Annotated in this window: 46 protein-coding genes (2 of these 46 cut by a window edge); 32 read left to right on the forward strand and 14 right to left on the reverse strand. The window is 69.0% G+C overall.

Translation table 11 applies throughout. From position 1 onward, the window contains the following. Nucleotides 1–5391, forward strand: partial view of a SpvB/TcaC N-terminal domain-containing protein gene (locus EV376_RS30335; protein WP_165438100.1) — the 3' portion only. Its footprint begins 1863 nt before the window's first position; the window shows 5391 of its 7254 coding nt (coding positions 1864–7254); its start codon lies off the left edge, out of view; it ends in the stop codon at nt 5389–5391. Between the two features lie 28 nt (nt 5392–5419). After that, a complete protein-coding gene (locus EV376_RS24575) occupies nt 5420–14650 on the forward strand; it encodes a Tc toxin subunit A-related protein (protein WP_130326974.1) in 9231 nt (3076 codons plus the stop codon). Nucleotides 14651–14793: 143 nt separating this feature from the next. On the opposite strand, the gene EV376_RS31070 is transcribed toward EV376_RS24575, so the two are convergent. Both EV376_RS31070 and EV376_RS24580 read right to left on the reverse strand, forming a co-directional pair. Then, nucleotides 14794–15099, reverse strand: coding sequence for a GNAT family N-acetyltransferase (locus tag EV376_RS31070; protein ID WP_486482927.1), 306 nt, complete (start codon nt 15097–15099; stop codon nt 14794–14796). Between the two features lie 22 nt (nt 15100–15121). Next, on the reverse strand, nt 15122–15718 hold the full coding sequence (locus EV376_RS24580) for an XRE family transcriptional regulator (RefSeq protein ID WP_130326976.1): 597 nt from the start codon (nt 15716–15718) through the stop codon (nt 15122–15124). A gap of 69 nt (nt 15719–15787) precedes the next feature. Here EV376_RS24580 and EV376_RS24585 point away from each other — a divergent pair, with 69 nt between their 5' ends. The 3 genes from EV376_RS24585 (at nt 15788) to EV376_RS24595 (ending at nt 17413) form a co-directional block, all read left to right on the forward strand. Then, nucleotides 15788–16588 carry an NAD(P)/FAD-dependent oxidoreductase gene (locus EV376_RS24585; protein ID WP_130326978.1) on the forward strand — a complete coding sequence of 267 codons (801 nt, stop codon included), beginning with the start codon at nt 15788–15790 and terminating at the stop codon, nt 16586–16588. Between the two features lie 32 nt (nt 16589–16620). Beyond that, on the forward strand, nt 16621–16899 hold the full coding sequence (locus EV376_RS24590) for an antibiotic biosynthesis monooxygenase family protein (RefSeq protein WP_130326980.1): 279 nt from the start codon (nt 16621–16623) through the stop codon (nt 16897–16899). A 193-nt stretch (nt 16900–17092) separates the two neighbouring features. Further along, entirely contained in the window at nt 17093–17413 is a 321-nt protein-coding gene (locus EV376_RS24595) for a hypothetical protein (protein ID WP_130326982.1), read from the forward strand. Nucleotides 17414–17477: 64 nt separating this feature from the next. On the opposite strand, the gene EV376_RS24600 is transcribed toward EV376_RS24595, so the two are convergent. Next, entirely contained in the window at nt 17478–17996 is a 519-nt protein-coding gene (locus EV376_RS24600) for a DUF2269 domain-containing protein (protein ID WP_207228389.1), read from the reverse strand. Nucleotides 17997–18373: 377 nt separating this feature from the next. On the opposite strand from EV376_RS24600, the gene EV376_RS24605 reads away from it, so the two are divergent. From EV376_RS24605 to EV376_RS24625, 5 genes are all read left to right on the forward strand, one after another. Then, nucleotides 18374–18937: a TetR/AcrR family transcriptional regulator gene (locus tag EV376_RS24605; protein ID WP_130326993.1), complete on the forward strand. Its 564-nt coding sequence runs from the start codon at nt 18374–18376 to the stop codon at nt 18935–18937. 221 nt (nt 18938–19158) lie between these two features. Then, nucleotides 19159–19755, forward strand: coding sequence for a sulfite oxidase-like oxidoreductase (locus EV376_RS24610; RefSeq protein WP_130326995.1), 597 nt, complete (start codon nt 19159–19161; stop codon nt 19753–19755). Continuing rightward, a complete protein-coding gene (locus EV376_RS24615; protein ID WP_130326997.1) occupies nt 19725–20465 on the forward strand; it encodes an FAD-binding oxidoreductase in 741 nt (246 codons plus the stop codon). The genes EV376_RS24610 and EV376_RS24615 overlap by 31 nt, the downstream gene beginning before the upstream one ends. 2 nt (nt 20466–20467) lie before the next feature. Beyond that, complete coding sequence (locus EV376_RS24620; protein WP_130326999.1) at nt 20468–20761, forward strand: DUF6510 family protein; 294 nt, start codon at nt 20468–20470, stop codon at nt 20759–20761. Between the two features lie 157 nt (nt 20762–20918). After that, entirely contained in the window at nt 20919–21329 is a 411-nt protein-coding gene (locus tag EV376_RS24625) for a GNAT family N-acetyltransferase (protein ID WP_130327001.1), read from the forward strand. Between the two features lie 664 nt (nt 21330–21993). On the opposite strand, the gene EV376_RS24630 is transcribed toward EV376_RS24625, so the two are convergent. Further along, a complete protein-coding gene (locus EV376_RS24630) occupies nt 21994–22911 on the reverse strand; it encodes an NADP-dependent oxidoreductase (protein WP_130327003.1) in 918 nt (305 codons plus the stop codon). Between the two features lie 612 nt (nt 22912–23523). Here EV376_RS24630 and msrA point away from each other — a divergent pair. The 5 genes from msrA (at nt 23524) to EV376_RS30340 (ending at nt 28040) form a co-directional block, all read left to right on the forward strand. Next, nucleotides 23524–24138, forward strand: a complete 615-nt coding sequence (gene msrA, locus EV376_RS24635) for a peptide-methionine (S)-S-oxide reductase (protein WP_486482790.1) — start codon at nt 23524–23526, stop codon at nt 24136–24138. Nucleotides 24139–24469: 331 nt separating this feature from the next. After that, nucleotides 24470–25126, forward strand: coding sequence for a TetR/AcrR family transcriptional regulator (locus tag EV376_RS24640; protein ID WP_130327005.1), 657 nt, complete (start codon nt 24470–24472; stop codon nt 25124–25126). 527 nt (nt 25127–25653) lie between these two features. Continuing rightward, the gene (locus EV376_RS24645) at nt 25654–26487 is read left to right on the forward strand and encodes an IS5 family transposase (protein WP_130327007.1); all 834 of its coding nucleotides are present in this window, start codon (nt 25654–25656) and stop codon (nt 26485–26487) included. Nucleotides 26488–26687: 200 nt separating this feature from the next. Further along, nucleotides 26688–27389, forward strand: coding sequence for a DUF4396 domain-containing protein (locus EV376_RS24650; protein ID WP_130327009.1), 702 nt, complete (start codon nt 26688–26690; stop codon nt 27387–27389). A 240-nt stretch (nt 27390–27629) separates the two neighbouring features. Further along, entirely contained in the window at nt 27630–28040 is a 411-nt protein-coding gene (locus tag EV376_RS30340) for a hypothetical protein (RefSeq protein ID WP_165437927.1), read from the forward strand. An 87-nt stretch (nt 28041–28127) separates the two neighbouring features. On the opposite strand, the gene EV376_RS24665 is transcribed toward EV376_RS30340, so the two are convergent. Further along, a complete protein-coding gene (locus EV376_RS24665; protein WP_130321560.1) occupies nt 28128–29516 on the reverse strand; it encodes an IS1380 family transposase in 1389 nt (462 codons plus the stop codon). Between the two features lie 278 nt (nt 29517–29794). Here EV376_RS24665 and EV376_RS24670 point away from each other — a divergent pair, with 278 nt between their 5' ends. The 12 genes from EV376_RS24670 (at nt 29795) to EV376_RS24720 (ending at nt 40682) form a co-directional block, all read left to right on the forward strand. Then, on the forward strand, nt 29795–30784 hold the full coding sequence (locus tag EV376_RS24670) for an ABC transporter substrate-binding protein (protein WP_165438101.1): 990 nt from the start codon (nt 29795–29797) through the stop codon (nt 30782–30784). A gap of 115 nt (nt 30785–30899) precedes the next feature. After that, nucleotides 30900–31607 carry an ABC transporter permease gene (locus EV376_RS24675; RefSeq protein WP_130327015.1) on the forward strand — a complete coding sequence of 236 codons (708 nt, stop codon included), beginning with the start codon at nt 30900–30902 and terminating at the stop codon, nt 31605–31607. Next, the gene (locus EV376_RS24680) at nt 31604–32443 is read left to right on the forward strand and encodes an ABC transporter ATP-binding protein (protein WP_130327016.1); all 840 of its coding nucleotides are present in this window, start codon (nt 31604–31606) and stop codon (nt 32441–32443) included. Before EV376_RS24675 ends, EV376_RS24680 begins: the two co-directional genes overlap by 4 nt. Then, nucleotides 32440–33213 (forward strand): ABC transporter permease, encoded by a 774-nt coding sequence (locus EV376_RS24685; RefSeq protein ID WP_130327018.1) that lies wholly within the window; start codon nt 32440–32442, stop codon nt 33211–33213. The genes EV376_RS24680 and EV376_RS24685 overlap by 4 nt, the downstream gene beginning before the upstream one ends. 128 nt (nt 33214–33341) lie before the next feature. Continuing rightward, a complete protein-coding gene (locus tag EV376_RS24690; RefSeq protein ID WP_207228391.1) occupies nt 33342–33995 on the forward strand; it encodes a GntR family transcriptional regulator in 654 nt (217 codons plus the stop codon). Beyond that, nucleotides 33992–35101 carry an Ldh family oxidoreductase gene (locus EV376_RS24695; RefSeq protein ID WP_207228393.1) on the forward strand — a complete coding sequence of 370 codons (1110 nt, stop codon included), beginning with the start codon at nt 33992–33994 and terminating at the stop codon, nt 35099–35101. The genes EV376_RS24690 and EV376_RS24695 overlap by 4 nt, the downstream gene beginning before the upstream one ends. Continuing rightward, entirely contained in the window at nt 35101–35583 is a 483-nt protein-coding gene (locus tag EV376_RS24700) for a cupin domain-containing protein (RefSeq protein ID WP_130327020.1), read from the forward strand. Before EV376_RS24695 ends, EV376_RS24700 begins: the two co-directional genes overlap by 1 nt. A 19-nt stretch (nt 35584–35602) precedes the next feature. After that, the gene (locus EV376_RS24705; RefSeq protein ID WP_130327022.1) at nt 35603–36010 is read left to right on the forward strand and encodes a RidA family protein; all 408 of its coding nucleotides are present in this window, start codon (nt 35603–35605) and stop codon (nt 36008–36010) included. After that, a complete protein-coding gene (locus EV376_RS24710; protein ID WP_130327024.1) occupies nt 36007–36885 on the forward strand; it encodes a fumarylacetoacetate hydrolase family protein in 879 nt (292 codons plus the stop codon). Before EV376_RS24705 ends, EV376_RS24710 begins: the two co-directional genes overlap by 4 nt. After that, the gene (locus EV376_RS24715) at nt 36882–37874 is read left to right on the forward strand and encodes an amidohydrolase family protein (RefSeq protein WP_207228395.1); all 993 of its coding nucleotides are present in this window, start codon (nt 36882–36884) and stop codon (nt 37872–37874) included. Before EV376_RS24710 ends, EV376_RS24715 begins: the two co-directional genes overlap by 4 nt. Before the next feature lie 634 nt (nt 37875–38508). Next, nucleotides 38509–38847 (forward strand): hypothetical protein, encoded by a 339-nt coding sequence (locus EV376_RS30565; RefSeq protein ID WP_207228397.1) that lies wholly within the window; start codon nt 38509–38511, stop codon nt 38845–38847. A 26-nt stretch (nt 38848–38873) separates the two neighbouring features. Next, nucleotides 38874–40682 carry an MMPL family transporter gene (locus EV376_RS24720; RefSeq protein WP_207228399.1) on the forward strand — a complete coding sequence of 603 codons (1809 nt, stop codon included), beginning with the start codon at nt 38874–38876 and terminating at the stop codon, nt 40680–40682. Between the two features lie 301 nt (nt 40683–40983). On the opposite strand, the gene EV376_RS24725 is transcribed toward EV376_RS24720, so the two are convergent. Next, a complete protein-coding gene (locus EV376_RS24725) occupies nt 40984–42117 on the reverse strand; it encodes an IS630 family transposase (RefSeq protein WP_486482791.1) in 1134 nt (377 codons plus the stop codon). 188 nt (nt 42118–42305) lie between these two features. Here EV376_RS24725 and EV376_RS24730 point away from each other — a divergent pair, with 188 nt between their 5' ends. The 3 genes from EV376_RS24730 (at nt 42306) to EV376_RS24740 (ending at nt 47222) form a co-directional block, all read left to right on the forward strand. Further along, complete coding sequence (locus EV376_RS24730) at nt 42306–43970, forward strand: hypothetical protein (RefSeq protein ID WP_130327026.1); 1665 nt, start codon at nt 42306–42308, stop codon at nt 43968–43970. 460 nt (nt 43971–44430) lie between these two features. Next, a complete protein-coding gene (locus EV376_RS24735; RefSeq protein ID WP_130327028.1) occupies nt 44431–46428 on the forward strand; it encodes an oxidoreductase in 1998 nt (665 codons plus the stop codon). 29 nt (nt 46429–46457) lie between these two features. Beyond that, complete coding sequence (locus EV376_RS24740; RefSeq protein WP_130327030.1) at nt 46458–47222, forward strand: SDR family oxidoreductase; 765 nt, start codon at nt 46458–46460, stop codon at nt 47220–47222. A gap of 379 nt (nt 47223–47601) precedes the next feature. Here EV376_RS24740 and EV376_RS24745 read toward each other — a convergent pair whose 3' ends face one another. The 4 genes from EV376_RS24745 to EV376_RS24760 all read right to left on the reverse strand — a co-directional run bounded on the left by EV376_RS24745 (nt 47602) and on the right by EV376_RS24760 (nt 52175). Continuing rightward, the gene (locus tag EV376_RS24745) at nt 47602–48750 is read right to left on the reverse strand and encodes an acetyl-CoA C-acetyltransferase (protein WP_130327032.1); all 1149 of its coding nucleotides are present in this window, start codon (nt 48748–48750) and stop codon (nt 47602–47604) included. A 295-nt stretch (nt 48751–49045) separates the two neighbouring features. Beyond that, nucleotides 49046–49846, reverse strand: coding sequence for an amidohydrolase family protein (locus EV376_RS24750; RefSeq protein WP_130327034.1), 801 nt, complete (start codon nt 49844–49846; stop codon nt 49046–49048). Then, the gene (locus tag EV376_RS24755) at nt 49843–50997 is read right to left on the reverse strand and encodes an acyl-CoA dehydrogenase family protein (RefSeq protein ID WP_130327036.1); all 1155 of its coding nucleotides are present in this window, start codon (nt 50995–50997) and stop codon (nt 49843–49845) included. The genes EV376_RS24750 and EV376_RS24755 overlap by 4 nt, the downstream gene beginning before the upstream one ends. After that, complete coding sequence (locus EV376_RS24760) at nt 50997–52175, reverse strand: acyl-CoA dehydrogenase family protein (RefSeq protein ID WP_130327038.1); 1179 nt, start codon at nt 52173–52175, stop codon at nt 50997–50999. Before EV376_RS24760 ends, EV376_RS24755 begins: the two co-directional genes overlap by 1 nt. A gap of 134 nt (nt 52176–52309) precedes the next feature. Here EV376_RS24760 and EV376_RS24765 point away from each other — a divergent pair, with 134 nt between their 5' ends. Beyond that, nucleotides 52310–53071 carry an SDR family oxidoreductase gene (locus EV376_RS24765; protein WP_130327040.1) on the forward strand — a complete coding sequence of 254 codons (762 nt, stop codon included), beginning with the start codon at nt 52310–52312 and terminating at the stop codon, nt 53069–53071. 102 nt (nt 53072–53173) lie between these two features. Here the strand turns inward: EV376_RS24765 and EV376_RS24770 are convergent, their stop codons facing one another. From EV376_RS24770 to EV376_RS24780, 4 genes are read right to left on the reverse strand one after another with little or no spacing between them, the layout of a single operon-like run. Then, on the reverse strand, nt 53174–53995 hold the full coding sequence (locus tag EV376_RS24770) for an enoyl-CoA hydratase/isomerase family protein (protein ID WP_130327042.1): 822 nt from the start codon (nt 53993–53995) through the stop codon (nt 53174–53176). Continuing rightward, complete coding sequence (locus EV376_RS24775; RefSeq protein WP_165438102.1) at nt 53992–55167, reverse strand: CaiB/BaiF CoA transferase family protein; 1176 nt, start codon at nt 55165–55167, stop codon at nt 53992–53994. Before EV376_RS24775 ends, EV376_RS24770 begins: the two co-directional genes overlap by 4 nt. Before the next feature lies 1 nt (nt 55168). Further along, a complete protein-coding gene (locus tag EV376_RS30345) occupies nt 55169–55450 on the reverse strand; it encodes a TetR-type transcription factor C-terminal domain-containing protein (RefSeq protein WP_165438103.1) in 282 nt (93 codons plus the stop codon). 28 nt (nt 55451–55478) lie between these two features. Next, complete coding sequence (locus tag EV376_RS24780) at nt 55479–56285, reverse strand: hypothetical protein (protein WP_130327046.1); 807 nt, start codon at nt 56283–56285, stop codon at nt 55479–55481. Nucleotides 56286–56862: 577 nt separating this feature from the next. Here EV376_RS24780 and EV376_RS24785 point away from each other — a divergent pair. Then, nucleotides 56863–57671, forward strand: the 5' portion of a protein-coding gene (locus EV376_RS24785) for an ABC transporter ATP-binding protein (RefSeq protein ID WP_130327048.1). It continues 34 nt past the right edge of the window; the window shows 809 of its 843 coding nt (coding positions 1–809); it begins with the start codon at nt 56863–56865; its stop codon lies off the right edge, out of view.

Consider the following 57671-nt stretch of genomic DNA (forward strand, 5'->3'; position numbering starts at 1 on the left):
CACCGCAACCGCTGCGGCAACGGCTTCGCGCCGCCCCGATTGCTCAACGGCGTGCCCGCCCCCGACAGCGTGACCGGCGCGGCCCTGATCGACCTGCTCGGCGTCGGCACCGCCTGCCTGGTCTGGTCCTCGCCGCTGCCGGCCGGCGGTCGAGGGCCGCTGCGCTATCTGAACCTGATGGGCGGGGTGAAGCCACACCTGCTCACGGGCTACGACAACGGGCTCGGCGCGCAGGTGCGGATCGAGTACCGCCCGTCGACCGCCTTCTACCTGGAGGACGAGGCGCGGGGGCGGCCCTGGGCGACCCGGCTGCCGTTCCCGGTGCAGTGCGCGTACCGGGTCACCACCACGGACCGGGTCCGGGAGACGGTGTTCATCCGCCGCACCTCCTACCACGACGGGTGCTACGACCCGCGGGAACGGGAGTTCCGCGGCTTCGGCCTGGTGGAGACCCGGGACACCGAGAGCTACGACAGTTTCGCCGGGGCGGCCAACGCCACCGACCCGAGCCTGCACCAGCCGCCGGTGCTGACCCGTAGCTGGTACCACACCGGCTCGCTGGCCGGCGAGCGGCTGCTGCACGCCCGCCGCGAGCAGTACTTCGCCAACCCGGAGTGGACCGAGCACGACCTGCCGGAGCCGGTGCCGCCGGCCGGGCTGACCGACGACGAGTACGCCGAGGCGGTGCGGGCGCTCAAGGGGCTGCCGCTGCGCACCGAGGTGTACGCCCTCGACGGGTCGCCGCGGGAGGACTTCCCGTACGCGGCGACGCAGTGGTCGTACGAGATCCGGCGGGTGCAGCCGCGGGTGTTCCGGGTGGCGCCCGCCGAGGCGATCCGGTACGGCTACGACCGGGTGCCCGCCGATCCACGGGTCGAGCACATCCTGGTGCTTGAGCTGGACGACCTGGGAATGGTGCGCCGCTCGGCGAACGTCGTCTACCCGCGCCAGCGGGTCGATCCGGCGCTGCCGGAGCCGGTCCGCGCGGCACAGGCCCACCGGCACGTCACGTACACCGAGCACGACCACACCGACGACGTGTCCACCGCCGACACGCACCGGCTGCGCGCGGTCCACGACAGCCGCACCTACCAGCTCGCCGGCCTCACCGCCCCCACCGGTTTCCTGTCCCGACCCGACCTGCTCGCGGCGGTGGCCGGCGCTCCCCGGGTGCCGTACGAGCAGCTCGACGGCGACACCGTCCGCTTGCGCCTGATCGGCCGGTGGCGGGTCGGCTTCCTGGCCGACGACCTCAGCGGGCCGCTGCCGTTCGGCACCATGCAGTCGTTGGGCCTGGTCCACCGGGTGTACCGGCTCGCGCTCACCGACGGCCTCGTCGCGGCGGGCTACGGCGGCGCCGTGTCCGCCGCCGACCTGACCGCCGCCGGGTACGTCCCGGCCGACGGCGGCTGGTGGCTGCCGTCGGGCACCGACGTCCTCCCGGCCGACGCCGCGGACCACTTCTACCTGCCGAGCGGCCATCGCGACCCGTTCGGCCTGCTCACCGCTGTGGAGCGGGACCACGACCTGCTGCCCCGGCGGTTCACCGACCCGGTCGGTCACGTGACCTCGGTGCGGAACGACTTCCGCGTCCTGGCACCGGACCGGATCACCGACCTCAACGGCAACCACCGCGCCGTGCGCTACGACCCGCTGGGGGTGGTCGTCGCCGCCGCCACCGCCGGCAAGGACGGCGCGGGTGACACCCTCGCCGACCCGACCGCCACCGTCGAGTACGACCTGTTCCGGCAGCCGGCCCGGCTCCTGGTGCGGCACCGCGAGCAGCATGGTGCCGACAACCCACGCTGGCAGGAGAGCCACGTCCACCTCGACGGCTCCGGCACCCCGCTGATGACCAAGACCCAGGCACCGCCCGGCCCGGCCCTCGCCGTCGACCCGGCGACCGGCGAGGCGGGCGAGGTCGACACCGGCGTCGAGCTGCGCTGGATCGGCACCGGTCGCACGATCCTCGACAACCGTGGGGCCCCGGTCAAGCAGTACGAGCCCTACTTCAGCACCACTCCGGACCACGAGGCGGAGGCGAGCCTCGTCGAAACCGGGGTCACCCCGGTCATCCGCTACGACCCGGTCGGCCGGGTGACCCGGGTGGACGCGCCCGACGGCACCTTCACCCGGGTCGAGCACGGCGCCTGGCTCACCCGGGAACACGACGCCAACGACACGGTGCTGGACAGCCTCTGGTACGGCGAACGCGGCTCGCCGTCGACCGCGGAGCCGGAGCCGGCCGACCCGCACCGGCGGGCGGCGTGGCTGGCCGCCGCCCACGCCGGGACGGCGGCGGAGCGTCACCTCGACGGGCTCGGCCGGGTGGTGCTGGCCAGCGCCGACAACGGCCCGGCCGGGCCGGTCCGGTCCCGGTCGGAGGCCGACCTGGCCGGGCACGTCGTGACCGCCTTCGACACCCGGGACCGTCCGATCGCGACGGTGGTCACCGACCTGCTCGGCAACCCGGTACGGACACACGGCGCGGAGTGGGGCACCCGGTGGATGCTCACCGACGTGGCCGGCGTGCCGGTACGGGTGTGGGACGACGCCGGACGGGTCTTCGCGACCGACTTCGACGCCTTCCGCCGGCCCACCACGACAACCTGCACCCACCCCGGCGGACAGGCCGTGGTCGGCCGGGTGGTCTACGGCGACGCGCATCCCGAGGGGGCGCAGCGCAACCTGCTGGGCCTGGCCCACGTCGTGTACGACGCGGCCGGCTCCGTGACGCTGGAGCGCGCCGACTTCCGGGGCCGGCCGCTCGAGCTGACCCGCCGGTTCACCCGCGACATCCACTCGCCGGTGGACTGGAGCGGCGACCTCGACGCGCTGCTGGAGCCGACCGGCCACCCGGCGTCGGCGCGTTACGACGCCGTGGACCGGGTGACCGAGACGACGCTCCCCGACGGGACCGTGCTGAGCCCCGGCTACGACGTCGCCAACCGGCTCGTCAGGCTCACCGCCACCGTGCACGGGACCGTGCACACGTTCCTGGTCGGCGAGCGGTACGACGCCCGGGGGCGGCGGCTGAGCGTGGAACTCGGCAACGGCGCGGTCACCCGGTACGCGTACGACCCCCGCTCGCTGCGGCTCACCGGGGTCACGACCACGGCCCAGGGCGGTGGCCGGCTCCAGGACCTCGCGTTCTTCCACGACCCGGTCGGCAACGTCACCGAGATCGTGGACGACGCGCAGCAGACCCACTTCTTCGCCAACGCGGTGGTGCGCCCGGACACCCGCTTCAGCTACGACCCGCTCTACCGGCTCGTCCGGGCCACCGGGCGGGAGCACGCGGGGCTGGACCAGGCCGACCACCACGACCCGGCGCCGGTGGCGCTGCCGCACCTCAATGACGCGGCGGCGGTGCGCCGCTACACCCAGCACTACAGCTACGACGACCTCGGCAACCTGACCGAGGTGCGGCACGTCGCGGGCGGCGGCGGGTGGACGCGGCGCTACCGCTACGCGTACGACGCTGACCCGGCCGACCGCACCAACCGCCTGCTCGCCACCAGCCTGCCCGGCGACCCCCCGGGCACGTTCAGTGCCGGCTACGGACACGATGCCCGGGGCAACATGGTCACGATGCCGCACCTGGTGTCGCTGACCTGGGACGTCTTCGACCGGCTCACGGACGCGGACCTGGGCGGCGGCGGCACCGTCCGGATGGCGTACGGGGCGGGCGGCGACCGGGTTCGCAAGGTGGTGCACCGGCAGGGTGGGCTGCGCACCGAGCGGCGGTACCTGGGCCCCGTCGAGCGTTACCGCGAGTGGATGAACGGCACGCTCCGGCGGGAACGGTGGACCCTGCACGTCTCCGACGGCCAGGGACGGCTGGCGCAGGTCGACACGACATCGGTGGGCGACGGGCCGCCGTCGGTGGTGCGCTACCGCTACACCAACCACCTCGGCTCGTCGATGCTGGAGACCGACGCGGACGGGGTGCCGATCTCGTACGAGGAGTACCACCCGTTCGGCGCCACCGCGTACCGATCGTCGCGACCGTCGCCGCACCACGGCCTGGCGCGCTACCGCTACACCGACGGGGAGCGCGACGAGGAGACCGGGCTGTACCAGATGGGAGCCCGCTACTACGCCGCCTGGCTGGGCCGGTGGACCAGTCCCGATCCGGCCGGCTTCGCCGACGGGCCGAATCTGTACGCCTACTGCCGCAACAACCCGGTCACGTTGGCCGATCCGACCGGAACCAACGGCCGACGGCGTCGAGGGCCGCACGAGTACCCGGAACTCGACCGGGCGATGGCGGCCGACCCGAGCAGTTTCCGGGACACCGGCGAGGTGGCCGCCACCCACTCCGGCAGCGGCGCCGAACTGCGCTGGCGGGTGCTGCAGCACGACACGTTCGGACGGGTCTGGCAGTACGCGGGGGCGGTGACCGGCCCGTACCAGACGGTCGTGTGGGGCGGCCCACCGCTCATCCGGGAGTCGGACGCGCTCGCCCGCTGGCCCGGCTCCCGGGTCGGCCCGCCGGCACCGCAGCCGCAGGAGGGCGAGCTCACCGGGCCACCGGGCCCCGCCGAGCCGCCCCCCGAGGACGCCGGCGGCCCGAGCGCCGGCACCGGGGACGAGCCGGCGCCGGACGCCGGGTCCGACACCGAACCGGGCGCCGGGCAGGAACCCGGCGAGGCACCGGGCCGCACCACCGGGCAGGGCGCGGTGACCATGTGGGACACCCGCCAACGCAGCCAGTACATGCAGGGCAACCGGGCGGCCTCCGACGCGGCGCAACGGTCGATCGCGCAGAGCGTCGCCCGCGGCGACACCGCCGGTGCGATCCAGACCGCCCAGGAGGTGTCGGAGGGGCGCAACGCGCGGCGGCTCGCCACCCAGAGCCGGCTGAGCCCGGGCGGGCGAGCCCTGTCCCAGGCCATCGAGGGCGAACGCAGCTTCGCCTCGATGCTCAAGACGTACCTGAACCGGCTGCCCGGTGTGGAGGGTGGCGGTCGAGTCCCGTCGTCCGGCGCGGGCGAGACCGCCCGGCGGATCGCCGTCGCGGCCGGCGAGAGCCGGGGCTCGCTGAAGACCCTCACCCGGATCGGGCGGGTGGCCGGGCCGGTCGGGGTGGCGGTCGGCGCCGTCCTCGGCATCCACGCGGTCGCGACCGCCCCTGAGGGGCAGCAGGGCCGGGTCGCCGCGCGGGAGGTCGGCAGCTTCGTCGGCGGCGCGATCGGCGCCTCGGTCGGCATGACCGCCGGAGTGGCGCTGGCCGGCGGCATCTCCGGGTTCCTGATCGGTCTCGGCGTGATCAGCGGCCCGATCGGCTGGCTCGCGATCGGCCTCGGCCTGCTCGGCGCGGCGGCGGTCGGCTGGTGGTGGAGCAAGCGGGGCGGCCAGATCGGCGAAGCGATCTACGACTGGTGGTAGCGGTGACGACGGTGGGAGTGAGGCCGACATGCCGGTGAACGACGGACGGGACGAGGAGACGGTCCGGCTCTCCCCGGTCGGAGCGCGGACGCAGCACGAGTTCACCACGGGCAGCAAGACCCGGGTGGCCCGGATCCACCGGTTGCTCGCCCAGGCCGGGCACCAGGTCGACCCGGGCGAGGTGTCCGCCCGCTCGTTCGGCCCGAGCACGACCGCGGCCCTGCGCGCGGTGACCGGCGACGCCGTCGTCACCGCGGAGACCACCGAACGGCTCAAGGCACGGGCGCTCGCCGCGAAGCTCAGTTCCCGGACCCAGGTCGCCGGGGCGCAGCGCGCGCTGCGGCGGGCGCTGGAGATCGCCAAGGTGAGCGCGCCGATCGACGGCGGCGAGCTGCGCTCGCGCGAGCTGGGCCCGTCGACCCGGGCGGCGATCACCGCCTTCCAACACCGCTACGGGCTACCGGCCACCGGCGAGTTCGACCCGGCGACGTGGGAGCGGATGGCGTCGGTGAACGCCTCCCGGCCCCAGCCGGTCCGGGCGCTGACCGTCAACCCGGACGTGGTGCTCGCACCGGTGCGCAGGACATTGCGGCTCAACATGCGCGGCCCCGAGGTCGGCCGGGCCCAGCAGGCGCTGGCCAAGCTGGGCCTGACCATCGCCGTCGCCGAGCACGGCCAGCAGCGCTTCGGTGGCACGACGCGCGCGGCGGTGCTGGAGTACCAGCGCCGCAAGCGCCTACCGGCCACCGGGCACCTGGACAAGCCCACCCTGCGGGCGCTCAACCTGGAGATCACCGGCGGCGTGGTGGAGCATCCGTACCGGCTGCGGGGCAGGGTCCGCGACGAGCACTGGCGGGGCCTGGGGGCGGTGACCGTACGGGTGCGGGAACGTCCGGTACGGGGCGAGGGAGCCGTGCTGGCGGAGCGGCGGACGCTGGCGAACGGCTTCTTCGACATCCCGTACACGCCGACGTCCCAGCCGGTGCACCTGGAGGTCACCTTCGTGCGCTCCGGGCAGTCGCTGGGCAGCCAAGTGGTGGTCAACCCGACGAGGATCTCGTGGGTCAACCTGACCCTGGGCGACCAGCCCTACCGGGGTACGAGCGACTTCGAGGCGCGGATGCGCGCGGTGGCGGCGGTGCTCGGCGAGGTCTCCGTCGCCGACCTGGTGGAGACCGAGCAGGAGCAGGAGGTCACCCGGGTCGCGGTGGCGGCGCGGCTGACCCAGGACGAGGTGATGAGGCTGCTGCTGGCGCACCGGGTCTCCGCCGAACTGGGCGCGCCGTTCACACCCGCGGCCTGCTACGGCTTCCTCGCCCAGAACCTGCCGCCCACCCTGCCCGACGACCTGTTGACGGCGACCGACGAGTGGAGCGCCATCGACCGGCTCGTCGACGAGACCGCCACCGGGCTCGGCTTCGTCGACCCGGAGGTGGCGACGGCGGCCTTCGACGCGGCGACCGCCGCGAACCTCTTCCCGATCGGCGTGACCCGCCAGCGCGACGCGATCCTCGCCGCGCTCGCCGCCCGCCGTACCGCCCTCACCCTCGACAAGCCGATCCTCACCGGCTCCGGTACGCTGCGCGGCGTGCTGGCGGCCTCGGCCGTCGCGCAGTCCGCCTTCGGCACGGTCGCCGACGCCTTCGTGCGCCACCAGGGACCAGGGCCGGAATTCTGGGCCGAGCTGACCGAGCGCGCCGGCGAGGTCGGCGGCGACGACGCCGTCGCCGACCTGCGCACCACAGTCGAGGTCGCGCAGGTCGCAGCGAACGACGCCGCGCTGGTGCGGCACCTCAAGCAGGTCATCGCCGACCCCGGCGAACCCACCCTCACCGGCGCCCGGGACCTGGCCAAGCTGACCGAGGCGCAGTGGCGGTCCGTGGCCGAGGCGGCCGGCGGCGGGGTGGCGGCCGAACTGGCCGGCCGCGCCGAACAGCTCTTCCCCGCGGTCGCCCTCGTCGCGCACGTCGGCCGGGCGACCGGGCACGGCCTCCAGCACGTGCCGCAGGTCGCGGAGTTCCTCGACGAGCGACCCGACTTCGTGCTGCGCGAGGCCAACGTGGACAGCTACGTGGCGAGGAACGCCCCGGACACCGACCCGGCCGTGGTCGCCGAGCTGCGGGTGATGCAGCGGGTGCACCGGCTCGCCCCGGACGCGACCACCGGCAGCCGCCTGCTCGCCGCGGGGATCCACAGCTCAGCCCAGCTGCTCGCGCTCGGGCAGGACGGGCTGGCCCGCACCTTGGCCGGGGTCGGCGCGCCAACCCGCAGCCACCTGCTCGCCACGGCCCAACTGCAGTACGCGCAGGTGCTCGACCGGATCGCCGAGTTCCGCCGGGACCTGCGCCCGGGCGACCCGTACGTGTTGTCCGAACAGAACCTGACCGCCGAGCAGGTGCAGGAGGTGCTCGGCGAGATCCCGAACCTGGAGGCGCTGTTCGGGCCGCTGGACTACTGCGACTGCGCCGGCTGCCTGTCGGTGTACAGCCCGGCCGCGTACCTGGCCGACCTGCTGCGGTTCCTGGGCAACCGCCCGGCGGTCGCAGCCGGCACGACGGTCCTGGACGTGCTGCTCGACCGGCGGCCCGACCTGGCGGACATCAAGCTCAACTGCGCCAACACCGAGACACCGATGCCCTACGTGGACCTGGTCTGCGAGGTCCTGGAGAACCAGGTGCCGGGCGCGACGCCACCGCCGACGGCGTTGCAGACCACCCGCGGCGCGGCCGAGGTCCGCGCCTTCCCGGAGCACCTGCGCGCGGCCGCGTACGACACGCTGCGCCAAGCCGACCACCTCACCGGCGGCTTCGACCTGTGGCAGGAGGAGGCCCGGCTGCTCCTGGAGCACCTGGGCGTCCCCCGGCACGAACTGATGGCGGCGTTCGCCGGCACCAATCCCACCGAGGTGAGCGTCGCCGGCGAATACTTCGGTCTCTCCTCGCACGCGACGACGCTTGTCGTCACCGCGGCGGCGGACGCCGCCGCGCAGACCGGTATCTGGGGGCTGGACGCGACCAGAACCCAGCTCACCGTCGCCGAGTTCCTCCAGCACAGCCGGCTCTCCTACGACGAGCTGCGGGAGCTGCTGCGGGTGCCGTGGCCGGGACCGGTCACGCTGGACCGCCCGGACGGGACGTGCGACCTCGACCAGCAACGGCTCACCGGCCTCACCCCGGCCGTGTTCGACCGGCTGCACCGGTTCCTGCGGCTGTGGCGGCACACCCCGTGGCGCCTGCACGAGCTGGGGCAGTTGCTCGCCGCGCCGGGTGTCGGCGGCGGCGACCTGAGCGGCGACGCGCTGGTGGCGCTGCACCGGTTCGCCCAGGTGTGCCGGCGGCTGGCACTGCCGTTCGCGTCGGCGCTGAGCCTGTACGACACGATCGGCACCACCGCCGAGCCGGGGCAGGTGTCGCAGTACGACGCGCTGTTCCAGAACAAGCTGCTGACCAACCCGGTGGACGCGGCGTTCACCCGCCCGCTGTCCGGCACCGAGCCGCTCGCCGCGCACCGCGCGACGCTGGCCGCGGCGTACCAGGTCACCGAGGCGGAGCTGGTGCTGCTCCTGGCCCGGACCGGCCTGCTGCTGACGCTGGACAACCTCACCGTCGCGCTGCGCCACGTCACGCTGGCCCGCGGGCTGCGGATCCCGATCGCGGACCTGCTGCTGCTGGTGGACCTCTGCCACGGCACGCTGCCGGACCCGTTCGCCACCCCACAGGCCACCCTGGACCTGATCGACCGCTACGAGGAGATCGCCCGGTCCGGGTTCTCGGTGCCGGAGCTGGACCACCTGCTCCGGCACCGCCCGGAGTCCCCGTTCGAGCCGCGCGAGGAGACCGTCACCCAGCAGGTCGAGGCGCTGCGGGAGAGCCTGCGGAGCACGCCCGCCACGGATGTGGACGGCCAGATCGTGGCGCACGTGGCGGTCACCTTCGGCCTCGCCGACCAGCAGAGCGGGATCCTGCTCGAAGCACTCGGCCTGCTCACCGACCTGTCCGACGCGGGCCTGACCGAACAGGACGCCGACGGGGTCTTCGTCAACCCGGTCACGCCGGCGGTGTTCCCGGCCATCTACCGGGCCTGGCGGCTGCTGCACAAGGCCGCGATCCTGGTGCGCCGGCTGCGCGTCGAGCCGGCGGTGCTCGGTTGGCTGCTGGACCACGCGGTCACCTTCGGCTGGCTGCACCCGGGCGATCTGCCGGTCACCGCTCCACCCGCCGGACCGCTGTTCGACCGGTGGCGCCAACTGGTGCGCTGGCTGCAACTGCGGGCCCGGTATCCCGAGCCGGAGGAGATCACCCTCGCCGGAATCTTCGACGCCGCGCTGGCGGCAGCCCCGGTCGGCGACCTACGCGCCGCCCTGGGCACGCTCGCCCACGTCGACCCGGGCGATCTGAGCGCCCTGGACGGCGGTGACGCGGCCGCGTACGGGGACGTGGTGCGGCTGAGCCGGATCCTCGAGGTGCTGGGGCTGGCCCACCGGCTCGGCGTCGACGTGGTGACGGCGCGCACGTGGGCGCGGCGCGACGGCCCGGCGGCGGCGCAGCGGGCCGCCACCCGGGAGATCGGTCAGATCGTGAAGGCGAAGTACGACCACGACGTGTGGCTGGCGCGGATCACCCCGATCCAGGACGCGCTGCGCGAGCGCAAGCGCGCGGCCCTGGTGGCGTACCTGCTGGAGCGGTCCGCCCGCAGCACGCCGCCGACCATCACCGTCGACGGTCGCCAGTACGCCAACCCCGAGTTCTGGGGCGACCCGAACGACATGCTGCGCTGGTTCCTGCTCGACGTGGAGATGTCGGCCTGCCAGCTCACCTCGCGGATCAAGCAGGCCATCGGCTCGGTGCAGATGTTCGTGCAGCGCTGCCAGCTCAACCTGGAACGTCCGCTCGTGGTGATCTCCGCCGACGAGGCCGCCGACACGACCTCGCTGGACAGCTGGCGGCAGTGGACGTGGATGAAGAACTACCGGGTCTGGGAAGCCAACCGCAAGGTCTTCCTGTACCCGGAGAACTGGATCGAGCCGGAGCTGCGCGACGACAAGACCCCGTTCTTCACCGACCTGGAGGACGACATCCTCCAGGGTGAGATCACCGACGCGAGCTGCGAGACGGCGTTCCACCGCTACCTACGCAAGGTGCACGAGGTGTCCCGGCTCACCGTGGTCGGCACGTACCACGAGATCGACACCGGCACCAACGTGCTGCACGTGGTGGCGCGTACCCCGGCCGACCCGGCCCGGTACTTCTACCGCACCTTCGACCTGGCCTACGGGCGCTGGTCGGCCTGGGAGAAGATCGAGCTGGACATCGTCGGCGACCACGTGGTGCCGGTGGTCTACAACCGGCGCCTGCACCTGTTCTGGCTCGTCTTCGCCGAGAAGACGCAGAAGGTCCGCAAGCAACCGCCGGCCCGCGCCACCGAGACCCCGACCGACACCCCGGAGCCACCGAAGCTGCTGGAGATCCAGCTCGCCTGGAGCGTCCGTACGCCCGACGGCTTCGCCGCCCGGCGTACCTCGCCGTTCCTGCTGGTGCATCCCTGGCAGCGACCCACGTCGGCCTACCACCTGAAGCCGCGCTACAAGTCCCGGGAGAACCACCTCTGGCTGGACGTCTACCTCTCCACCACGCAGGAGTTCAACAACACCCGCTTCTACGACCCGTACGCCGACCAGTACGCGTACGTGACGAGGAACCGCTTCGACGAGCGGCTGCGGCCGTGGCACTCCTCCTCGTTCGTCTTCGACGGCGAGGTGGTCGCGCTGAAGCTCAAGCCGCTGCGCGGGCAGTACCGGGTGCTGCTGCCGGGTGGCACCATGTCGACGAATCCGGTCACCACGGACTCCTACGCGTACGTGCACGACTCGCTGGAGAGCCGCAGCCTGGCACCGCTGAGCGGGCCGTACGAGATCGCACCCCGGCTGGTACTGCCCGAGGGCATGCACTTCGAGTTCACCCGGCTGACCAACAACCGCCGGCACGCGGCCAACGGCAGCGCGGTCCGGGTGGTCTCCGGCGGCACCACCGTCACGCTGGCGCGGGGCGGCAGGGCGCCGTTCGAGGTGGCCCAGTCCCCGCACCACATCCAGTACGACGTGCAGACGAACCTGTCGCCGCTGCTCTACCAGGACCGGAGCCGGTCGTTCTTCATCCTGCCCCGATGGCGTCCGCTGCTGGTCTCCTGGTGGGGTTCCGGTGCCGGGGTCACGTGGTTCAACGTGCTGGGCTTCACCTGGTACCCGTTCCACCACCCGTACACCGCGCTGTTCCTGCGGGAACTGAGCCGGTCAGGGTTGGACGGCCTGCTGAACCGGCGGATCCAGCGCTTCCCGCACCACTACCCGCCGGGCAACACGTTCAACTTCGCCAGCTACCAGCCGGCGGGCTGGAACGCGCCGGACAGCACCGCCGCGACCGACGCCGTCGACTTCTCCGCGTACGGCGCGTACGCCCAGTACAACTGGGAGATCTTCTGCCACGCACCGCTGCTGATCGCCGGCAAGCTGGTGGCGAACCAGCGGTTCGAGGAGGCGATGCGGTGGTACCACCGCGTGTTCGACCCGACGAACACCGAGGCGCTCTCCGCGCCGCAGCGCTACTGGATCACCAAACCGTTCTTCGACCAGAACAGCGAGGACTACCGCCGGCAGCGCATCGAGGCCCTGCTGAACAACCTCAGCGGCAACCTCGACCAGGTACGGGAGTGGAAGAACAACCCGTTCAACCCGCACCTGATCGCCCGGCGGCGGCCGGTGGCCTTCCAGCGCGCGGTCGTGATGAAGTACCTCGACATGCTCATCGCCTGGGGCGACCAGCTGTTCCGGCGGGACACCCTGGAGTCGATCAACGAGGCGACGCTGCTCTACGTGCTCGCCGCCGAACTGCTCGGACCCCGCCCGGTGAAGGTGCCGCCGGTCGAGCACGCCGAACTCTCCTACCGCGAGCTGGTCGCCGAGGGCCCGCTCGACCCGCTCGGCAACACCACGGTCGACGTGGTCGTCGAGAACTTCGTGCCGACCCCCGGGCCGGTCGACGACCTCGCCGCGCCGGACGTCCCGACACCGCCGCTGCCACATCTGGACACGCTCTACTTCGGCATCCCGGCCAACACCCGGCTGCTGTCGTACTGGGACACGGTCGCCGACCGCCTGCACAAGGTACGCAACTGCATGAACATCGAGGGCGTCGTGCGGCAGTTGCCGCTGTTCGAACCGCCGATCGACCCCGCCCTGCTGGTCAAGGCCGCAGCCGCCGGCATCGACCTGTCGAGCGTGCTCGGTGTCGGTGCACTGCCCCCCGGCCAGTACCGCTTCCGCACCCTGACGGAGCGGGCCGCGACGCTCTGCGCCGAGGTGCGTGCCCTGGGCGAGCGGCTGCTGTCCGCGCTGGAACGCCGGGACGCCGAAGGGCTCGCCCTGCTGCACGCCGGCAACGAACTGTCGTTGCGGCACGCCGTCCGGGCGGTACGCGAGGAGCAGGTCGACGAGGCGCTCAAGACCCGGGCCGCGCTGGAGAAGGGCCTGGCTGTCCTGGACAAACGCATCCAGTACTACGGCGACATCCCGCGGATGAACGCCTGGGAGATCGCCGGGACGGTCAGCCACGGCCTCGGCATCGTCTCGGAGATCGTCGCCACGGTGCTCAACGCGGTCGCCGGTGGCACGGCCTTCATCCCGTACGTCACCGCCGGCGCGGCGGGCTTCGGCGGCTCACCGCTGTTCACCGTCTCGTACGGGGAACAGCCGTCGAAGGCCTCGTTCAACTTCGCCGCCATGTTCGCCGGGCTCTCCGGAATCCTGCACCACGGCGGCGAGATGCTGACCGCGCAGGGCGGCTACACGCGCCAGGACGAGGCCAACCGGTTCAACAAGCAACTGGCGGAGCTGGAGCGACAGCAGCTGGAGGTGCAGATCGAGGTGGCCGGGATCCGGCACGGTATCGCCGGGCTGGAGCTGGCCAACCACGAGCTGTCGATCGCGCACGCCGACGCGGCGCACGCGTACCTCAAGGACAAGTACACGAACGCCCAGCTCTACGACTGGCTGCTCGGGCGGCTGTCCACCACGTACTTCCAGGCGTACCAGCTCGCCTTCGACCTGGCCCGCCGGGCGGAGCAGGCGTTTCGGCTGGAGCTGGCCGAGCCGGACGCGACGTTCGTTCAGTTCGGCTACTGGGACAGCCTCAAGAAGGGGTTGCTCGCGGCGGACCGGCTCGGCAACGACCTGCGCCGCATGGAGGTGGCCTACCTGGACCGGCACGCCCGCGAGTTCGAGATCATCAAGCACGTGTCGCTCGCCGAGGTGGCCCCGCTGTCGCTGCTCGCGCTCAAGCTCACCGGGAGCGCGACGGTGGCGCTGCCAGAGTGGTTGTTCGACCTGGACTACCCGGGACACTACCGCCGGCGGATCCGGTCGGTGGCGCTGAGCGTCCCGTGCGTCGTCGGGCCGTACACCAGCGTCAACTGCACGCTGTCGCTGACCAACAACGGGGTGCGGCTGACCGACAGCGTTGCCGGAGGGTACGGCGACCCGCTCGCCGGGCCGGACGAGCGGTTCGTCCGTAACCCGGTGCCGGTGGCGGCGATCGCGACGTCGCACGGCGCCAACGACCGTGGCATGTTCGAGTTGAGTTTCGCCGACGAGCGGTACCTGCCGTTCGAACTCGCCGGGGCGGTCAGCGAATGGCGCATCGACCTGCCGAGGCAGAACAACCGCTTCGACTTCGGCACGATCAGCGATGTCGTGCTTCACCTGGACTACACGGCGGTCGCCGGCAGCACCGCGCTGGCCGACGCGGCCCGGGCGAACCTGGACGCGACGTTGCCGACCGCCGGCACCCAGCTGTTCGTCCTCGACGAGCAGTTCGCCAGTGCCTGGCACCGGATGCTGCACCCGGAGGAGGGCACCGAGCAGACGTTGAGTTTCACCCTCACCCCCGACCACCTGCCGTTCTGGGCGAAGGCGCGGATAGCCGGCGGCGGCACGGCGACGGTCACCGGGGTCGATGTCATCATCGACGCGTCCGCGGCGTTCGACGGGCGGGTGGCGGCACCCGGGGGCTCGTTCACCGACGTTCCCGGCCCGCTCGACGGCGCCTTCGGCGGCGTTCCACACCTCGCCCTGACCCCCGCCCCGGGCACCGCCGTGCTCGGCGAGTGGCGGTTGCGGCTGCGTCGGGCGGGCGTCACCGGCTGGGACGAGCTGGTCGAGAGCGACGTTCGCCGGGCCTACCTGGTGGTCCGCTTCACGGTGGCCTGACGGCTAGCCGACACGACCATTGCCGTCCGGGCCACCGGGTGGGACATTGGTTTCGCTGGGTGGTACTTAATGGTGTGGTATTGGTTGCTGAATTGTCTTGGGAGAGAAATTTAGCGGCGTCAAAAAAGGCTATCTCAGCTGTTTCACGAGGGGGCGGTCGCGCACTGGCTCGGGCGCCCTTTCTTTATGCCCGAGAGTTTGAACCCCACGTCATCCTCCGCGGACCCGCAGGTCGCGCCGATGCGTGCGCACGCGGTCACCCTCGGGCGCGCGCCACTCACATCCGGCCTCCCAACCCAACCGCTCGTAGAATCCGGTCGCCCCCAGGGTCGCCCGGTCGACGTCTGCGCCTCGGCCCACACGGCACCGGCGTTCCGGACCAGCTCGACGACACGGTCGACCAGCATCACGCCGATGCCGCTCTTGCGCCAATCCGGGCGTACCGCCAGCGCAGGACTGCCACCCGCGCCCCTACGCCTGCCGGCCTGTCGTTCGGACGTTCATTCGTTCGCCGGGCCGTGCAAAGATGCTGAGGATCTCCCCGGGCTCGTCACCTGTGCTGCCGAACCAATGCGGCACCTGGGTGTCGAATTCGGCGACCTCGCCGGCCCCGAGCACCCAGTCGTTGTCGCCGAGAACGAGACGCACATGGCCGGATAGAACGTAGATCCATTCGTGGCCGTCGTGCGCCCGCGGCTCCGGATCGACCATGCTGGTCGGGATAACTATCTTCCAGGCCTGCATGCCATCGGGCTGCCGGGTCAGCGGGATGACGGTCCTGCCTTTGACACGGCCAGGTTTGAGCCTGATGCGCGGGTCGCCCACTTCGGGCGCGCCGACGAGGTCGTCCAGCGGCACCCGGTAGGCCTGCGACAGCGCAAGGAGCAGTTCCAGGGTGGGCCGCCGTTGCCCGGTCTCCAGCCGCGACAGCGTGCTCTTCGAGACTCCGGTGGTCTTCGCCAGGCCGGTCAGGGTCATCCGCCGCTGCGCGCGGAGTCGCTTGAGTCGGGGCCCCACCTGGTCGAGCGCGGCGACGATCGCCGCAGACGTGTCGTCCACGAGGCTCATCCCACTCCCGTTTCCCAGGAACAGCAACGTTCGTTGGCGCCCGACCCACGCGGCTCCAGGCTGGTGGGCATGACTCAGTATGACGTGGCGGTCATCGGCGGAGGCGCCGCCGGACTGTCCGCAGCACTCGTCCTCGCCCGGGCCCGCCGCAAGGTCCTCGTGGTGGACGCCGGCACGCCGCGCAACGCCCCGGCCGCCCACATGCACGGCTACCTGTCACGCGACGGCCTCCCACCCGGCGAGCTGCTGGCCTTCGGCCGCAACGAGGTGGAGAGCTACGGCGGCGACATCGTCGCCGGCACCGTCACCGACCTCGTGCCGGGTGGCGGTGCCGGATTCGAGGTTCTGCTCGCCGGTGGGCAACGGATCTCGGCACTGCGGCTGCTGGTCACGACCGGCCTGCGCGACGAGCTGCCGGACATCCCCGGGCTCCGCGACCGATGGGCCCGCGACGTCCTCCACTGCCCCTACTGTCACGGCCACGAGGTCCGAGACCGCCGACTCGGCGTCATCGAGGGCGCCATCAAACAGCTGATCGTCGACGACGACAAGCTTCGCGGCGTGCAGATGGACGACGACTGTGTGGTGCCCCGCGACGCGTTGTTCGTGCCACCCCGCTTCGTCCCGAACAACCACCTCCTCATCGGCCTCGGATGTGACACCGACGCCGACGGCTGGATCACCACCGACGGCACCGGACGCACCACCGTCCCCGGGGTCTGGGCCGCCGGCAACGTCGTCGACCCACGCGCCCAGGTCATCACCGCCGCCGGCGCCGGCTCCGCTGCCGCCATCGCGCTCAACGCCGACCTCGTCGAGCACGACGTACGCGACGCCGTCCGCGACTTCACCCCGGCCCGCCTCCCATGAACCACCGCAAACGTGCCCTGGAAGGAATCACCATGACCGCCTCCACCCCGAGCGCCCGGCCCGCCGCGACACGGCCGCCGACCAGGCACGAGCTGGCCGTGATGATCTGGCTGGCCGTCTTCCCGACCCTCACCGTGTTGAATCTGGCGCTCGGTGACTGGCTCGGCGCGTTGGCACCGGTCCTGCGCACCTTCGTGCTGGCCACGATCGCGGTGCCGATCGTCATGTACGGCCTGATGCCGCAGCTGCACCGACTTCGCGGCCACCTCCTGCACCGCGTCACGTCCCCCAGGGAAGGACGCTCATCGTGAGCGCACCGAACAAGGCTCCGACCGCCGTTCACGGCGACCCGGGTCGAGCGACCATTCCGCCTGCGACTCAGCGGCCACCTAGGGCGTCTGGGCCAGACCGCGACGTCATGGCACCGGAGCAACTGTCGACGCGCCGTCTGAACGTCATGCGTTCTGGCTACGCGTTCATGGGGGTGGGACTGGCCATCGCCAAATGGCCGGTTTCATCCAGGACATCGGATCCCTACCGGTGATGGAAGGGGTGGTCACCTGTCTGCTGACGGCCATGTCGCTCCTGGCACTCCTCGGCCTCAGATACCCCGCCCGGATGCTGCCGGTCCTGCTGATCGAGGTGGCCTGGAAGGCGATCTGGATCGCCGCGGTCGCCATCCCGCACCTGGTCTCCGACGACATGACCGCCGCGAGCCGCGAGGTCCTGTTCAACTGCTCCTTCGTCGTCGTCATCCTCGCCGTCGTCCCGTGGCGGTACGCCTGGAGGCGCTACGCCAGGAGCCCCGGGGACGCGTGGCGTTGACCAGCGTGCCGTGAACGGGTGCGGCCATCGCTTGATCATCAGGTGTTGTGAGGACAACCGAAGATCACGCGATGGCCGATTTTCGCTGCCCGTACGGAGTGAGTCCTTTCGGCTTGAGCACGGAGAGAACCAGCGCCGTGAGCAGGAGCGCCACCGCCGCTGCGGCGTGCACAACTGGAGACAGGCTGTTCATGTGGTCGACGTCTGCGGGAAGGGCGGAGGCGCGGGCACGGTCCGCCAGATAGGCCAGGGTCTGCATGTACAGCAGCAGCACACCAACCGCGAGAAGGTTCAGCACAGACTTCGCGATGATCCAGTAGTAGCGGAACAACCCCCACCTCGTGCCCAGTGCCTGGACGAGCCCGGTCAGCAGCGAGGCAAGGCCTAGGGGGACAAGGGCGTACCAGCCGACCACCTCAAGAAGGATGTAGGCAGCCCTGGCCGTTTCGGTGTCACGAGTACTGAACCCCACCACGGCCAGGACCAGAGACGTCAAGATGGCGCCCAGCCAGCCCACCGAACACCCGACGTGCACCACCAGACCGACCTTGCGCCCAAGCAGACGCATCCGCAGGTTCAACACTGTCAGCGCCCGCGCGCGCTGGCCGCTGGCACGCCTTGGACTGCACCGACACTCCCGTGCATGTGGCGGCTCGGCCCGTGACCACTGAGTAGCAGCGCCACCACCAGCAATAGGAACACCGCACCGACGACTGCCATCACCTTGAACCAGCGGGGCGCCCCACTGGTCGCCGCCGGCCTCGTGGCGGCCTGACCGTCTGCCACCCGATCCGACGGGGTGCGGGAGTGGGACTCCGGCTCGTGGCCACCGCTGGGCGTCTGTTCAGTCATCGAAACTCCTCGCGCCTCACCAACACCGACTCGCTCGAGATTTTGCAAGACACACCGTATCGCACCAAGACAACATGACGCGATGTGAGCACCTCGTATGCTGGAGCGGTGCCCAAGCTGTGGAACGACACGATCGAGGAGCACCGTCGGACGGTGCACGCCGCCATCCTCGATGCGGCGGCGCGCCTGGTGGCACAGCATGGACTGGCGTCCGTGACGATGACGCAGATCGCGCAGGCCGCGGGGATCGGCCGAGCGACGCTGTACAAGTACTTCCCGGACGTCCAAGCGATCATGATGGCGTGGCACGAGCGTCAGGTCAGGCGCCACCTTCACCAGCTGGCCACTGTCGGCCTCGATGCCGGTGGCCCCGGGCAGCGCCTGCACGCCGTTCTGCATGCCTATGCCGCGATCCAGTACGAGCACCGTGACCACCCGCTCTCGGCGCTCCTGCACTATGGCCCTCATCTGGCCGACGCGCGGCAGCACCTGCGCGGCTTCCTCGCAGACCTGCTGACCGAAGCCGCCGCGGCAGGCCAGGTCCGCGGCGACGCCCCGCCTATCGAGCTGGCGGCCTACTGTCTGCATGCCCTGGATGCGGCCACCGAACTGTCGACCAAAGCCGCTGTCGAACGGCTTGTCGCCACCACAACCTCGGGGCTGCGACCCTAGCTTTGTCGTCCACCAGCAACGCGGCGTATTCTGGACGCAATGGTCCAGTTAACTTACGCCGGAGTGCCGGCGACCACATCCCCACCGCGGAAAATCTCATCACCGGGGCACTTGCTGACGATGACGCCATGGGCGGGTACCACATCGACGTCCAGTGGCCGAGTGGAAGCACGGATGGCAGCGGGATCGCGGCCGCCCGGCCGCTACCTGGGGAGGGGCGCATGGCAGTGATCACACGCGGTTTCGGCGGCCGCAGACGCGACGACACCGATCTCCCACCCGGCCAGTACCGCACGGACGACTTCCCGGTGCTGTCGGCGGGACCGACACCGCGCATCGGGCTCGACGAGTGGGAGCTCGCCGTCGTCACCGAGACCGGCGAGCGGAGCACGTGGTCTTGGGCGGAGTTCACCGCCCTTCCTGCCGACGAGCCGACCGTTGACATCCATTGCGTCACGCACTGGTCGAAGTTCGGCACGCGCTGGCGAGGCGTATCCATAGACACGTTGCTGGCCGACGTCGAGACTGCGGCCGAGTACGTCGTCGCCCACTCCTACGGCGGCTACACCACGAACATCCCGCTCGAGGACCTTCTCGACGGCCAGGCCTGGGTGGCGTACGAGTTTGACGGCGAGCCGCTGGCTCCGGTGCACGGCGGGCCAGCTCGTCTCCTCGTTCCTCACCTGTACTTCTGGAAGAGCGCGAAATGGCTACGCGCCCTGGAACTGCGGCTCGACGACGAGCCTGGGTTCTGGGAGACGGCCGGCTACCACAACTACGGCGACCCATGGCTCGAGCAGCGATACCGGGCAGACTGACCTGGCAGCCGGCGACCGTCACGACCACCCGGGCGGAGACTGCGACCGCGCGGACCTTGGTCCTCGACGTCGACGGCTGGACAGGTCACGTGCCGGGCCAGCACGTCGACGTCCGGTTGACGGCTCCCGACGGCTACACGGCGTACCGCAGCTACTCGATCTCGTCCGCCCCGGGGCCCGACCGGCTCGAGGTGACTGTCCAGGCGGTGACCGACGGTGAGGTCTCGCCGTACCTCGTCGACGTTGCCGAGCTGGGTGACCAGCTCGAGATCCGTGGGCCGCTCGGCGGCTGGTTCGTACGCCGACCCGCCGATTCGCGCCCTGCGTTGCTGATTGGCGGCGGGTCCGGCGTGGCGCCTCTGATGTCGATGGTGCGTGCGGCGACGAATCCCACCAGGCTGCTCTACTCGACCCGATCCCCGTCGGATGCGCTGTTCACGTCGGATCTTGCAGCTGTAGAGGCCGCAGGCGATGGTCGCGTCGCCGTCACTCACGTCTATACCAGGGTCGCGCCCCCCGGCTGGCCGGCCCCACCCCGACGACTGGACGCGGACGCCCTGGCCCGCGTCGCCTGGCCCCGCGATGCCGACGCTGTGGCGTTCGTCTGCGGGCCCACCGGATTCGTCGAGACCGTGGCCGACCTTCTCGTCGACATCGGCCACGACCCCGCGAACATCCGCACCGAACGCTTCGGACCCACCGGAGGATGACCATGTCGATCACCAATATCGGAGCAGACGACGCACCCTGGGTGGACGGCAACGCCCTCGCCGGACCACTCGGCGAGATCATGGGGAACGACCTCACCGTTGCCGAGCTCACCTGCGCCGGCTGCCGGATGGCCCGTCCGCTGGCCGCGATGCGCGTGTTCGACCGAGCGCCCGGCCTCGTCGCCCGATGTCCCGGCTGCGAGGACGTCGTCCTGCGCCTGGTGCGCACGGCTGGCTGGGCCCTGGTCGACCTGCGTGGATCGCTCGTCGTCAGCCTCCCGATGCCCAACGCCTGAACACCGAGAATCCGGCTAATCGGGGCGGACCGGATGAGTGCCGACGCCTCCACCGTCGATCAACCGATAGTCCGAGGCGGGATCCTCCTGCCAATTCATCCGACCTGACTTGGGCACTCCCAGATCGTTGGTCAGACGCGAAATTCAGGGAGACAACATGGCGAACAACGCCGAGGACATGATCACGTTGACCAGTGCCGAGCAGGATTCGGGTGGCTCGAACCTGTCGGGAACCACCGCGCCCGACGTGGAAGACCTCGTCATCACCAACAACAGCGCGCGCGGCATCTACGAGGCCGCGATTGGGGGCCGGACAGCCGCTGGACTCGTCTACAGCGAGGTCGGAAGCCGCGTCATCCTGTTGGCGACATCCGTGTTCCCCGAGTTCCGGGGGAAGGGAGTCGCCGCCAGGCTCATCAGCGGCGTCCTCGACGAACTGCGCAGGCAAGGAAAGACCGCTACCGTGACGTGTCCGTTCGCGACTGCGTTCGTCAATGCTCATCCGGAATATGCCGACGTTCTAGACCCGGCATTCCCTCGGTCGCACGCAGCCGGGCAAGGGCACTGAACGCGTCGTCGTCTGAACACGCGCCGAGCGCTGCGGAAGGTTCAGGCGTCCCCGACATCGCGTGAAGGCTAAGTACGCGCAGGCGACGAGTGTCGCGATGCACTCGGCAAGCTCATCGACGTCACGCCGGAGCAGCGCTCGTCGGCCAGGGCGTAAGGACGACTCTCTGCTGGACGGGCGGCGGCCGAGGGGCGTCGTCGAGGCCGCGCCGAACGGGCCGCACTGGTCGCCCGGAGGGTGAATTGGACCGAGCCGCCGATGCCGTGGGAGCGTACTCCTCAAGGTGACCGACCTGCGGATGCTGCCGGAGTACGTGCCCGCGGGCTCGGGGTCGGCCGAGCCACGGTCTCGCCGAAGGTGCGGGGGTCCCCGGTGGCTGCGGGCTCGGACGCGCACGGGCTCGTCCGCAGCCCCGCCGGCGTGATCCCGGTGTTCCGTCCCGAGGGTCGGTTTGCCGCCGATCATGACGTCGGCACCGGTCATCCAGCTCGACTTGTCCTACGGCAGGAAGCTCGTGATGTCCTCCGGGCTGCCGGAGCTGGTTTACGCCGGGCGCCCACCCTGGACCAGTCCGATGACGTCTTCCGGTACGAGTTGTCCGACCTGGCCACGCCGTTGACGCCAATCCACAAGGAGCGCGGGACTGTTCGCCGACCCCGATTCCTTACGCGCGAGCGCGGATGATCGTCTTCCCGGTTATCCGCTCGGTCGGGTTGAGAGCGGCGACGGCGTCGTCGAGGGTCGCGACGTTGCCGATGTTGGTCCGCAGTCGCCCGTCCCGCACCCGCCGGACAATTTCACCCAGTTGGACGCGATCGGACGTCACGACGAAATCGATCGCCAGGCCGTCCGCAGGCCGCGCCTCGGGCGGCCCGACGACGGACACCAGGGTTCCGCCGGCTCGAATCAGGCCTGCGGACCGCTTCCCGATGTCGCCGCCAATGACATCGATAACCAGATCGACGCCACCGACGGCTTCGAGGACGTCGTTCTCGAGGTCGACGAACTCCTGCGCGCCGAAGTCGAGCGCCTTCTGACGGTCGGCAGCACGCCCGGTGCCGATGACGTAGGCGCCGAACTCACGTGCGAGCTGCGCCACCATCGAACCGACTGCGCCGGCCGCACCGTGCACGAGGACGCTCTGCCCCGTCTGAAGGCGGCCGTGCTCGAACAGTCCCTGCCAGGCGGTCAGGCCAGAGATCGGCAGGCTCGCGCCCACCGTGAAGTCGACGTCGCCGGGCAGCGGCGCGAGGTTGCGCGCCTCGACGGCCACATACTCCGCCAGGGTGCCGTCGCGAGTCCAGTCCGTGAGGCCGAACACCCGCTGCCCCACCGACAGTCCCGTCGTGCCATACCCGAGAGCGCTGACCACTCCGGCCAGCTCGTGCCCGGGAATCGACGGCGTCCGGTCACGGCCGAGACGATCGGTCCAGGTCGAGGGCCACGCCGTCTCAGTCGGGACGAATCCCGACGCGTGAACCTGAACGACGACGTCGTTGAGCGCCGGTACCGGCTCAGGCCGTTCCACCAGCGTCATCCCGGCCGTTCCCGCAGCCTCGTCCGTCACCACGATTGCCTTCATCCGGCACCTCCTCGTATCCATTCCTCGTCTGCACTGTCACGAGGAGCAAGTTTCCGTTTTCCTAGCATTTGCGACGGCAAACCTCGGCGCCTCACCGGGTTGATCGGTGGCGGTTGAGGCACGAGAGTGTCCCCGGGAGTCGCGAGACGCGCCGGGCTCGGCACCGGCGGACAGTCGGACAGCTCGTCCGGCAGCCAAGGCACCCCGTCGGGGGACCCCGAACCTAGTCGCAGCGAAACTGGTCCGTCAAGTCCAATCCTGGATCAAGCGGGTGCTATCGTGGCCGCGAGAAACGCCAGTTAAACTCGGTAGTCAGACTCCCCGCTGACCTCCTCCGAAACACTCGTGATGGACCTAGTAGTCCATGAGGTGTGGAGCTGCGAGAACACGACCGGCCCGGAGGGCGCCTGTTTCTTGCGTGTCCAGGGGCGCTTCACCTGGTTTCGCAGCTTCGCGTCGAAAGATCGCCGAAGCCGACGCCGTCGAGCGCGAAGACTCAGCCACGGGAAATCCGGACTGAGGCCCGCTCGCTGGGGACAGCCACCTCGGCCACGTCTTCGACGACGGCTCCCGGACGAGGGCGGACTGCGCTACTGCATCAACTTCGCGTCGTTGCGGTTCTTCCACCTCGACGACCTGGAGAACGCAGGGCACGGCGAACACCGCACCCTGTTCACGGGAGACACCAACTCCGGCAACAACGACAAGCTAGGAGACGACATGACCACCGAAACGGCGATCCTCGCCGGCGGCTGCTTCTGGGGCATGGAGGAGTTGTTCCGCCGCCAACCCGGCGTCGTGTCGACGCGCGTCGGCTACAGCGGCGGCGACGTCCCGAACGCCACCTACCGCAACCACGGCACCCACGCGGAGTCCATCGAGGTCGTTTACGACACCGAGAAGACCGACTTCCGCGCGCTGCTCGAGTTCTTCTTCCAGATCCACGACCCCTCGACGAAGAACCGCCAGGGCAACGACATCGGCACCAGCTACCGCTCGGCGATCTTTTACACGGGCGACGAGCAGAAGCGGGTCGCCGAGGACACGATCGCGGACGTCGACGCCTCGGGCCTGTGGCCCGGCAAGGTCGTCACCGAGGTCACCGCGGCAGGCGTCTTCTGGGAGGCCGAGCCCGAACACCAGAACTACCTGCAGACCTACCCCAATGGCTACACCTGCCACTTCCCCCGCCCTGGGTGGAAGCTTCCGAAGCGCCCGACTGCCTGACACCCCCGGCGCGCGGACCCCGGGGTCCGCGCGCCGGCCCGAGGCCGAGGTGGTCGGCCCGCACGAGACGTCGGCCGGATGGGCGGGGCTCTCTTCGAGGGATCGCTCATGACGGGTGGCCGAGCAACGCCTGAACAGCAACTCGTTACAGGTAGGACCAGATAGTCCAGTCGAGGCTCGCCCTATCGATGATCCAGCGATGGTGGCACCCGTTCATTGTGCCGACGGCGCGTGCCTTGTCCTTACGGTCGCGAATGTGACCATGACACTGGGTGGACTATATGGTCCCATTCACTCTAGGGACATCTGGTGCGCTGGATACACTTGACAGATGAGCGACGAGCAGGTGGCTGCGCCGACGAATCAACGGAGGATCAGTAAGCGGGGCATCGCGACGCGAGAGCGGATCCTCGAGGCAGCAAACCGGCTGATGTTCGTCCGCGGAGTGAATGCGACGACCCTTGACGACGTCCGCAGAGCAAGCCAGACGAGCAAGTCTCAGCTCTACCACCACTTCGCCGACAAGCAGGAGCTCGTGCGCGCGTTGGTCAAATATCGAGGCGCGCTTGTGCTTCAGCGTGAGCGTGCAGGGCTCGAACGACTGAGATCGTTCTCAGGGCTGGTCCGGTGGCGTGACGCGCTGGTCCAAGCCAACTCGCTGAACAACGGCAAGTACGGGTGCGGCCTAGGGTCGATGGCTCTCGAGCTGTCCGATCAAGATGAGCAGGCTCGATCGTCTCTGTCGGAGACGTTTGCGACATGGGAGAAGCTGATCAGTGATGGCCTGCGCCGGATGCGGGACAGCGGTGCACTGCGCCAGGACGCCGACCCGGAGAAGTTGGCCACGGGGTTGATGGCCGCCTTGCAAGGCGGCTACCTGCTGGCGAACGCCGCGCACAACGTCGCACCCATGGAAGTTGCTCTGGACATGGCGCTGGAACACATCAAATCGTTCCTCGTGGAGCCGTCCGGTGAGCCGACCCGATAATTGGGCCCTTTAGTCGTGATCAGGCTGCTCAGGTCGGGTGCGAGCAGCCCGGAGATCGATGAGAGCAAGGCGCTCCAGCACTGCAGCAGTTGATCGGATGCCCCCGACCTGCAGGCTCGCCGTGCTGTCGCAACCCGCCACGATCCGGCTGTCCAACCGAACCCTGACCACCTCGCCGAATGCCTCTCAATCACCGCCAGCAGCATCGATCGCGGCGGCGGAGGATCTTCTAAAGGACGGCGAACGTTCGCGGACACCGCACTAAGACAAACCGCGGAGACAGCCGCCAAGAAATCCGCACCCTGACGATCCTGACGATCTCCACCGGCATCGACTCCCCACGCCGGCTCCCCGGCCCCGAGGTCATGGCCGCCCTCCCGCAACGGCGTCGGCGCCCTACGCACCACCGGCGTCACCATCATCGCTGCCGCCGACCGGCATCACGCCACTGAGTGCGTGTTTGAGAAGGTCTGTTGTGGACGGCGTGGCGGCATGACATCCGCTGGTTGGCCGGGCAGGGTGGCGCGGTGTCTGCGCGTCGTGGCTACCCCTCCGACCTGACTGATGCCCAGTGGGCTCTGATTGAGCCGCTGTTGCCGGAGCCGAACACGGACGGCCGCAGGGAGAAGCACCCGCGGCGCGAGATCGTCAACGCGATCCTGTACGTCGTGCGGTCGGGGTGCCCGTGGCGGTACCTGCCCGCTGACCTGCCGCCCTGGCAGACGGTGTACTGGTACTTCACCCGGTGGGAAGAAGCCGGCGTGACAGAGAAACTCCTGGCCACGCTCCGGATCAAGGCCCGGGTGCAGCAAGGCCGGCAGCCGGAGCCCTCGGCGGGGATCATCGACTCCCAAAGCGTTAAGGGTGCCGACACCGTCGGCCGGAGCAGCCGGGGCTACGACGCGGGCAAGAAGATCAACGGACGGAAGCGGTTCATCATCACCGACACCCTGGGCCTGCTGGTCACCGTGACCGTCCTGGCCGCGAGCTGGCAGGACCGCGACGGCGCCAAAACTGCCCTGCTCAGCACCTACATGGCCGCCCCGATCCGGCACGTCTTCGCCGACCAGGGCTTCGCCGGACGACTCGTCGATTGGACCCGCGAGACCCTGCGCACCACGCTGGAGATCGTCCGCAAACCCGCCGACCAGCGCGGCTTCGCTGTCCACCCACGCCGCTGGGTCGTGGAACGCACCCTGGCCTGGCTCACCGCCTGCCGCCGGCTGACCCGCGACTACGAACGCCACCCCGCCGTCTCCGAAGCCCTCATCCGCTGGGCCGCCATCGCCGGCATCACCCGCCGCATCACCCGCGGCCAACCGGCACGCCGTCAAGCCCGCCGCACCTTCACCTGGCCCTGATCAACCCATCTCAAACACGCTCTGACAGCGCCCGCCCGCTGGCACTACTCGGCATCACCTGACGACTTTGCCGGGGCCCCGCCGCCCGGTGTGCTCTGATGTTTGAGACGGCATCTTGGGTCGCCCTGCCCACCTAGTGACGGAGTTCATCACGCCGCCACCAGCGACATCGCATCGAACGCCCAGAGCGAACGGAGATCATGGTGCAACCGACGTGGCTGGTGATGCTGTCGTGGGCAGCACTGATCGTGGTGTTGACCAGCACCGTCGTTGTCGTTGTCGACCAATTTGTTCTTGGATATCGTCAGGCCTCCAAGATCATGGAGATAGTCTGGCCGGCAACCGCCCTGTACCTTGGCCCAGCAGCCGTCCTGACCTACCGAAGATGGGGTAGAACCCAGACTTCCCGGTGGCTGGACCGACACGGCAAGCCGCCCAAGAGCTCGCGACATGCTCCGACGATAATTCAAACTTATCATTGTGCAACGCACTGCACTCTGGGTGTCCTCATTGCTACACCTATCACCTACGGCGTCGGTCTCGAAATATCTGGCAGCACACTATGGCCTGAATTCGTCGGCGATTTTGTCGGCGCAGTGGCCATAGGCGTTGCATTCCGCTACTCCACCGAAACTCACACGGGTGGCCGACGAGCGTGGGCCGCAATGCGGAAGTTTTTCAGGGCCGACCTGCTGACCGTGTCCGTCTTCGAGCTCGCCCTAGTAGGTTGGCTGGCGCTAATGCATCTTCACTTTTTCCACGAGACCCTGCGGCCTGGCAGTCCGGTATTCTGGCTCATTATTCAGGTCGGGCTGATCCTCGGCTTCTTCGCCGCTTGGCCGCCAACCTTGTTGCTGATCCGCCGCGGAGTAAAGACGGAATTGCTGGGCACGCCGCGGTAGGTGGTGATGCGCCGATGCCCCGAGGCGGAGGGGACGCCGGCGTCCGCGTGGTGGTCCGAAGGCTTCCGACGCCGGCCGTCGTCGGGAATCAAAACCCCGTAGCCTGCGATCTGGACTGGACGATCGTGCGCCCGAGCGGGCTCTACCACCTGCCGTCGCCCACCGACTGCACCCCTGGTGGAGGGCCACGCCGACGGCAGGTTCACCTTCCGTGTGGACCTGGTCGCGAGCATGCTGGCTGTGCTGGACGACGACCACTACGTCCACACCACCGTCAGCGTCATCACCACCGTCGACAACCGCACCTTGCTCCAGTGGACCGCCGCGAAGCACTCGCCAAGAGCTGAGCCGATTCGTCCGCATCCCGCCGAGGCGCTGGTAGCGGTCCGCGGATTCCCGCCCTCATCAACGCCGCCAGCGTTGGACGCGCTCGTGAAGAAGTTGATGGTGGAGCAGCACGTGTCGACGCAGCGGCCGGTGGAGGCGCCGCCTTCGGGGTGTAGCGAGATTCCCGTCGACAGAGGCGGCAGTCGCCCGTACTCCTCGCGCATCACTGAGCCTCGATCCACCGACGCGGTTTCCACCGAACATCGGTTGATCATCTCGGTATTGGGTGATTCGGCGGGTATGGGGAAGCCGCTGATCACGTGATCGGCTTGCTCCGGGCGTGTTTGTTCGGGGTGGGACCGGGGTTGTGGCCTGTGGTCGGGCCGCCTGGTTTCAGTCGTTATGGCGTGGTCAGCCGGGCGCTGGGTGGACGGCGGTGAACAGGTTGTCGAATCCTGCCTGCCAGGGCCAGTGCTCGGGTAGGTGCAGGTGGATGGCGCGGGCCCGGTGCGCGAGGCGGGCGGTGACATTGATGATCCGGGTGCGGATGGTGGCGGTCCGAGCGGTGGCGTAGCGGCCGGCGGCGAGGTGTCCGGCGGCGCGGTTGAGGTTGTGACTGATGGCGGCGCAGGTCAGCCAGGCGTCGTTCGCGGCGAACCGGCCGGACGGCAGGTGCGCCAGGGGCCCGGCGATCAGATCCGCGTTGACTTGCTCGATGACAGCATGTTGGCGGTGCTGGGCTTCGGCCTGCACCAGGGTGAACGGGCTGTCGGTGAACACCGCGTGATACCGGTAGGCGGGCAGCAGTTCTTCCTGGCCGGGGATCTGTGCCGGGTTGTCGCGGCGAACCCTGCGCACGATCAGCCGGGCGGTCACAGCGTGCCGGGTGCCGACGAACGCGGTGTAGACGGTTTCGGCGATCTGCGCGTCGGAGATCCACCGCTGGGCGTCGTCGTCCCAGACGGCTTGCGGATACCGGATGTCGATCCACTGGTCCTCGTTGATGCTCGCGCACGCGGCACGGATCTTCGCATCGATCCGGCAGGTGACCGAGAACCGCACCTTCCGGCGGCGGCACGTGGAAATCACGGTCTTGGCGTAGAACGCCGAGTCGGCCCGGACCACGATCTCCCCGGTGGCGCCGCACGATCGGGCGGTGGTGATCGCTTCGGCGAGCATGCTCGCGGCACCGCGCGCGGAGCCGGCGTTACCGCTGCGCAGCCGGGTGGCGGCGATCACCGGCGCGGACAGCGGAGTGGACAGCGTTGTGATCAGCGGGTTGTAACCGCGTAGCCAGACGTTGTAGCCGCCGACCTTGGCATGGCCGAACCCGGTGCCCTGCTTCTGCTTGCCGTAGACGCGCCGCAGCATCGAGTCGATATCCACAAAGGTCAGCACGTCGGCGCCGGCCAGCAACGGTGTGCGCCCGGCCAGGCCGATCAGGGTGTCGCGGGCGGCGCCCTGCAACTGCCGCACGTGCCCGTGGGTGAACGTGCGCAGGAACGAGCCCAGCGTCGAGGGCGCGTACACGCCGGTGAACAGCGACCGCATGCCACCGTGCCGGGCGATGCCCAGGTCGTCGATGCTGTCCGCGCCGGCCAGCATGCCCGCCACGACCGTGGCGACCTTGCCCGCCGGGTTCGCGCCCTTGTCCGTCGGCAGCCGCACCCGGTCGGCGACCGCGTCGTGCAGACCGGCCTGCTGAGCCAGGCGCATCACCGGGACCAGACCGGCACAAGACACCAGATTCGGATCATCGAACGTCGCGCGCACCACCGGCGCATCATGGCGTAATCTCACCTGCGAGGTGCCCTCTCGGACCGGCGGAATAGAAGCGTCGCAACTCCTATCCTTCCAGTTCAGAGGGCACTTTCTATCTCCGGGGTCCCGTCATCCCAGCATTGATCGGTGGATCGAGGCTGAGGCGCCGTGATGACCGTCGGGATGAGCCGTTCGGTGGCGGCAGGTGCATTCGTGACTATCGACCGGAATGCCCACACCCTCGTCCCATGTTGTGGGATGGCGTTGGCTGGATCAGATATTTGATATCAGATCACGGCCAGAGGGAGGGACTTCCAATGAACCTGCGACGTGGCACCCTACTAACCTGTCTGATCACGACCCTCGCCGTGGCACTCACCGCATGCGGCTCCGACGACACGGCCGGCCAGGCCGACGGCAAGAGCGCCAAGTTCGGTTTCAGTGGCTGGTCTGTCGGCTACCTGCCGACCGCGATCGCGATCGATCGGCTGAAGGATCAGGGCTTCACCGTTGAGGCGGTGGAGCTCGGCGGCAACGCCAATCAGTTGCAGGCTGCGGCCCAGCGGCAGGTGGACATCACCGCCATCGCGCAGGTGATGGACGCGGTCGACGAGGGGGTGCCGCTGCGGTTCTTCCTCGGCGGCAACTCCAACGAGTTCGTGATGGCAGCCCAGGCGAAGTTCAGTACCTGCGCATCGCTGGACGGACGCAACGTTGGCATCCAATCTGAGAGCTCCTTCGTGGGTCAGCTAGCCATCCAGTGGGTGCAGCGGGAGTGCCCGAGCGCCAAGCCCAAGTACACCGTCGTCGAGGGGTCAGAGAACCGGCTTGCCGCGATGTTGCAGGGACAGATGGACGCGAGCCCAATCGATCTTCAGGACTGGACGCTCCTGTCCCGAGAACGCCCAGGCGAGTTCACCATCGTCGCCGACCTGACCCAGAGCTTCCCGATCATGCGAGCCGCGTTCGCCGCCCGGCCTGAGTTCCTCAGCGCGAACAAGGACCTCGCCACCGCCTGGGTGGCGACCCACCTCGACGTTTACCGGGATGCCTACCAGAACCCGAACCTGCTGGTGGAGAAGGGCCGCGAGCTGCTCCCCGAGATCGACAGCGCGGCACTACCGGCAATCGTCGATGCGTTCCTCAAGGCAAAGGTGTGGCCCGAGGACGGCGGCCTCCAGCCCGCGGCGGTGCAAGCGACCATCGACTTCTTCAACGCCGACGGCAAGCCCTACCAGACGATCAAGACGCCGGCCGATGTGAGCGACCGGAGCATCCTCGACGCCGTCCTCGCCGACCGGAAGTGACGTGAGTACCCAGGTCGTGCCGGAGCGTCGAGCGTTGCAGGCGGCGCGCACCGGCGGAGTCCGGTTGGCCGATCGGACCTGGGGCCGAGCCGGGCTGCGTGCTCTCACGCTCACCGTGCTGCTGGCCGCCTGGCAAGCGGCCGGCACCGCCGGCGGGGTGGGTCTGCCCAGCGTGTCCCGGACCCTCTCCGCCCTGGCGGAATTGGTCGGCGATCCCGCTTTCTACCAGGCGCTCTGGGCGACCAACCAGGCGCTGCTGCTCGGCTTCGGGCTTGCGGTCGCGGTCGCCCTGCCACTGGGGCTGCTGATGGGGCGGCTCGACCTGGTCAACCGGACGGTACGACCGTACCTAAGCCTGCTGATAGCGGTCCCGGTGATCGCCTTCATTCCGGTCATCCAGGCCGCCCTCGGGCTGACCCTGTCGGCCCGGGTCGCGGTGGTGTTCCTGTTCAGCGTGGCGTACGTGGCGGTCAACTGTGCCGTAGGTGTGCGCTCCACCGACCCGGTGCTGCTGGAGATGGCCCGTAGTTTCGGCGCCGGACGGCTGGCCGCCGTCCGCGAGGTGATCCTGCCGGCGGCGGTGCCGGGGTTGATGGCAGGGATCCGGGTCGGTCTGGGCCAGGCTTTGATCGGCATGGTGGTGGCCGAGTTGGCCTTGGTCGGAGCAGGGGTGGGCAGCCTGATTGCGGAGTTCCAGGGACGTTTTCAGGTGGCCTCGGTGATGGCCTTGACGCTGGTCGTCGTGGCCGAGGGAGTGCTGCTGCTGTCGCTGGCCGCATGGTGCGAGCGACGACTCAGTCGATGGAGGGGAGGCACGACATGACGGAGCGCACGGCCACCGCGGCCGCGATCAGCGTGCGGGGTGTGGGAAAGACGTACGTGGACGAGCGCCGCCGGGGGGTCACGGCACTGCAGGACGTGAACCTGACCGTACGGTCCGGTGAGTTTGTCAGCATCATCGGCCCCAGCGGGTGCGGCAAGACCACCCTGTTGAAGATGGTCGACGGCTTGATCCCCTTCGACCAGGGCCAGATCGACGTACTCGGCGCCCCGGTGCACGGCCCCGGCCCGGAGCGCGCAGTGGTGTTTCAGAGCTTCGCGCTGCTGCCCTGGCTGACCGTGGTGGACAACGTCGCCTTCGGGCTCAAGCAGCGCGGATTCGGACGGGCCGAGCGAACCCGCATCGCCCGCGACCTGCTGACCCGGGTCGGGTTGCGCGGCTTCGACGACCACTACCCCCGGCAGCTGTCCGGTGGTATGCAGCAACGTGTCGGGTTGGCCCGGGCCCTGGCGGTGAACCCGTCGGTGCTACTGATGGACGAGCCGTTCTCGGCGATCGATGCCCAGACCCGGCTGCTGTTGCAGACCGACCTGCTGCGGATCTGGGACGAGACGGCGATGTCCGTGTTGTTCGTGACTCACGCGATGGATGAGGCGGTCTTCCTCTCCGACCGGGTGGTCATCATGAGTCCACGGCCAGGAACCGTGCATGAGGTGATCGACATCGACTTGCCGCGGCCGCGTACCGAGCGGACCCGGCAGGACCCGCGGTTCGTCGAGCTGACCGGCCAGATCTGGGAGCAGCTCCGCGGCATGATCGTCACTGGGGATGCGGAGGACGCCGAACCCAGCGGCCGGACCGTCGGGGCGAACGCGTGACCGGCCGGACGGTGCAACGCGCCCTCGCCCAACCCGCCCCCTTCCTGGTGTCCCTGGTGCTGGTCGCCCTTGTCTGGGAAGCCGTCGGCCGCACCGCTGATCTGATCACCCTGCCACCACTCAGCGCGGTCCTACGCCAGGTCGGCACCATGCTGACCAGTGGGGAGCTCATCGACCCGCTGGCCGACAGCCTTCGCTCGCTCGGCATCGGCCTGGCCATCTCCATCGTCGTCGGTACCACAGTCGGGGTCGCGATGGGGCTCTCCCCCGCGGTCGACGCCGCTCTGGACATCTACGTCAAGGCCGGCCTCGCAGCGCCGATCATCGCCTTCGTACCGCTGTTTCTACTGTTGTTCGGCATCGGAAGCACCACACGCATCGCCACCGTCGTCGCCTTCTCCATCTGGGTGATCATCGTCAACACCGCCACCGGAATCCGGCGCACCGATCCCGCCCTGCTGGAGATGGCCCGGTCCTTCGGCGCCTCCCGCACCGCCCAACTGCGCGAGATCCGGTTGGTGGAGGCGTCACCATACCTGTTGGAAGGGCTGCGGCTGGGCGTCGCCCGAGGCGTCAAGGGCCTCATCAACGGCGAGGTGCTCATCGCCATCGTGGGCCTCGGCGGCTTGGTCAAGCGGTACGGCACGGTGTTCAGCATGGACAAGCTCTATGCAGTGATCCTCTTCATCGTGGTTCTGGCCCTGGTCTGCGTCGGGCTGGTGGGTCTGGTGGGCCGGATACTGTTCCGTCACCGTCCGCAAGGGACATGACCCGGATACCGGGAACCGGGTACGCAGAAGCCAGGCTGGCGCACACGAATCGGCATCAGGACGGGAGAACAGCCGACATGGAACGAGGGTTTCGCTTGTCGCCGACGGGCGGTACGCGCCAGCGCACGATGGCGGAGACAGCCGCAGCCGAGCTGCACCGGATGATCATGTCTGGCGAACTGCCCGCTGGTACCCACCTCCGGCTAGCAGACCTGACTGCGACGCTGGACATGAGCGCCATGCCAGTCCGGGAGGCACTGCGCCGCCTCGAAGCGCTGGGGCTGGTGGAGATCATCCCGCACAGGGGCGCCTGGGTACGGGACGTCTCTTTGGACGATCTGGCCGACACCCACCAGACCAGGCTGGCATTGGAGGCGCTGGCCATCCGCACGGCAGCCGAACGGTTCACCGCCCACGACGCCGAGACCGCCCGGCAGGCCCTACTCGACCACGCCAAGCTGGCGGGAGCGGACGACCCCCTCCCGGCCCGACAGGCGCACACCGAGTTCCACTTCGCCCTCTACCGGGCCGGTGGATCCCGCTGGCTGCTTCGGGCAATCGAGCCGGTCTGGGAAAACAGCGAGCGGTACCGATTCGCCACCCGGCCGACGCCGGAAAGGCTGGCCCGCATCCGGGCCGAACACCAGGCCATCCTGGACGCCTGCGTGGCGAACGACCCAGACGCTGCGGTAGCCGCACTGACCCGGCACCTGGAGACCGCCATGCGGCGGATCCGTGAGTCGATGCCGGCCCGGCTGCGCCACGCGGCGGAGCAGCCGTGACCGCCGAGACGACCCTGCCTGGCCAGAGCCAGCTCGATCCGGCCTGGCTCACCGCCCTGGTCAGTGACATATTCGCCGCCGCCGGGCTACCGAGGACGGCCGCGCGCACGGTCGCCGAGTCTCTGGTCGACGCCGACTGCCGGGGGGTGCCCTCGCACGGCACCATGCTGGTCCCGATGTACCTCGACCGGCTGTCGCAGGGGTCTGTGAGCACCGCTACTCGGGCAGAGCTGCTGGTCGACATCGGCGCCGTCGCCGTCCTCGACGCCGGACACGCCCTTGGCGTCCTCACCGCCGACCAGGCCATGGAACTGGCCATGGACAAGGCGCGGGCACATGGCGTCGGAGTGGTGAGCGTCCGACATGCTTTTCACTTCGGGGCGGCCGGCCGCTACGTCCGGGCTGCCGCTCGGGCCGGGCTGGTCGGGGTCGCCATGTCCAACACCCGGCCCCTGATGCCAGCACCGGGCGGTGGACACCCGGTGGTCGGCAACAACCCGCTGGCGGTGGGCCTACCGGCCAGCGCTCCGGGCGCGGAGCCGGTGGTGCTGGACATGGCCCTCTCCGAGGTGGCCCTGGGTCGGATCCGACTCGCGGAAAGCAGCAAGACGCCGATCCCTACCGGCTGGGCCACCGACGCGGCGGGCCGGGACACCACCGATCCCACCGAGGCCCTGGGCGGGATGCTGCTACCCGCCGCCGGACACAAGGGCTTCGGATTAGCGCTCGTGATCGACGCGCTCACCGGGGTGCTGTCCGGCGGAGGATACGGCCAGCGGGTCCGCGGCTTGTATGCCGACACCGCCGTACCCAACGACTGTGCCCATTTCTTCCTGGCCCTGGACCCGGCCGCCTTCGGTGATCCAGCGGCGTTCACCACCGGCCTGGCCAACCTGGAACGGGAGGTCACCGCCCCGCCGTACGCTCCCGGCGTCGAGCGGGTCCGCCTGCCCGGCCAGCGCTCCGACGAGCGGCTGCGCGAGTCGGCGCACCGGGGCGTCGCCCTGGAGCAGTCCCTGGTGAACACCCTGACCACCCTCGCGGAGGAACTGGGCGTGCCCGTCCCACCGCCAACCCCCGTGGCGCAGCCCGAAGGAGTTGACTGATGCCTACAGAAGATCCGATCGTCGACAATCTCTCCGCCCCGGCCGCCTACTCGGGCGAACTGCCGGACCGGTCCGCCGAGCCGGCCGGTGCGGATTCCTCCCTGCGCCGGTTCCGGGAGATCATGGTCAACGTCGCTGACCTGGAATGGGTGGATAAGACCCTGGCCGGGCTCTCGCACAAGATGCTCTGGCGCGACGACGAGACCGGCGCCTCGATTGCCTTGGTCCGCTTCCAGGCCGGCTCCGGCATCCCCTCCGCGCATGCTCACGCCTCGAACCAGTTCATGTACTGCCTCTCCGGCCGCTACACCTACCAGCCCACCGGGATCACGCTGGTAGCCGGGTCCTTCTACTGGAATCCCAAGGGCAGCGTGCATGGACCAACCCGAGCCGAGGAGGAATCCGTGCTGCTGGAGGTCTACGACGGACCGCACTATCCGATGCAACCCGACTGGTACACCAGCACCGACGACGCCCGCTGAGTGCAGAGGAAGGACCGTCATGCCCAAGGAACTGCTCGTCTCACCGGAACTGGCACCGCCGAACGGCCACTTCGCCCAGGCCACCATCGTCCGTCCCGGACGGCTCGTCTTCATCTCCGGAATGACCGCGCGCGCCGCCGACGGGACCATCGCCGGCATCGGCGACATCACCGAACAGACACACCAGGTCTGCCGCAACCTCGACGCCGCCGTGCGCGCCGCCGGCGGCACCCTCGACGACATCGCCCGTGTCGACGTGTACGTGCTCGACATCACCCAGTTCGACGCCATCCACGCGGTCCGGCGACAGTACTTCACCGGTCCACCGCCAGCCTCGACCATGGTCGAGGTGTCCCGGTTCGTACGCCCGGAGTACCTGATCGAAATCAACGCCATCGCCGTCGTTCCGGCCGAGGAAACAGTATGAGACTGGGACGAATGTGGCTGGACGGCGAGTGGCGCACGGTCTCCGTCCGGCCCGAGGAAAAGGAGGCGGCGGTCCTCCCGCCGGAACTGGGTACGGTCGACGACCTCGTCCGCGGCGGCCGGCACGCGCTGGCCGCCGCCCGAGCCGCCGAGGCGGGGGCTCCGCTGCGCCGACTCGACCCGCACCTGCTCGGCGCCCCGCTGACCCGCTTCAACCGGGACATCCTGTGCACCGGCTGGAACTACTGGAGCCACTACGAGGAGTCGCAGGGACGCCGGGAGGGGCAGGATCCCACCGAGCGACCCCGCCACCCCACCTTCTTCACCAAGGGCCCGGACACGGTCATCGGCCCGTACGACGACATCCGGTACGACGCGCAGGTCTCCAGCAAGTGGGACTACGAAGCCGAGGTGGCCCTGGTGATCGGCGAGCAGGGTCGCTCCATCCCGGCGGAGCGGGCCCTGGACCACGTCTTCGGCTACCTGGTGGCCAACGACATCTCCCAACGGGACCTGCAGCGCGCCCACGGGGGCCAGTGGCTCAAGGGCAAGAGCATCGACGACACCATGCCCCTGGGCCCGTGGGTCACCACGGCCGACGACATCGACGACCCGTCGCGTATGCGTATCCGGTGCGAGCTCAACGGCGAGGTGATGCAGGACGCCAGCACCGCCCAGATGGCTTTCCCCATCGCGCAGCTGATCGCCGAACTGAGCTGGGGGATGACCCTGCGCCCGGGGGATGTGCTGCTGACCGGCACCCCTGCGGGCATCGGCAACGCCCGGGTCCCGCAGATCTTCCTCACCCCAGGGGACACGGTCACCACCGACGTCGACGCCCTCGGCACCCTGCGCAACCGGGTGGTTGCCCGATGAACCCGGGCCCCGACTCCGCCCTGCCCTCGGTCGACGTGCACACCCACCTCGCCCCGATCCTGAACCACAGCAACATCGATGACCTTGTGACCATCACAGCCGACGGGCGGCACCTGGTGGCCGGCCACCCCACCGGGCCGCCTGCCCTGCACCGGCCGCAGGCCCTGCTGGACCACCTGGACGCGGCCGGCCTGGACGCCGCGGTGGTGAGCGTGCCGCCGCCGTACCACGGCCAACACCTCACCCCCGCCCAGAACGCGCGGTGGGCGGTGGCGGTCAACGACGGACTGCTGGCCCGGGTCGCCGACCAGCCCCGGCTGTGGCCGCTGGCGTTCCTGCCGTTGCACGAGCCGTCGGCGGCGCTTGCCGAGTACCGGCGGATCCGCACCGACGACCGGTGGTGGGGCGTGACGGTCGGCGCCGGCGGGCGGATCCCCTCACTGGCCGAGCCGGCCTTCGAGCCCTTGTTCCAGGCCCTGCACGCCGACGAACGTGCCGTACTGCTGCACCCCTCCGCGTCCCCGGATCCCCGGCTGGACCAGTTCTACCTCAGCAACCTGGTCGGCAACCCGGTGGAGACGGCCGTCGCCGTGGCACAACTGGTCTTCGGTGACGTAGTGGCCCGGTACCCCGGACTGCGCCTGGTACTGGTGCATTGCGGCGGCGCCGTCCCGGCCATGGTCGGCCGCTGGGAGCGCGGGGTGGCAACCGACCGACCGGGACTGCTTCCTCTCTCACTCCCACCCGCCCAGGCGGTACGGCGGATGTGGACCGACTGCCTAAGCCACCAGCCCGCGCTGACGGCCCTCGCGGCCGAGGTGTTCGGTCCGGATCGACTACTACTCGGCAGCGACTGGCCATACCCGATGGGGATCGACGACCCAGCAGCCTTCCTCGGCGGACGCGATGCCCGGCTGGCCCGGCAGGCAGCCACGGTCAACGCCGCGGCAGCCCTCGGTACCCGCCTCGGGTCTCCGCCCGGCCGCTGACCAGCAGCCCGGCAGAACCACCGAGCGGATCGAGGCGGACTGTGGGCCACCGACAAGGACCAGTGGTCGTCATCAACGGCGAGCTGTAACCGGCGCGACGAGCGCGTCTGGTAGGCGCCGCAACGGTCAGGGCTGGTGCGGCGACCGCAGACTCGCCGGGTGGGCATCCCAACAGCTCTGCCCAGATAGGTGCCTGGCGGTCAGCAAGGCCAGAGCCGGCAGTTGGGGCAGCGACGACCGGATACGCGCACTCATCTTGTTTTCCAACCTCGACGGCAGGCGCCGCGCCGGGTGCCAAACGGTGCCGGCAAATTTGACCTTGCCGCGCGCTGTTGGGATTCAGGCGGGAGAGCCAGTCCGGAATGCGCAGCAGACCGACGCCAGCCACGAGGCTGAGTGCGCTCCGGAGATCAGGTACAAGGGCCTCCTACGAGTCCGTGCCGGGGGCGTTCGGCCCGCGTCAATCGCGCTGACGGGCCGGATTAGTGATGGGCACACACCGAGAACCTGTACTGCGGACGGAGTACTCCATCCGTGGTAGCGGGATCCGCAAGGCTACTTCATCTGTACGTCGACACAGGACGGCCGGCACACGAGCATCGAGCGGAGCGCTTACTGGCTTGAGGAGAAGATGGTGCCTACCGAGACTTCACGTACGGACGGAACTTTGGCGGGACTGGCGCGGTTCTGTTACCGGCGTCGTCGGCTGGTACTCCTGACCTGGATCGTCAGCGTCATCGCGCTGGCGTTCGTCGGCTTCACATACGGTGCCCCTTCGGACAACTCGTACGCCCGTGGTGACTCACCTTCCGCGAAGGCGCAGGCGCTCATCGAGAAGCACTTCCCCGAGCAGCAGGGAGACACGCTCACTCTGGCGATCAGGGCGGACAACGGGATCGACGAGCCGGCGGCCCGGCAGAAGATCGAGAGGGTCCTCGCCGACCTGGCCGCCTCACCCGTCACGGGCCGGTGACATCGCCGTACGAGGACCCGAACCTGGTGACGCAGGATCGTCGCATCGCCCGTACGACCATCCCGCTGACCGACGTGGACATCGAGCGGACCGAGGTCAAGCCTCTGGTGGACACCGTCAAGGACGCCTCCGGCGACGGCGTGACGCTGGGGCTGGGCGGACAGATGGCGGAGAAAGCGGAGACGCCCCCGCAGGGTCCGGCCGAGGCCGTGGGTGTCGTGACGGCTGCGGTGATCCTGTTCATCACTTTCGGGTCGCTGGTGGCCATGAGCCTGCCGATCGTCACCGCGCTGCTGGCTGTTCTCGGTGGTGTCGCCCTGACGATGCTCGTGGGGCACCTGGTCCCCTCGCCGGATTTCACGGTGCTCATCGCCGTGTTGATCGGGCTCGGTGTTGGCATCGACTACGCGCTGTTCATTCTGACTCGCTACAAGGACAGCCTGCTGGAGGGTGAAGAACCCGAGGCGGCGACGGTCAAGGCCATCACCACCGCGGGTCACGCGGTGCTCTTCGCCGGCACGACCGTGGTGATCGCGCTTCTGGGCCTGATCGCCATGGGGCAAAAGATGATGAACGGCGTGGCCATCGGCGCGTCGGCGACCGTGCTGGTGACGATGATCGCTGCGGTCACCCTGTTGCCGGCGTTCCTGGGCTTCGTCGGCCTCAAGATTCATGGGTTACGCCTGCCCCGCCGTACGTCTCGCGGGCGGGGAGACGCGGGTGCCCCGAAGCAGGAGCGCCGCACCCCGGCTGAGCGCTGGGCGGGCGTGGTCCAGCGCAGGCCGCTGACCGCCGCGATCCTGGCCACCGCGGTCCTGCTGGTGCTGGCCGCCCCGTTGTTGTCGATGCGGCTGAGCCTGCCCGACGCCAGCGTCCAGCCCCGGGACAGGAGCAGCTACACCTCGTACGAGATCCTTTCCGAGGGCTTCGGCCCCGGGTACGGTGCTCCGCTGATCTTCGCCACCGCGGTCGACTCCAGCGACGCCGATCTGAACCCGGTCATCGCGGCGGTGCGGAGTACCGAGGGCGTCGCCTTCGTGACTCCGTCCCAGGTCAGCGAAGATGGACAGGCAGCCATCTTCATGGCCTTCCCCAGAACCGGTTACCAGGACGAGGCGACCACAGACCTGGTGCACGAGCTCCGCGACGACGTGCTGCTCCGGGCATCTGGTGGCGAAGAGGTGTACCTCGGTGGCCCGAACGCCGCCACGATCGACCTCGCCGAAGAGACCAGCGCACGCCTGCCGCTGATGATTGCGGTGGTCCTCGTGCTGTCCCTGCTACTGTTGGTCGTGCTGGTCCGATCGGTCACGATCGCGCTCCAGGCCGCCATCATGAACCTGCTGTCGATCGGTGCCTCCCTCGGCGTGCTGGTCGCGATTGTGCAGTGGGGGTGGCTCGGCTCGGCCCTCGGTTTCCCCACCGAGATGCCGATAACGACCTGGGTGCCGATGATCATGTTCCCGCTTCTGTTCGGCCTGTCGATGGATTACGAGGTCTTCCTGATCTCGCGGATCCGCGAGGAGTACGAGCGCGCCGGTGACACCCGCCTGGCCGTCACTCGTGGGCTGGCTCGGACCGCCAAGGTCATCACGGCTGCGGCCGCCATCATGGTCGCCGTCTTCACGACCGGCCTGCTGGGCCCCGACGTGTCGGTCAAGCAGGTCGGCCTGGGCATGGCTGTCGCCGTGATCGTCGACGCCACCATCATCCGAATGGTCCTCGTACCCGCGTTGATGGAGTTGTTCGGCGAGGCCAACTGGTGGCTGCCCGGGCGTCGGGTGAAAGCGGGCCCGATGCCCCCGGCCAAGATCGATGAAGCGGTCAGCATCTGACGTTTCCCCAGGGAGTGCGGGTGTACGTGTTCGACCAGCACCAGCCTCGCGCCCCGGACTCGGTCAAAGCTCGGTCCCGGGTCGAGCATCCAGTGCCCCGTCCTGGTCCAGCCGAGCAGCCGTCGGCCGGTGCCGGCCCTGCCGTCCGCGTCGACCTTTCCGGCGGAATGACGGGAGCCACAGTTGTGCTGACTGTCGAATTGACATGGATGCTGGCTGCCGACGTCGCATGATCATGACGTGGCTGGCCCGCGTAGCGGGCCAGCCACGTTCGGCGTTCGGTCTGGTGGCTAGATCCGCATCAGGCAACGTTCGCCCTGTTGACTACCTCGCGTAGGCGTTCATCGGCGGCGTTCTTGTTCCGCCAGATGATGTAGCGGCGGATCATGCTGCCCTGCTGCCGGTGGCTGGCGTGGTCGGTGCCGTCGAGGGTGAAGTAGCGCAGGGCGGTGAACTGGGCCTCGATGCGGTTGAGCCAGGAACTGTTGGTCGGCGTGTAGGCGAACTCGACGTTGTTGGCCGCGGCCCAGTCACCGACCCGGGTGTCCTTCTTCGTGCTCAGGTGCGGGGAGTAGTTGTCGAGCACGATCGCGATCCGGATCTGCGGCGGGTGCAGGCTGCGCAGGTAGCGGCAGAACTCCAGGAACCGGGTGCGGGTCTTCGTCGGCTTGATGTGGCCGTAGAGCTGGTCCTTGCCCAGGTCGTAGGCGGCGAACAGGTGCCTGATCCCGTTCGGGCGGGTGTAGGTCGCCCGCCGGCGGGGCCTGGGCTCACGGTCAGGGTCCTTGTGCCGTCCACCGCGCTCGGCCCACTGCCGCCCTGGATGAGGTTGGAGATTCAAGGGACCGAACTCGTCCAGGCAGAACACGACCTCGGGCTCGCCGTCCTCGGGTACGACCTCACCGTCAGCGATCGCGCAGAGGTGCTCGACCCGGGCCTTCTTGGCGGCGTAGTCCGGGTCGCGGGAGATCTTCCAGGTCTTCACCCGTTGAAACGACACGCCCTCCTCGCGGAGCAGGACCCGCAGGCCCTCGTGGCTGATGTCGTCGACCACCCCCTCAGCGACCAGGAAGTCGGCCAGCTTGGCCAGGCTCCAGGTCGAGAACGGCAGCCCATGCTCGGCCGGCTTGGACTTGGTGATCTTCTTGATCTCACGCCGCTCCGGCAGCGTGAACGTCCTCGGCCGGCCGCCCTTGTACTTCGGGTAGAGCGAGTCGAAGCCGTCGGCGTTGAAATTGTGGATCACGTCCCGGACCCGATCCGCGCTGGTGAACGTCACCTCCGCGATCTTCCCCACCGACATGCCCTGCGCGGACAGCAACACCATCTGCGCTCGCCGCCAGGTCACCACCGAACCAGTGCCTCTACGAATGATCCGCCGCAGCCGCTGCCCCTCGTCGTCATCGACCTCGCGTACACGTACCCGTTCTGCCACCCGGACAGCCTGGCGACACCGCATCGCCCGGACCAGCACCCGCACGGCGCGTCGTCACGAGGCAAACGTTCCCTGATGCGGCACCAGTGAGGCTCCGCCTCGGACCGCCGAGGTGGGTGGCTGGGCTGGTCGGACCGGTGCCGGCGGGTTCATTCTGGCATTCGTAGGCGTGGATGCGGAGGTTGGTCATGGCCTCACGTCTGGCGAGAACGAATGCGGTCACGGTCAATGACGTGCTCGATGGGCAGAAGCTGTTGGAGATCGACTGCCTGGACCGGATTTATCTGACCATGTCCGTGCCGAACCTGGTCGTGGGTGGGCAGGTGGTCAGCTTCCTCACCCAGCACGAGGGCATGCCGGTGCCGTCTCCTGCGCTGTTGGAACGGCGTGGGCAGGCTTTCCGCCGGGCGGTGCTGTCGTTCGCCGAGGCCAACGACATCCCGGTCATCAGCTTCACCGGCAGGAAGGAGAAGACCCGCCCGGGTGTGCTGGCGGACAGCCCGTGGCCGGAGCGCAAGATCGATCAGGTGATGCCGTTGATGCGTGAAGCCGCGGCTAGTGGCCGGTCTCAGGTCGTCGCGATCGGTGTGGCGCAGGAGTACCAGCGCGTGTTCACCGGATCGAAGTCCGCCACCGGCACCGGGGCCGTGTGGTTCTCATACCAGCGCGTTGACCGGCGGGTCACCTGCTACTACTTCTACCTGTGGGACGTCGACGTCGGGCCGGCGTTCATCAAGATCTGCGCCTACTTCCCCTACCCGGGAAAGATCTGGTTCAACGGGCACGAGTGGGCCAAACGCCAAGCCACCAAGGCGGGCATCAGCTTCCGTGAGCTGTCCAACGGCTTCGCCGCCTGCGACGACCCCACCGGGCTGCAGGACATCTGTGACCGGCTCGGACCCGGCACCGTCACCGTGTTCGCCGAGCGCTGGTGGGCACGGCTGCCGCTGCCGTTCACCCCCGCCGATCGGGCCGCCGGCTACTGGTGGGACATCTCCATGCGCCAGATCGAGGTCGCCAAGACCATCGTGTTCACCGCGCCCCGCCATGCCCGGGCCTTCTTCGAAGCCCTCGCCGCGGACAACCTCGACATCGGCCGCCCCGACAACATGGAGATCATCTTCAACCGGCAGGTCCGCTCCACCACCAAAGGCGTGTTCCGCACCGCGATCGACCGTGACAACGACGGCGTCGTGGTCAACGCCTTCTACCGCCACAGCCGGGTCAAGTACTACCTCAAAGACCGGCGAGCCCTACGCATCGAAACCGTCATCAACGACACCTACGACATCGGCGTGCTGCGCCGCCTGGAACACCTCGATGAAGTCGTCGCCAAAGCCCGTGACGCCAACCGCCGGCTGCTGGACACTATCCGTGCCGGTCAGAGCTGCGTCCTTGCGAGCCCAGTCATCGAACGGGTCGCACAGCCCACCCTCACCGAGGATGGCAGGAGGGCCCCAGCGCTACGCTTCGCCGACCCTCGGGTCATGGCCCTGACCGGCGCCCTATGCCTGAGCCTGTTCGCCGTCACCGGCGTCACCAACAAGAGCCTTCGCGCCTTGACCGCCCGGCTGCTCGGCACCGGCTACACCACCAGCCAGATGACCTACGACCTACGACGCCTGCGGTTCAACGGCCTGATCCGACGCATCGAACACACCCACACCTACGTCCTGACCCCCGACGGCCAACGCCTCGCGATCTTCTACACCAAACTCAACGACCGCCTCCTACGCCCACTCCTCGCCGCCGACCAGCCCCAAGCCCGACCCGCCCTGCGCCAAGCCCTGGCCACCATCGACCACCACGTCGACGACTACATCGCCCGAGCACGCCTCAGGCCCGCAGCCTGAAAACCTGACTCAGTTGTTCAGATTCTCGAACCCAAGGATCTAGTAACGGCCCCGCCAGCGAAGCCATCTTCATCGGTGTCACGAACGGTGACCCGTGCGGCCGCTCTACGACGTAGCGGTCGACACGGACGCGGTTCCTTAGCCGCCGCTGGACCTGCCACTCATCGAAACCCCGCGAACAGGTCCGCCACCCGTACTGGGGCACCGCCGGTGATATCGCGGAAGGTGCTAATGGTCGAGTTCCCCGGCGTGCTCGTCGTGCCTGGTCTGGGCTGGCGTAGCGGACCAGGTCGCGCACATCCTTCTTGCTCGACGGCTGCTCAGCCGACCCCAGGACGCCGAGAGGTGCCGCCACTCGCGACCCGAGGATGCCCTTGCGGCAAGTTTTCCCTAGTAATCATACGCATAGACATGTTAGAAATAGCGATGTCAGCCACGCCGAGTCCCTGGGAGCTTGCCGATGACCCAGACCACCGACGCTTCAGGGAGTAACGCCGTCCACGGGTTTCCCCACCTGTTTGCGCCGATCACCGTGGGGACGATGCAACTGCGCAACCGCGTCATGCTGCCCCCGCACGCCTCGGCGATCGGCAACATCTACGGCACCGACGAGGAAGCCGCCCGCAACATCGCCTACTTCGAACAGCGGGTCCGCAACGACGGGGTCGCCTGGGTGGCGAGTCTGTCCACCCACGTCAAAAACCACCTCATCCCCGGCTTCGAGCCAACCGGGGTCGGGGCGGCCACGCTGGGATTCTTCCGGCTACCGTTCTTCGTCGAACGCGTACAGCAGTTCTCCGACACGCTCCATGCACACGGTGCCACCGTGTCGGTGCAGATGGTGCACCAGGGCGGGATGCCACACGGCGCCTCCCATGTGATGAGCGCGCCGACGATCAACCTGATGCCGCACGTGATGAACCAAGACGACATCGACGCGTTCGTCAGGGAGTACGCCGAGTCCGCCCGGCTGTCCATGCAGGGGCGCGCCGACGGGATCGAACTGCACCTCAACCACGACGATCTACACGAGTGGTTTCTGTCCCCGCTCACCAACCACCGCACCGACCGTTACGGCGGCTCCCTGGAAAACCGATGCCGATTCGCGGTGGAAACGATGCAGGCGATCCGCGAGGTGATCGGCACGAGCATGACACTCGGCATCCGACTCAACATCCGCGAGGAGGTCCCCGGCGGGTACGACGTCGCGGGCGGCGTCGAACTCGCGCAGTACTTCGAGTCCACGGGGCTGATCGACTACGTGCACGGCGTGGTGGGCAGTCCGTGGGGCAACCCGAGCTACATCCAGCCGACATACTACGACCCAGCCCAGTTCGCCGGGCTCGCCGCCGAGCTGAAGAAGGGTATCTCGCTTCCCGTCGTGCACACCGGCCGCATCAACGGACCGGAGATCGCCGAGCGGGTGCTCAGCACCGGCAGCGCCGACATCGTTGGCATGGCGCGGGCGCATATCGCCGACGGCAAGGTGCTGCTCAAGGCACGCGAGGGCCGCCTCGCCGAGATCCGGCCGTGCGTGGGCGGCAACGAGTGCATCAGCCGCCGTTACGTGGAGGGCCTGCCGTTCGGCTGCGCGGTGAACCCGGGGACCAGCCACGAGGTGGAGGGGCCGTGGCCGCGGCCGAGCACAAACCGCCGGCTGCTGGTCGTCGGCGGTGGCCCGGCCGGTATGGAGCTCGCCGCACTGACCAGCGAGGCCGGCCTCGACGTGGAGCTCTGGGAGGCCGAGGACGAGCTCGGCGGCCAACTGCGCTACGCGCCGATGGCACCCCGGCACGAGATGTACGGCGAGTACCTCGCCTGGCAGCGCCGCCGCCTCGAAGGCCTCGGTGTCAAGGTCACGCTCGGCAAGCGCGCAACCGCCGACGACGTTCCCGCCGCGGGTGCCGACGTGGTGGCGGTCGCCACCGGCGCCGGACCCCGCACCCCGGCGATCCACGGCGTCGAGGCCGACCACGTCCATGACATCCGCGACGTGCTCGCTGGACGGGCGACTCCCGGCCACCGGGTGCTGGTTGTGGCACAGGACGACCATGTCGCTCCCCTCTCGGTCGCCGACTACCTGGCCAGCAACGGCCACGAGGTGACGGTCATCTACGCCACCGCACAGGCGGCGCCGCTGATGGGTCGCTACATCATCGGCGGCATCCTGGGCCGGTTGGACGACAACAACGTGCGCTTCCACTTCAACGAGGAGGTCGTGCGTATCGACCGGCACACGGTCGAGTGCCGTCACGTGTACTCATGGAAGAGCCGCACGTACGGCCCGTTCGACTCGGTCGTGCTCGCCTGCGGCAGCGTCTCCGATCCCACGCTGTACGACGACCTGCACGCCCACCTGCCGCAAGTGCACATCCTGGGCGACGCCTACGCTCCGCGACGCCTGGTGTTCGCCACCCGGCAGGCCTGGGCGCTCGCCAAACAGCTCGTCACCGCCTGAAGTCGAACCGATACCGAAACGGAGACATCATGCTTCTCAAGGACAAGGTCGCGCTGATCACCGCTGGCGCCTCCGGCATGGGCCGCGCGGCAGCCGAGCTGTTCGCCCGCGAGGGCGCCCACGTCATCGTCGTCGATCTGAACGCGGCGGCCGCCAAGGAGACGGTCACGGCCATCGAGGCCGAGGGCGGCAGCGCCACCTCATCGGTCGTCGACGTCCGCGACCTCGGGGCGCTCAAGGCACTCGCCGAGCAGGTGACCGCCGAGCACGGTGCGCTGCACGTGCTCTACAACAACGTCGGCATCCCGGGCGCGGCCGGTCTCGACCTGACCGTAGAGGAATGGAACACCGGCCTGGAAATCAACGCCCGGGCGTCGTTCTTCCTCAGCGGGTATCTGACCGACGCGCTCAAGGCCGCCGGAAACGCGTCGGTGATCTTCACCAGCTCCACCTCGGGCCTGATCGGCTCGCCGTACAGTCCGATGTACTCCTTCACCAAGGGAGGCCTCATCGCGCTGGTCCGGTCGATGGCGCTCGCCTTCGCGACCGAGGGCATCCGGGTGAACGCGATCGCGCCGGGTTCGGTGGAGACCCCCGGTCTGCCCGCCTTCTTCCGTATCGACGACCCGGAGGAGATCGAAAAGCGCAAGCAGGCGTTTTTCGCGACCATTCCGATGGGACGGGCAGCCGACCCGAGCGAGATCGCCAAGGTCGCGCTGTTCCTGGCCAGCGACCTGTCCTCGTACGTCACCGGCGTGACCATCCCCGTGGACGGCGGCATCACCGCGAAGTGACCGCAGGACTCGCGGCCTCGGCCCCGGGCTCAGATCGCAACCTCCTGGCACTCCGCCAGATTCAGACGACGCGGGTCGCCTGCTGCCACTATGGAGCAGGCGTTGCCCGGAGTCGGCGTCGTTGTCGACCGGATCGACGCGACCAGTCGCTGCGCCTCCGCAACGTCGGCCAGTGCGAGTGGTCTGGTGTCACGCGCCTTCGGAGCACGGCACCATCGGTGGGCTGTCCGCGACGGCGACACCACAACTGCGCCGAGGTGACCCGCCCTCGGCAGACATCCCGAGCACGGTCTGCCCGCCCCGGCCGCCGTCGAGCACCGCGGCGAGCGCACGACACGCTACCAGCGGTCCGGTGTCCACGCCGCGATCGGCTGTCACCTCAGATCAGCTCGAGCAGTGTGGCGTTCGCCATCCCTCCACCCTCGCACATGGTCTGCATGCCGTAGCGCAGGTTCTCCCGCCGCATCCGATGCAGCAGCGTGGTGAGCAGCCGGGCACCGGTGCCGCCGAGCGGGTGGCCCAAGGCGATAGCGCCGCCTTGCGGGTTGGTGCGCGCCGGGTCCGCACCGGTCTCCCGTAACCACGCCATCGGCACGCTCGCGAAGGCCTCGTTGACCTCGAACGTACCGATGTCCGACAGCGCGACACCCGCGCGTTCCAGAAGTCTCTCCGTCGCTGGAATCGGGCCGGTGAGCATGGCGACTGGGTCTGAGCCGACGACGGTCATCGTGTGCACTCGGGCCAACGGGGTGAGGCCCTGCTCCCGCACCGCGCGCTCGGAGGCGACGAGCAGCGCGGCGGCACCGTCGGAGATCTGGCTGGCCAGCGCCGCTGTGAGCCGGCCGTCCTTCCGCAGCAGTTGTAGCGTGGCGAGCTTTTCGGGCGTCGTCCCCGGTCGTGGGCCCTCGTCACGGGTCACATCACCGAACGGCAGGATTTCGTCGTCGAAGAGCCCCTGCGCGATGGCCTCGAGTGCCCGGCGGTGGCTCTCAACCGCGTACGCCTCCATCGCCTCGCGGGTGAGCCCCCACTTCTCGGCGATCAGTTCCGCACCGCGGAATTGGGAGATCTCCTGGTCGCCGTAGCGCTCCGCCCAGCCCTTCCCGCCGCGCGGGTGCGCCATGCCCGCCGCCAAGCCGATCGTGGTCGGCGATGCGATGGGCACCTGGCTCATCACCTCGACGCCGCCTGCGACGACGAGGTCTTGGGTTCCCGACATCACCGCCTGCGCCGCGAAGTGCAGGGCCTGTTGCGACGATCCGCACTGTCGGTCCAGGGTTGTGCCCGGCACCGACTCGGGCAGTCCAGCAGACAGCGCCGTGACCCGCCCGATGTTCGAGGCCTGCGGGCCGACCTGACCGACGCACCCCCACAGCACGTCGTCGATGCGCGCGGGATCGACCCCGGTCCGCACGACCAGGCCCCTGAGAACGTGTGCGCCCAGGTCGGCCGGGTGCACGGCTGACAAGCCGCCGCCGCGCTTGCCAACCGGTGTACGGACCGCTCCGACGATGAACGCCTCAGCCATGCTCGCTCCTGTCCCCGTCGCCCTGTTGGGCCGGCGGTCGTGTGTCGAGGAAGGCCGAGGCACCCTCGGCCAGCCGCTCCCGAGGAAGAACCTGAGGTTCACGCACTGCGTGGCCTGCGGCGACTGGCCGGCGTCCGCGAGCAGACCGATCGTGCTCCGGCGGAGCGCCGTTGCCGTGGGGCTGGTGCCGGCGAACATCGCAGAGGTGGTCGATGTCGCCGCGCTCGACCATCTCGATCGCGGGCCGGACAGTCGCCCCAGAACGCCGTCGCGGCGCCGAGCCGGACGGTCCCGTTCACGCCCCGCTGCCCGCGAGGCCAAGGATCCTGGCCAGGTTGCCGCCGAGGATCGCGTCCTCCTCGCTTCTGGTGAGGCCGAGGTTGCGGATCGCGGCGATTTCCGCCCCGGGGTTCGCCATCGGCCAGTCCGAGCCGAACACCACCCTGTCGGCCCCGTGGGTGCGAATCAGGTCGCGGATCCGCTCCGGCTCGAGTTCGGCCATGCTCGGCGGCCACGAGCTCTCGATGACCACGCGCGTGCCGACCACGTGCTCCTGCGCCTCCTCGAGCCGGTGGTAGCCACCGTAGTGGCAGGCCACCAGGGTCAGGTCGGGGATGGTGTCCGCGACCTTGCGCACCAGGTGTGGTGCCCCCCGGTCGCTCGCTTCCTGATCCCCGCCGGCACCGGCGTGGGTCACCACCGGGATACCCTCCGCGGCGAGGGCGGCCAGGATCTCGTGCACCTTCGGGTCGGCCAACGATACGGACTGGAACAAGGGGTGCAGCTTTACACCGACGATCCCGTTGTCGCGCAGATGGGTGAGATTCTCCTCGACCGACAGCTCCGGATGCACGGTGCCGAAGGGCAGCAGCCGGTCACGCGGCACGCTGCCGATGAACTCATTGGTCCGGGCAACCGTGGAGGCCTTGACCGCGACTCCGAGTGCCACTGCCTTGTCGATGCCTGCATCGTCCATGGTGCGGAGCAGCCCGGACAGCTTGCCGTCGTACATGAGCTTCAGTCCGGCCGGTCTCTGCTCCTGCATCGCGTCGGCGATGTGATCGGGCCAGACGTGTGCGTGGCAATCGATGATCACTTCTTGGTCGCTCCCTTGGCCCGGTCCTTGACCAGCTTCCTGGCGAGTGAGTCGAGGATGACCTCGGTCGACCCTTCGTAGATCCGCATCGGCCGGGCCGCACGGTAGAGTCGCTCAATCTTGCTGCCGCGGACCAGCCCGAACCGGCCCATCACCTGCACGCAGCGGTCGGTGACCCGGCCGGCCATTTCGGTCGCACCGACCTTCGCCATCGACGACAAGTCCAGCGCGCCGAGTGGGTCCTGCGCGGCGGCTGCGGCGGCACGGTAGGTGAACGAGCGAGCCATCTCGATCTCGACCCAGCTGATCGCGAGTGACGCGGGCACACCGCCGAGCCTGGCCAATGGCATACCGAACTGTTCCCGCTGGCTGGCGTGCCGCACCGCCTCGTCGAGAGCGGCCTGAGCCACCCCGACCGCAGCGCCGGCGACGGACACCCGGAACGTGGCGAGGGTGGCAAGCATCAGCTTGAAGCCGCTACCGGGCTCCCCGAGCCGGTTGGTCACCGGCACGTGGACGTCGTCCAGGATCACGTCGCCGAGCACGTGCGGCGCGATGATCTGGTGCGGCTTCGCCACCGAGACTCCCGGCGTGTCCGCGGGAACGAATACCAAGGAGTAGGCATCGCCCTCCTTGGCCAGGATTTCGTAGAAGGATGCATCGCCGGCGTTGGTGATGAAGGACTTGTGGCCGTTGAGAATCAGCTCACCGCCCTTCTCCTCGACGGTGGTTGTGATCGACCGAAGGTCAGAGCCGACGTCGGGCTCGGTGAGGCCGATCGCGGCGATCGCATCCAGAGCAGCGACCTTCGGCAGCCACTCCTTGCGGATCTCGTCGGAGCCACCGACGGAGACCGCGTAGCTGCCGATCCCCTGCATCGCGAACATCGAGTCGAGGTGGCTGCTCTCGTAGGCCAGCGCCTCGCGGACGACGGTGGCGGCGAGAGAATCGACCGCCTCGTAGCGGCCGCCGTGCTCCGCCGCCACCTGCACAGCGGCAAGACCGGATTCTTTGAGCCGCGCACGCACGTCGGGGTCGAAGTTGTCCGCCTCGTCAGCGCGGTCGGCAATGTCCGCGCATGCAGCCGCCAGTGACCGCGCCTCGGCCTGCAGGTCGAGGTACTTCTGGCTCAGCCCGAACCAGTTGGACATCAGCCGACTCCCTGCAGAGGCCGTTGGTTGAAGCTGCGACCCGTCAGTTCCGAGGCGATCCTGACCCGCTGGATGGCTGGCGTTCCCCCTGCGATCGCCCAGCCGTGCGCGTCCCGGTGCAGCCGCTCGATGCCGTACTCCTCGCTGTAGCCGTTGCCACCGTGCAGCTGCATCGACCAGTCGGAGACCTGCTTGCCCATCTCGTTCGCGAAGCACTTGGCAATCGACACCTCGTAGGGCACCGGCAGCGCGGAGCCGGCGTTGAGCGCGGCGCGCTGGATGAGCAGCCGGGCCGCCTCGACCTGGGTTGCCATCGACGCGAGTGTCATCTGCACGTTCTGGAAGTCGATCAGCGGTCGGCCGAACTGCTCGCGGTTCTGAACGTAGGCGATCGCCCGGTCCAGACTGGCCTGCCCGATGGCCAGGCTCATCGTCGCGTTCCCGAGCCGCTCGATCGAGAACACGCCAAAGAGGCGGTTGAAACCGCCCGCCTCGATCACGAGGTTCTCGGCGGGCACCCGTACCTCGTCGAAGTACAGGTCAGCACTCGGGATGCCGCGGAAGCCCATCAGTCGCTCAGGAGCACCGGTCGAGAAGCCCGGTGTGTCGGCCGGCACGATGATCGCGCCGATGCCCTTCGCGCCCGGCTCCTCGTTCAGGCGGCAGTAGACCAGGTAGTGGTCGGCGTGCCCGCCATTGGAGATCCACCGCTTCGTGCCAGTGATCACGTACTCGTCATCCACCCGGCGGGCCCGGGTGCGCATGTCGGTCGCCGCGGAGCCGGCGTCCGGCTCGGAGATGCCAATCGCCATCGTCACCTCGCCGCGGATGACCGCCGGGATGTACCGCTGCTTCTGCTCCTCGGTGCCGAAGAACTGGATCACGCGAATCGGGCCGACGTTGGCCTCGAAGACCTGGAAGGCTGCGGGGCGGCACTCCTTCGCCAGCTCCTCTATGACGATCAGCGCGTCGTAGAGGGTGCCCCCTTGACCGCCATATTCCTCGGGGAAGACGATGCCGAGGAAGCCCAGCTCGGCCAGCCGCTTCACCTCGGCATCGGGAAGCGCGGTGCGATGCAGGTCCCATTCAGCGGCGTGCGGGGCGTAGACCTCGCGAGCAACCTGGGCCGCCAGTTCACGCAGCTGGACTTGTTCTGGGGTCAGTTGGAAGCCCGTCACCTAGGACCCTTCCCTGATGGTCGAGTGAGCTGAGGTCCGGCTCACCGGAGAATGATAACTATGATCACCATACTGATAGATTATTGCCGCACGGTCAAGTAACTTCCGACAAGAGAGAGAGCAGGAGCCGCAGAATGACCACCTCCCCGCCGCAGTTTGATTTGTCCGGAAAGACCGCCGTGGTCACCGGAGGTAGCCGAGGGCTGGGCCGGGCGATGACGTGGGGATTGGCCCGCGCGGGCGCCGATGTCGTGATTGCCAGCCGCAACGGCGACTCCTGCGATGAGCTCGCGGCGGAGATCGCCCGGGAGACCGGTCGCCGGGCGGTCGGCATCGGCCTGCACGTCGGCCGCTGGGAGGCGCTGGACGGCTTCGTCGACCAGGTGTACGACCAACTCGGCCGAATCGACGTCTTCGTGAACAACGCCGGCATGTCCCCGCTCTACGACCGGGTCGTGGACGTCTCGGAGGCCCTGTTCGACAAGGTCATCGACGTCAACCTCAAGGGTCCGTTCCGACTGATGGCGCTAGTCGGGAGCCGGATGGCCGACGGCGACGGCGGTTCAATCATCAACATCTCCAGCGCCGGAGCCGTCCGCCCACGCCCGCATATCCTCCCCTACTCGGCAGCCAAGGCCGGGCTGAACGCGCTGACGGTCGGCTTCGCCCACGCCTTCGGCCCGAAGGTACGCGTCAACGCGATCATGGCCGGTACCTTCCTCACCGACGTGAGCAAGGCCTGGGATGCCGAGGCGTTCACCCGACGCGCCGAGGGCTTCGCGCTCAAGCGCGGCGGCGAGCCGGAGGAGATCGTCGGTGCGGCGCTGTACCTCGCCAGTGATCTGTCGAGCTACACCACCGGCTCGATCCTCGCGGTCGACGGCGGACAGCCCTGACCTCATCCCCTCGACCCGGACCGCGCACGAGCGCGGTCCGGTGGGCGTCCGACGGCGGGGCACTGCCGGACGACGCACATGAGCGGTCCTTCGGGCAACGGATCACCAGTCCCGAAACTGCGCGGGACGTCGCTCCAGGAACGCGGTCGTCGCCTCCCGGAAGTCGTCGGTCGCGGTCATCATGATCTGCGTCCGGTTCTCGTACTCGACCATTTGCTCAAGGGAGACGCCGTCGCGGGACAGGTTGAGCAATGACTTCGTGGCCCGCGTGGTGAAGGGCGCCAACCGGCACATTTCCTCACCCAGGGCGATGGCTACATCGACGGCATCGCCCTCCTCGACCAAGGTGCTGACCAGGCCGATCTCAAGCGCACGCGCGGCATCAACATCACGGCCGGTGTAGAGGATCTCCGCTGCCTTGTCGAAGCCGACGATCCGCGGGAGCAGCCATGACGAGCCGAGGTCGCCGCCGGAGACACCGAGTTTGACGAATGCGGCGTTGAACCGTGCCCCAGGCTCGGCGATCCGCAGGTCCGCCGCACAGGCGAGGGAGAGCCCGCCGCCGGCCGCCACGCCGTGCACGGCAGCGATGACCGGCTGGGGAATGCGTCGCACCTTCACCACCGTCCGTCCAACCGCCTCCTGCAGCGCGTAGCGAGCCTGGATGTCGCCTACGCCGTCGACCCATCGCATGCCCTCGGCCTGGCCCTTAAGATCGGTTCCGGCGCAGAATGCCCGGCCGGCACCGGCGAGCACGACCACCCGTTGCGAGTAGTCATAGAGCAGGTCGTCGAGGATCGCGTTGAGCCGGCGAAGCAACCCGTGGGAGATGGCGTTCAGCCGTTCGGGCCGATTCAGCGTCAGCAGCGTCACCGCGCCGTGGCGCTCGACGGTCACCGACTCCTCGTCCATCACCCCGCTCACTGGTTCACCCCGCGAGCCGACTCATCGGGAATCCATGACCGCGCAGCCTCCAGTACCTCAGGCGGCAGGTCGAGCTCCGCGAGGACCGCCTGTGTGTGCGCGCCGACAGTCGCTGCCGCAGGAGCCGGGGCGGACACCGAGCCCGGCAACTTGATCGGGTTCCCCACCTGGAGCACCCCAGGAGCGCCGGGGACCGGCACGAACATCTTGCGGGCATGAAACTGCTCGTCCTTCTCGACCTCCGCGAAGTCCTGCACGGGCGAGACGCACGTCTCCAGGCCGCGCAGCAACTCCACCCAGTGGGCAAGGTCGCGGGAGCCGAAGAGGTCGGCCAGATCAGCGATCACAGCCGGGTCTGCCTGACGCTCGGCGAGGTCGGGACGGTCCAGGGCGTGAACGAGTTGTGTCCAGAACTGCGGTTCCACGGCGGCCACGGCGAGGTGCCGGCCGTCCGAGCAGCGATAGACGCGGTACGACGGCGTCGCCCCAGTCACCGCCGTCGACTCGGGCCCGGCGGCGTCCCCGCCGGCGAGCCACGACGACACGTGCAGCCCCATGGCCCAGAGGGCCGCATCGGCAAGCGCGACCTCGACCCGTGTCCCTGGGCCGCCCGCGCGGACCTGGTGCAGTGCGGCCAGCAGTCCGATGCCGCCGGTGAGACCACCAATGATGTCGGCGACCTGCACGCCCGCCAACTGCGGACCGTGCTCGCGGCTCCCCCCGAAGTGCGCCGCCCCGGCGTAGGAGAGGTAGTTCAGGTCATGGCCGGGCTCCTGCTCCCGCGGTCCACCGGTGCCGTAGCCGTTCACCGAGCAGTAGACCAGCTGGGGATTCGCGGCTCGCAGATCGTGGTACCCGACACCCAGCCGGTCGGCGACACCGGGCCGGAACGACTCCAGGACGACGTCGCTGCGGGCGGCGAGCGCGCGCACCAACGCCACACCGTGCCGGCTCTTGAGGTTGGCCGCAACCGACCGCTTCCCCCGGTCCAGAAAGGCATGCGGGGCAGTCGTCCCCGCGACGCGAGCGCCGAAGACCCGAGACTCCTCACCGGTGAAGGGCCGCTCCACCTTGACCACCTCGGCGCCCAAGTCGGCCAACAGCTGGCTCAGGGCCGCCCCCGGTAGCATGCGGCTCAGATCGAGCACCCGTACGTCGTGCAGCGGTCCCATGTCAGGCTTCCTCTCGTTCACGGCCCTCGGAACCGAGCAGGCTCGCCATCGCCTGGTCGGCCATCCGGGCCACCACCTCGTCGGCGGTTGCCGGTCCATCGGGCCCGTGCCAGTCGTACATTCCCTTGCCATGCTCGAAGATCACGCGCGAGGCGAACGCCGGATCGACGGTCTGCCGGAAGGCTGGTCGTGACCCGACGCCTGCGGCAGCTCCGCGTGGTGATGCGGTCGCCGCTCGTCCTTTCGTCTGCGGGACGACCGCATCCCACTCGGCCTCGGTCATCCGGAGCACCCCCTACCGAGGCCGCACGTCATTGCGACGCCTTCCGCTCCTCAACCCAACGGGAGTCGTGCGGCGCCCGCTCGACGACGTGGTAACCGGCAAAGCTGCCCTCGTCGAACCCTGCCCGGCATAGCGCCCCGCGCACCTCAGGGCGGGCGAAGAAGGAATCGCCCCACACCTCGTCGTCGAAGTACACGGCGAGGTAGGCCACCCGCGTGCTGTCCGGGAGCACGCGCCCCGTCGGTCGCTGCCCCGGCTCGCGCATTGCCACGGTCTCCCGCTCGCACAGCACGCGGTTCTCCAGCAGCAGCCGGGCTCCGTAGGCGTCCTCGAGCAGCCCCGACAGCCGGCCCGCGACGTCCTCGACCCGACTCCAACCCTCCTCCTCCCCGACCTCGGCCGGCCGGTCCAGCACCACGACGTACTTGGCAGAGGTGAGCTGCCCCGACCGCCGGTCGAACCAGAGCCGCTCGACAACGTCGAAGCGGCGCAGGTAGCTGAGGAAGTTCTCGTGATCCCGGCTCAACATCTTCATCGTCCCCGGAGGAAACTCGAAGGACCCCTCGGGCCGCGAGCGCATCTCCGCGAACCGCCACAGGTCGGGGGGCGCCCGAAACCCGCCAGCGATGTCCCACCGCCGCAGGACCAGGTTGGTGTGGTAGCTGACGAGCTCGTCCATGTCGTGGAAGGCGCGCACCGCCCAGGCGCTGTGCACGTCGACATAGTGCCGCTCGCACTCCTCGCGGGGTCGAAGCGCGCTCGGCTGGAACTGCATGATCCGCTTGGTCCAGGGCTGCGTGACCGGTCCGGCGACCGCGTCGCTTGAGATTTCCATGACCCTCCTCACTGAGCTTGGCTAGCTTGTACGCCTGACGCGTGCCGAACGAGATGCGGCGGAGGGCGTACGCGTCCCCGAGGACGTGACCTCCCACCCCGACCCAGCCAGGCTCCGGTACAACTCGTCGCCGGCAGACCAGGGCGACCCCGCTGGCGGCCCTGCGCCCAGTAGGCGACGTTCCGCGCTGGCTGCTGCTCGGTCCCGAATTTCGAGCCGATACCTGCACCATGCGGCGGCATCCGGCTGCGCAGGGTGAGTGGGCCGATCTGCATCGGCTCGAAGAGCTGGGATGCTGCCCCAGTCCTGGACCACGTGTGGCTCCTTCGACGGCGCGCTCTTCCGCAGGAAGGTAGGAGTGCCACGACCCACTGTCAACCAGACGGTTGGTTATCAACTCGCCGTCGCGGCGCAGCTTGGCGCCCCGGCCCGCGGTCCGGAACCAACCAACCGAATGTTTGATTCGTCGACACCAAACCCTTGTCGCCGCCAGACGGCGTGTGATTTCATGCACATCATTAGCCTCAGTTTCGGGTGCCGGGAAACCGCCGCCGCCCGCAGAGGAAGGTGCAGGAACATGTCGATCCCTTCCGCTGCACCCGCAGCCACCACCTCGGACGAGTCAAGCCACCCTCGGGAGGTCGTGCTCACCGTCGACTCGGTAGGGCTGCGCTACGGCGCGGTCACCGCCCTCCATGACGTGAGCTTCACCGTCCGGCGCAGCGAGGTCGTCGCGCTCGTGGGCCCCAATGGCGCCGGCAAGACCTCGATGTTCAACTGCATCAGCGCCTTCACCCGTCCCTCCTCGGGGCAACTGTGGTACCAGGACGTGGACCTGACGAAGGCAAGCCGGCACGCGGTCGCATCAGCAGGAATAGGGCGGATGTTCCAGAACCTCTCCCTGTTCCCCGGCGCGACGGTGCTGGAGAACACCCTGGTCGGCCGCCACTGCCTGATGCGCAGCTCCATCGTCGAGAACCTCTTCGCGTGGCGTCGTGCCCGCCGGGAGGACCGGCAGCACCGGGAGGCCGTCAGCGAGATCCTCGCCCTGCTCGACCTCTTCGAACTCCGCAACGCCCCCGTCGGTGCCCTGCCCTACGGCACCCGCAAGCGGGTCGAGCTCGCCCGTGCCCTGGCCTCCGAGCCGACCTTGCTGCTCATGGACGAGCCAGTCGCCGGCATGAATCCGACCGAGACCGACGAGCTGACCGAAATCCTCGGCCGGATCCGGGCGGAGCGCGATCTGTCGATCCTAGTGGTCGAGCACGACATGACGATGGTCATGCAGGTGGCCGACTGGATCACCGTCCTGGACTTCGGGCAGGTCATCGCCGAGGGACGACCGCTGGACATCCAGCGGGACCGGCGCGTCCGCGAGGCATACCT

This window comes from Micromonospora sp. CNZ295 (assembly GCF_004217535.1).

What these genes read in the sequence shown, in the direction of transcription:
- EV376_RS24575 (WP_130326974.1), top strand. Translation starts at nt 5,420, where the DNA reads ATGCCGGTGAACGACGGACGGGACGAGGAGACGGTCCGGCTCTCCCCG.
- EV376_RS24580 (WP_130326976.1), bottom strand. Translation starts at nt 15,718, where the DNA reads ATGAGCCTCGTGGACGACACGTCTGCGGCGATCGTCGCCGCGCTCGAC.
- EV376_RS24585 (WP_130326978.1), top strand. Translation starts at nt 15,788, where the DNA reads ATGACTCAGTATGACGTGGCGGTCATCGGCGGAGGCGCCGCCGGACTG.
- EV376_RS24590 (WP_130326980.1), top strand. Translation starts at nt 16,621, where the DNA reads ATGACCGCCTCCACCCCGAGCGCCCGGCCCGCCGCGACACGGCCGCCG.
- EV376_RS24595 (WP_130326982.1), top strand. Translation starts at nt 17,093, where the DNA reads ATGGCCGGTTTCATCCAGGACATCGGATCCCTACCGGTGATGGAAGGG.
- EV376_RS24610 (WP_130326995.1), top strand. Translation starts at nt 19,159, where the DNA reads ATGGCAGTGATCACACGCGGTTTCGGCGGCCGCAGACGCGACGACACC.
- EV376_RS24615 (WP_130326997.1), top strand. Translation starts at nt 19,725, where the DNA reads ATGGCTCGAGCAGCGATACCGGGCAGACTGACCTGGCAGCCGGCGACC.
- EV376_RS24620 (WP_130326999.1), top strand. Translation starts at nt 20,468, where the DNA reads ATGTCGATCACCAATATCGGAGCAGACGACGCACCCTGGGTGGACGGC.
- EV376_RS24625 (WP_130327001.1), top strand. Translation starts at nt 20,919, where the DNA reads ATGGCGAACAACGCCGAGGACATGATCACGTTGACCAGTGCCGAGCAG.
- EV376_RS24630 (WP_130327003.1), bottom strand. Translation starts at nt 22,911, where the DNA reads ATGAAGGCAATCGTGGTGACGGACGAGGCTGCGGGAACGGCCGGGATG.
- EV376_RS24640 (WP_130327005.1), top strand. Translation starts at nt 24,470, where the DNA reads ATGAGCGACGAGCAGGTGGCTGCGCCGACGAATCAACGGAGGATCAGT.
- EV376_RS24650 (WP_130327009.1), top strand. Translation starts at nt 26,688, where the DNA reads ATGGTGCAACCGACGTGGCTGGTGATGCTGTCGTGGGCAGCACTGATC.
- EV376_RS24670 (WP_165438101.1), top strand. Translation starts at nt 29,795, where the DNA reads ATGAACCTGCGACGTGGCACCCTACTAACCTGTCTGATCACGACCCTC.
- EV376_RS24680 (WP_130327016.1), top strand. Translation starts at nt 31,604, where the DNA reads ATGACGGAGCGCACGGCCACCGCGGCCGCGATCAGCGTGCGGGGTGTG.
- EV376_RS24690 (WP_207228391.1), top strand. Translation starts at nt 33,342, where the DNA reads ATGGCGGAGACAGCCGCAGCCGAGCTGCACCGGATGATCATGTCTGGC.
- EV376_RS24700 (WP_130327020.1), top strand. Translation starts at nt 35,101, where the DNA reads ATGCCTACAGAAGATCCGATCGTCGACAATCTCTCCGCCCCGGCCGCC.
- EV376_RS24705 (WP_130327022.1), top strand. Translation starts at nt 35,603, where the DNA reads ATGCCCAAGGAACTGCTCGTCTCACCGGAACTGGCACCGCCGAACGGC.
- EV376_RS24710 (WP_130327024.1), top strand. Translation starts at nt 36,007, where the DNA reads ATGAGACTGGGACGAATGTGGCTGGACGGCGAGTGGCGCACGGTCTCC.
- EV376_RS24715 (WP_207228395.1), top strand. Translation starts at nt 36,882, where the DNA reads ATGAACCCGGGCCCCGACTCCGCCCTGCCCTCGGTCGACGTGCACACC.
- EV376_RS24730 (WP_130327026.1), top strand. Translation starts at nt 42,306, where the DNA reads ATGGCCTCACGTCTGGCGAGAACGAATGCGGTCACGGTCAATGACGTG.
- EV376_RS24735 (WP_130327028.1), top strand. Translation starts at nt 44,431, where the DNA reads ATGACCCAGACCACCGACGCTTCAGGGAGTAACGCCGTCCACGGGTTT.
- EV376_RS24740 (WP_130327030.1), top strand. Translation starts at nt 46,458, where the DNA reads ATGCTTCTCAAGGACAAGGTCGCGCTGATCACCGCTGGCGCCTCCGGC.
- EV376_RS24745 (WP_130327032.1), bottom strand. Translation starts at nt 48,750, where the DNA reads ATGGCTGAGGCGTTCATCGTCGGAGCGGTCCGTACACCGGTTGGCAAG.
- EV376_RS24755 (WP_130327036.1), bottom strand. Translation starts at nt 50,997, where the DNA reads ATGTCCAACTGGTTCGGGCTGAGCCAGAAGTACCTCGACCTGCAGGCC.
- EV376_RS24765 (WP_130327040.1), top strand. Translation starts at nt 52,310, where the DNA reads ATGACCACCTCCCCGCCGCAGTTTGATTTGTCCGGAAAGACCGCCGTG.
- EV376_RS24775 (WP_165438102.1), bottom strand. Translation starts at nt 55,167, where the DNA reads ATGGGACCGCTGCACGACGTACGGGTGCTCGATCTGAGCCGCATGCTA.
- EV376_RS30345 (WP_165438103.1), bottom strand. Translation starts at nt 55,450, where the DNA reads ATGACCGAGGCCGAGTGGGATGCGGTCGTCCCGCAGACGAAAGGACGA.
- EV376_RS24780 (WP_130327046.1), bottom strand. Translation starts at nt 56,285, where the DNA reads ATGGAAATCTCAAGCGACGCGGTCGCCGGACCGGTCACGCAGCCCTGG.